Here is a 45,186-nt window from a genome sequence, read left to right as displayed (position 1 = left end):
GATCGCAAGGCAACCGCTCGACGTGAAAAGGGCGGCCCCCATCGGGAGGCCGCCCTTTTTATTTCGGAACCTGCCCTTGCTACACACGTTCCAGCAGCAGGGCGATGCCCTGGCCGACGCCGATGCACATGGTGCACAGGGCATACCGGCCGCCGCGCAGTTCCAGCTCGACCAGCGCGGTGGTCGCCAGCCGGGCGCCGGACATCCCCAGCGGATGACCGAGCGCGATGGCGCCGCCGTTGGGATTCACCCGAGGATCGTCGTCCGCCAGCCCCAGTTCGCGCAGGCAGGCAAGACCCTGTGCGGCGAACGCCTCGTTCAACTCGATCACGTCGATGCGGTCGAGCGGCACGCCGGTGCGCTCGAGCAGGAGGCGCACAGCCGGGACCGGTCCGATGCCCATCACGCGCGGCTCGACCCCGGCGACCGCCGCGCCGACGATGCGGGCACGCGGCGTCAGCCCATGGCGCCTGGCCGCCGCCTCGCCGGCGACGATCAGCGCCGCCGCGCCGTCGTTGATGCCGGACGCATTGCCGGCGGTCACCGTACCGCCGGGACGCACCACCGGCTTCAGTGCCGCGAGTTGATCGAGCGTGGTGTCCGGCCGCGGATGCTCGTCGGCCGTCACCTCGGTGATCGCACCCTTGCGGCCGGCGACCGGCACGGCGACGATCTCCCGGGCAAAGCGTCCGCTGCGCTGGGCGGCTGCGGCGCGCTGCTGCGAGCGCAGGGCGAAGGAATCCTGATCCTCGCGGGCGATGCCATACCGCTCGGCCACCGTCTCGGCGGTTTCCGGCATGCTGTCCACGCCATGCGATGCCTTCATGCGCGGGTTGACGAAGCGCCAACCCATCGTGGTGTCCTCCAGCCGCATCGCACGGGAGAAGGCACCGTCGGCCTTGCCCATCACGAACGGGGCGCGCGACATGCTCTCCGCCCCGCCGGCCAGCAGCAGGGACTGTTCGCCAGCACGCACGCCGCGCGCCGCGAGCGCGATGGCGTCGAGCCCAGACCCGCAAAGACGATTCACCGTTGTGCCCGGCACCGTTTCCGGCAGGCCGGCCAGCAGGACCGCCATGCGCGCGATGTTGCGGTTGTCCTCTCCCGCCTGGTTGGCGCAGCCCAGGATCACGTCTTCGATCGCCGACGGATCCAGGGAAGGATTGCGGTCGAGCAGCGCCCGCAGGGGAATGGCGGCGAGATCGTCGGCGCGCACCGGCGACAGCGCGCCGGCGTAACGCCCGATCGGCGTGCGCACGGCGTCGCACAGAAATGCTTCGGTCATGGACTGGGCCTTCCGGCTTGGACGGGACGATGGCGGCAGAGCGTGGCAGCTGCGATGCGGCCAGCCGCGGTCCGGACGACTATCGGAAGCCTGGATGGATGCGGCAACTGACATAAAGTTGGCGAAGCATAACCTGCGGTAATGGACATGCCGCCAAGCACTGCCGCCACGGGTCACCCGGCCGCCACCTGCTCCAGCAGCCAGTTGCGCACCTTCGCGATGCGGGCGCGGTCCTGGTGGTTGGGCGGTACCACGAAGTAATAGCCGAGATCGCGGCGTAGCGGCCGGTCGATCGGGCAGACCAGACTGCCGCCGCGCAGCTCCGTCTCCAGCATGGCGGGTTGGCCCATGGCGATGCCAAGCCCGTCCAGGGCGGCCTGATAGGTCAGCAGCGAGCTGGGGAACATCAGCGGCTCCTGCGTTTCCGCCATCGCCAAGCCGGCTGCTTCCAGCCAGTCGGGCCAGTCCCGCCGCCGGTAATGGGAGTGCAGCAACGGGTAGCGCAGCAGATCGGCCGGGGTTTTCACCGGCGGTCCGCCTGCCAGAAGGGCGGGGCTGCACACCGGCAGGATTTCGTCGGCGAACAGGAAAACCGAGTCCATGCCCTGCCAATCGCCGGTGCCGAGCTGGATCGCCGCGTCGACATTGTCGCGGGCGAAGTCGACCGGCGTAACCGCCGTTCGGGTGCGCAACCGCAGATCGGGGTGGTTGGTCTGCAGCTGCGGCAAGCGCCGCATCAGCCATTTCGCCATGAAGGTCGCATAGACCTGCAGCTTCAGGGGGGCGGCGGCTCGGGCGGAAACCAGTTCGTCCGTCGCCTCCGCGATGCAGCGGAAGGCGGGAGCGATCTGCGATGCGTACCGCTTGCCCTCGCCGGTCAGGGTCAGGCCGCGGGTTTCGCGGTGGAACAGCCGGACCCCCAGGTAATCCTCCAGCAAGGCGACCTGCCGGCTGACCGCCGGCTGGGTGACGCCCAACTCGTCCGCCGCCTTGGTGAAGCTGCCGTGCCGGGCCGCGCATTCGAAGACGTGGAGCGGGTTGAGCGGGGGGATCGGACGCACCGTCTCAGGTCCATTACAAAAGGTTATGGGAGGCCAACAACTAGGAAGTTGTCGCTTGTTCGTCAATGCGATTGATTGGCTGCAACGCAATTCGATAGCCCCCGTCGGAGCCCATGGACTTTCAACTCAACCAGGAACAGCGCGCCTTCGCCGACTCCGTGCGCCGCTTCGCCCGCGCCGAGCTGGCCGCCGACGCGCTGAAGCGCGCCCACTCCCCAGCCTTTCCCTGGGACGTGGCCGCGAAACTGTCGGAGATGGGCCTGCTGGGCATCACGATGCGCGAGGAGGATGGCGGCGTTGGCGGCACGCTGATGGATGCGGTGATCGCCATCCAGGAGCTGGCGTTGGTCTGTCCCAAGAGCGCCGACGTCGTCCAGGCCGGCAATTTCGGGCCGATCCGCACCTTTGCCGAATATGCCAGTGCAGAGCAGAAGGAGCGCTGGCTGGGCGACCTGCTCGCCGGGCGCAAGCTGCTGGCGCTGGGCATGAGCGAACCGGACGCGGGATCGGCGGTCACCGACCTGAAGACCAGCGCCCGCGAGGATGGCGATCATTACGTCATCAATGGGTCGAAGGTCTTTTCCACCCACAGCCCGGAAGCGACGCTGTTCCTGGTCTATGTCCGCTTCGCCCCAGGCGTCGGCGGCATCGGCTCGGTGCTGATCGAACGCGGGACGCCGGGCTTCACCATCGGCCAGCCCTCCGCCTTCATGAGCGGCGAGGAATGGTGCCAGCTCTATTTCGAGGACTGCCGGGTTCCCAAGGCGAACGTCCTGCTGGGGCCGGGCGGCTTCAAGAAGCAGATTGCCGGCTTCAACGTGGAGCGCATCGGCAACGCCTCGCGGGCGCTGGCGCTGGGCCGCCATGCCTTCAACCTCGCCAAGGCGCATGCGGAAACGCGGGTCCAGTTCGGCCGCCCGCTGTGCGAGTTCCAGGGCCTGCAATGGAAATTCGCCGACATGGCGCTGAAGCTGGAAGGCGCGCAGCTGCTGCTCTACCGGGCCGCCACCAACGCCGACAACGGCCTGCCGTCGGCCTATGAAACCTCGATCGCCAAGCTGGCCTGCAACCTTGCCGGCTTCGAGGTCGCCAATGAAGCCCTGCAGATCATGGGCGGCACCGGGTACAGCCAGGAAGCGCTGGTCGAATACTGCGTGAAGCGGACACGCGGCTGGATGATCGCCGGCGGCTCAATCGAGATTCTGAAGAACCGCATCGCCGAGGAACTGTTCGAGCGTCGCTTCGATCAGCGTCCACCGCGGGAGAGCCGGTCGTGAGCGGCACCGTTCCAGGCATGGTCAAGGGCTGCACCGGCTTCGCCCTGGCCGAGGCGCTGCTGCGGCCGCGGTCGGTGGCGCTGGTCGGGGTGTCGGACGACATTGCGAAGACCGCCGCCCGTCCGTTGCGCTTCCTGCGCCGTGCCGGCTATGGCGGCGAGGTCTACAGCGTCAATCCCACCCGCGCCACCGTGCAGGGTGAGCCGGCCTTCGCGTCGCTGTCGGCCCTGCCGGAACGGCCGGACCATGCCTTCATCCTGACCGGCACCGATGCGGCCATCGCCGCGCTGGAGGAGTGCGGGCGTCTGGGCGTTCCGGTCGCGACCATCCTGGCCGGCGGCTTTTCCGAGGCGGGCGGCGCCGGGGTCGAGCGCGAGCGGCGGCTGGCGGAGATCGGGCGCTCCTACGGCGTGCGTGTGCTCGGCCCGTCGAGCATCGGTGTCGTCAACGTGCATGAGCGTCTGGTGCTGACCGCCAACGCCGCCTTCGCCGAACCCGACCTGCCGGAAGGCGGGGTGTTCGTCGCCTCGCACAGCGGAAGCCTGATCGGCGCCCTGCTGTCGCGCGGCAAGGCGCGCGGCGTCGGCTTCGCCGGGCTGGTGTCGGTCGGCGGCGAAGTGGATCTGTCGGTCGGCGAAATCTGCGAGGCGACACTCGACGATCCGAAGATCGGCGGCTACCTGCTGTTCCTGGAATCGATGCGCAACGCCGACGCCCTCCGTCGCTTCGCGCTGGCGGCGGCGGAGCGCGGCAAGCCGGTGGCGGCCTACAAGCTGGGCCGCTCGGCGGAGGCGGCGGAACTGGCGGTTTCCCATACCGGCGCGCTGGCCGGGGAGGATGACGTCGCCGATACCTTCCTGCGGGATTGCGGGATCGCCCGGGTGGAATCCTTCGACGGGCTGCTGGAAATCCTGCCGCTGCTCAACCGCATGCCGCCCCGGATGCAGTCGAAGGCCGGACGGCAACCCGCCGTCGGCGTCGTCACCACCACCGGCGGCGGGGCGGCCATGGCCATCGACCAGCTCGCCATCCGCGGCGTTCGGGTCGCCGCCCCCAGCCCGGACACCGTGCGTCGTCTCGCCGAGGCCGGGATCTCGGCCGGGGAGGGGCGCCTGGTCGACCTGACGCTGGCCGGCACCCGCTACGACGTGATGAAGGCCGCGCTGGGGGTGATGCAGACCGCGCCGGAATTCGATCTCGTCCTGGCGACCGTCGGATCCTCCGCCCGTTTCCAGCCCGATCTGGCGGTGGCGCCGGTGATCGACAGCGCGCGCGAGCATGACAAGCCGCTGGCCGCCTTCATCGTGCCGGAGGCGCCGGAGGCGCTGCTGCGCCTGAACGCCGCCGGAGTCCCCTGTTTCCGCGCGCCGGAATCCTGCGGCGACGTGATCGCCGCCGCGCTCAACCGCCGGGCCCCGCGTCGCGAACTGGCGACTCCGCCGCCGCCTGCTCATCCTGGGGCGGGGGCGGGTGCCGGGTCGGGTGCCGGGCGGACCATCGACGAGGCCGAGGCCTACCGTCTGTTCGCCCGCGTCGGCATTCCCCATGCGCCGGTCGCGGTGCTGACGGTCGGCGAACCGGTGCCGGAGCTCCCCTTCGCCTACCCGGTGGTCGCCAAGGTCCTGCATCCCGACATCGCCCACAAGACCGACCTGGGCGGCGTGGTGCTGAACATCGCCGACGCCGATGCGCTGTCCGCCGCCATGGCGGCGATCCGCGGCCGGGTCGAAGCCGCAAGGCCGGGGGTTGGCGTGCGGACCATCCTGGTCCAGCCGATGACCCGCGGCGTGGGCGAGGTGCTGGTCGGCCTGCGCCGCGACCCCCAGGTCGGGCCGGTGGTGATGCTGGCCGCAGGCGGCGTGCTGACCGAGATCTACCGCGACCGTGCCCTGCGGCTGGCGCCGGTGGACCGCGACACCGCGCTGGAGATGATCGGCGAGGTGAAGGCGCTCCAGGCCCTGGCCGGCTATCGTGGCCGGACGGCGGGCGACCTCGGCGCCGTCGCCGATGCGCTGGTCGCCGTCTCCCGCCTTGCCCTGCTGGACGACGTGACCGTGCTGGAGGCGGAGATCAATCCGCTGATGGCGATGGCCGACGGGCAGGGGGCGGTGGCGGTCGACGCGCTGGTCCGGCTGGCAACGGCGGATGCAACCGTCCAGTCCCAAGAAAACGATACCGAAAACCGTTCCGGGAGGAACCGATGATGCCCAGGCCGGATGTGCTCTCGCTGCCGGAGCTTGTGAACGCCAATGAGCGGCTCGTCCATCGCGGCCGGTTCCTGACCGCGGTGATGCGGCTGGACATCGGCGCCGACGCCTATCTGATCTCCATCGACCGCGGGCGGATCGCCGAGGTGCGCAGGGGGCCGTTCGTCATGCCGTCCTGGACCTTCGGCCTGTCCTGCGGGGCCGATGCACTGGGGCGCTTCTGGCAGCCGCTGCCGCCGCCGGGGTTCCACGACCTGTTCGCCCTGCTGCGGCGGGGGGAGCTGACCCTGTCCGGCAACCTGCAACCCTTCATGGCCAATCTCCTCTACATCAAGGACGTGATGGCCAGCCTGCGCAGCCCGAAGGAAACCGCCTGATGCGTGCGACGATCGAATCCATCACCGGGCGTTACATGCGGCTGGACCACAAGGCCCGCGAGCACCGGATCTATTTCGAGGAGGCGGGGCAGGGCATACCGCTGGTCTGCCTGCACACCGCCGGATCGGACGGCCGCCAGTTCCGCGGCATCCTGAACGATCCGCGCATCACCCGCGATTTCCGCGTCATCGCCTTCGACCTGCCCTGGCACGGCAAATCCTCGCCGCCGGCCGGCTGGCAGGACGGTGACTACCAGCTCACCAGCGCCGACTACACCGACATCATCCTGACGGTCTGCCGGGCGCTGGACCTTGACCGCCCGGTGGCGATGGGCTGTTCCATCGGCGGACGCATCGCGCTGCATCTGGCGATGGAACATGCCGGGGAGTTCCGCGCCATCGTCGGGCTGCAATCCTCCGCCCACGTCCATCCCTATTACGATACGACCTGGCTGCATCATCCGGACGTGAATGGCGGGGAGGTCTGTGCCGCCATCGCCGCCGGGCTGGTCGGGCCGAATGCCCCCGACGCCCACCGCTGGGAGACGGTCTGGCACTACATGCAGGGCGGTCCGGGCATCTTCAAGGGCGACCTCTATTTCTACAAGGTGGATGGCGACATCCGCCACCGGTTGGGCGAGATCGACACCAGCCGCTGCCCGCTCTATCTGCTGACCGGCGAATACGACTATTCCTGCTCTCCGGCCGACACGCTGGAGACCGCTGCCTGCATTCCCGGCGCCACCGTATCGATCATGCCGGGGCTGGGCCATTTCCCGATGAGCGAGGATCCGGAGGGCTTCATCGCCCATCTGCTGCCGGTCCTGAGCGAGATCGTCCACCGCTGAGCCCCGTTCCGACGGCAAGCGCTCCGGCGGCAAGCATTCCGACAATAACCGGCCGCCGACCGAAAGCAAGGCGGCGGCCATCAATTCCCCGGGGAGGGATCATTCATGCGTGCCATCACTGTTCGGGCGCCCGGCCTGCGGGTGCTGACTGCAACCGCCGCCGCAGCGCTGACCATCGGTCTGGCCGGTGGAGCCGCCGCCGAGATTTCCGGCAAGACCGTGAAGATCGGCGTGCTGACCGACATGTCCGGTCCCTATTCCGACAATGTCGGCGCCGGAGCGGTGCTGGCGGCCCAGATGGCGGCGGAGGATTTCGGCGGCAAGGTCAACGGCGCGACGATCGAGATCGTCTCGGCCGACCACCAGAACAAGGCCGACATCGGGTCCGGCATCGCCCGGCGCTGGTATGACGTCGAGGGCGTCGATGCGATCACCGAGGTGGTGTCGTCCGCCGTGGCGCTCTCCGTCCAGGGCATCTCGCGCGACAAGAACCGCATGTTCCTGGCGACCGGCCCCGGTACGCCGGAACTGACCGGCAAGGCCTGCTCGCCCGTCGGCGTGCATTGGGCCTACGACAACTACGCCCTGCCGACCGTCGCCACCACCGCGCTGGTCAAGCGCGGCCTGAAGGACTGGTATTTCCTGACCGCCGACTACAGCTTCGGCCATGCGCTGGAAGGCGAGGCGACCCGCGTGGTCAAGGCCAACGGCGGCACCGTCGTCGGGGCGGTGCGGGCGCCGCTCAACACCGCGGACTTCTCGTCCTACCTGCTGCAGGCGCAGTCCTCGCCGGCCACCGTGATCGGTCTGGCCAATGCCGGGGCCGACATGATCAATGCGGTCAAGCAGGCGGGCGAATTCGGCATCGCCGCCGGCGGCAAGACGATGGCGGCGCTGTTGGTCAACCTGCCCGACATCCATGCCCTGGGGCTGGAGAGCGCGCAGGGGCTGACCTTCGCCGAAAGCTTCTATTGGGACATGAACGACGAGACGCGGGCCTGGAGCAGGCGCTTCATGGACCGTTTCAACGGCCGGGCGCCCGGCGGCCTGCAGGCGGCGGTCTATGGCGCGGTGACCCACTATCTGAAGGCGATCCAGGCGATCGACAGCGACGACGCCACCAAGCTGGCCGAACAGATGCGCAAGATGCCGATCAACGACTTCTACACCAAGAACGGCTCGATCCGTCCCGATGGCCGGGTGATCCGCGACATGTATCTGATGCAGGTGAAGAAACCGTCGGAATCCAAGGGGCCGTGGGACTATTACAAGGTCCTGGAGACGGTGCCCGGCGACAAGGCCTTCCGCCCGATGGACCAGGGCGGTTGCCCCCTGGTGGCGAAGTGAGCGGCGGCCGGCCCGGAGCCGTCGTTTCCGGCGGACAGGTCCGGCTGGAACGGGACGGTGCGGTGGCGGTCATCGTCATCGACAACCCGCCGATCAACGCCGGCTCGGTCGGGGTGCGCCGCGGGCTGCTCGACGCCATCGCCGGGGTCGCGGCGGACCCCGACGTCACGGCGGCGGTGTTGATCGGAGCCGGCAAGACCTTCATCGCCGGCTCCGACCTCCGGGAGTTCGGCCAGCCGCTTGAGGAACCGCAACTGCCGGCGGTGATCGCCGCCATCGAGGACTGTCCGAAGCCGGTGGTCGCCGCCCTGCATGGAGCGGCGCTGGGCGGCGGGTTCGAGCTGGCGCTGGGCTGCGACGCCCGCATTGCCGCTCCCGGCACGCTGGTGGGCCTGCCGGAAGTGACGCTGGGCATGATTCCCGGTGCCGGAGGCACCCAGCGCCTGCCGCGCCTGGTCGGCATCTCCACCGCCATCGGGCTGATCTGCGAAGGCCGGCGGGTGGCCGCCGCCGACGCGCTGGCGCTCGGCCTGGTCGACGCCCTGGCGGAGGGAGAGGAGGCAGAGGCTTTGCGCGCCGCCGCCATCGCCCATGCACGCACACTCTCGGGCCGCAAATGCCGGGTGGCCGCCCGCCCGGTTCCCGACGAGCCGGCCGAGCGCATCGAGGCGGCGGCCGGTGCAGCCCTGCGCGCCGGCCGCAACCGCCCGCCGGTGGTGGAGGCGATCCGTGCCGTCCGTGCCGCCGCCGAACGCCCGCTGAACGAGGCGCTGGCGGAGGAGCGGGCCGTTTTCCAGCGCCTGCGCCTGGAAACGGAGGCGGCCGCCCGCCGGCACCTGTTCTTTGCCGAGCGGGAGTCGGCCCGCGTTCCGGGGCTGGAGGGCGTGGCGCCCCGGCGGCTGGAGCGGATCGGGGTGATCGGCGCCGGCACCATGGGGACCGGCATCGCCATCGCCGCGCTCGATGCCGGCCTTCCGGTGACCCTGCTCGAACGCGACGCCGGGGCGCTCGACACCGGGATGGCCCGGCTGCGCGACCATTATGCCCGCCGCGTCGAGGGCGGGAAGATGAGTGCCGAGGTGGCCGGGAAGCGGCTGGCCGCGCTCGACCCGGGCACCGACATGGCGGCGCTCGGCGCGGCCAATCTGGTGATCGAGGCGGTGTTCGAGGATCTGTCGGTCAAGCAGGATCTGTTCCGCCGGCTCGATGCTGTGCTGGCGCCCGGGGCGGTGCTGGCGTCGAACACGTCCTACCTCGACCTCGATGCCATCGCGGCGGCGAGCGGCCGGCCCCAGGATGTGGTGGGCCTGCATTTCTTCAGCCCGGCCAACGTCATGCGCCTGCTGGAGGTGGTGCGCGGGACGAAAACCTCACCCGAGGTTCTGGCGACCGGCCTCGCGCTGGCCAGGCGGTTGGGCAAGCTGCCGGTGGTGGCGGGCAATGCCTTCGGCTTCATCGGCAACCGCATCTACGCCGCCTACCGCCGCCAGTGCGAATTCCTGATCGAGGAGGGTGCCCTGCCGGCCGGGATCGATGCGGCCCTGGAGCGGTTCGGCTTCGCCATGGGGCCGTTCGCCGTCGCCGATCTGTCGGGGCTGGACATCGCCTGGCGGATGCGCCGGCAGCAGGCGGCAACCCAAAGCCTGCCCGCTGGCCCAGCCGCCCGCTATGTCGAGATTCCGGACCGGCTGTGCGAGGCCGGGCGGCTCGGCCGCAAGACCGGCGCCGGCTACTATCGCTATCCGCCCGGTGCCGGGCGTGGCGAGCCCGACCCGGAGGTGACCGCGCTGATCGAGGAGGCGTCGGCCGCCAAGGGAATCGCCCGCCGCGCCATTTCCGATGACGAGATCGTCACCCGCGTTCTGCTGACCATGGTCAACGAGGCCGCCTGCCTGCTGTCCGAGGGGGTGTCCGCCCGTGCATCGGACATCGACCTCGTGCTGGTCAACGGCTATGGCTTCCCGGCATGGGAGGGCGGGCCGCTGTTCTGGGCCGGCCGCCGCGACCCGGCCTGGCTCGGGGCCGAACTGGCGAGGCTGGCCGAACTCAGCGGGCCGGGCTTCCGCTCCTGCGATCCGGGTGTGCTGGCGACCGCCTGACTCTGTCCATTTGCCTGATTACGTCCGTTTCAACGCACCGAGGCAACGATGACGAACGCCGCTTATCCCGACCTTCACCTGTGGATCGGTGGACGCTGGATCGAGGCCGGGGGCCGGACCGCCGAAGCGGTGATCGACCCGGCGACCGGCACGACGCTGGGCCTGCTGCCCCACGCCACCACCGGAGATGTCGATGCGGCGGTGGCAGCGGCGGCGGACGGGTTCCGGGTGTGGCGGCGGACCAGCGCGATCGAACGGTCGGCGCTGTTGCGCCGCACGGCCGACCTGATGCGGGCGGAGGCTGGCGGGCTCGCCGCCCTGATCGCGCTGGAATTGGGCAAGCCGTTCGCCGAAGCTTCGCGCGAGGTGGAGACGGCGGCCGGCATGTTCGATTGGGCGGCGGAGGAATGCCGCCGCTCCTATGGCCGCGTCATTCCACCCCGCACCCCCGGCCACCGGCTGATGGCATTGCGCGAGCCGGTTGGACCGGTCGCGGCCTTCAGCGGCTGGAACGCCCCGGCGATCACGCCGGCGCGCAAGATCGCGGGCGCGCTGGGCGCTGGCTGTTCCATCGTCATCAAGCCGTCCGAGGGGACGCCGGCCGCGGCGCTCTTCATCGCGCGCATGCTGGCCGAAGCCGGTCTCCCGGCCGGCGTCGCCAACATGCTGTTCGGCAATCCCGGTGCGGTTGCCGACCGGCTGCTGGAGGCCGAGGCGATCCGCATGGTGTCCTTCACCGGCTCGATCCCGGTCGGCAAGCATCTGGCCGCCCTGGCGACGCGGACAATGAAGCGCGGCGTGTTCGAACTGGGCGGCCACGCTCCGGTGCTGGTCTTCCCCGACGTGGATGTCGAGGCGGTGGCCCGCGGTGCCGCCGCCGCGAAGTTCCGCAGCTCAGGGCAGATTTGCACGTCGCCGACCCGCTTCTTTGTGCATGAGACGATCCACGACCGTTTCGCGGCCGCCTTCGCCGAGGCCGCGTCGGCGATCCGTGTCGGCGATCCCTTCGATCCGGCAACGCAGATGGGGCCGGTGCAAAATGCCCGGCGGCTGGCTGCCATCGACGCGCTGGTGGAGGATGCCCGTCGCAACGGCGCCACGGTGATGGCCGGCGGCGCCCGCATCGACAGGCCGGGCTTCTTCTATCGGCCGACGGTGCTGGCCGGTGTCACGCCTTCCTGCCGGGCCGCGAACGAGGAACCGTTCGGGCCGCTGGCGCTGGTCGCCTCATTCCGTGACGCGGAGGAGGCGGTGGCGCTGGCGAACCGCCTGTCGCTCGGGCTGGCATCCTATGTCTTCACCCGCGATCTTGCCCTGGCCGACCGGCTTTCGGCGGAAATCGAGTGTGGCAACGTCGTGGTGAACCACTGGCTGGTGTCCTATCCCGAGACACCCTTCGGCGGCGTCAAGGACAGCGGCATCGGTCTGGAGGGTGGAAGCGAGGGATTCCAGGCATTCGAGCAGGTGAAGTTCGTCAGTCTGGCACCCCACTGATCGGGCAGGCCACGGACATGCCGAATCACAAAGCGCCGCTCTCCTGGGACAGCGGCGCTTTGCGGTTTCGGACTGGATGCTCCGGGGGCAAAAATGCCCGGGCGGCGGCCTCAGGCGGCGAGCCGTTCTTCCTGGAGCCGGCGGCTGCGGCGAAGGCGCTCGAACAGCTGCTGTACGCTGTCGCGGCTGATTCCGTCGCGGGCCATGACGGCGATCACGATCGGATCTTCCAGCAGTTCGGAAAGGGTCGGCGTCGTCTTGCGGTCCATGCGTCCCTCCCTTGGTCCGGCTTCCCTGTACCGTGGCCGTCCCGGAAGAGGGATCGGCGGACGGTCGAAGCCGGTGATGGCGATTGGCCTAATCCCTGCTGCGTGTGCGTCCCGGCTTTCGGTACCCGGATGGTCGCCGGGGACATAGCCCCATTGATCCGGATTGTGCGTTGAAAATACAATTCAGCGACCATAACGCATGCCGGGTGGTATTGTCACCCGTCCTTTTGGCGATCCGCACTATATCTTTTCGAGAGTCAGTATAGGGGGTATTTTGCACAAATGGCGCTGGGTCTACTCCTGCCCGGCACGGACACGGGTCAGGCTGGCTCCGGCGGCGGGACCGCCCGGGACGGCGGCGGGAACCGTGACGTCCACCTGGACGCGGCGCACCTTGGCGTGGGACAGGCAGAGGTCGGCGGCGCGGTCGGTCAGATAGTCCGGGCCGGGCACCCCGGATTCGGCGCACAGGCGGCGCAGGTCCTCGACGATGTCCTCATAGGACATGACGGCGGCGATGTCGTCGGGGAAGCCGGGGCCGGGGTGGGTGACGGTCAGCGTCAGGTCGAAGCGGACCTGCGGCCGGTCGGACCGGCCGGCCATGTCCACAGCGGCGGCGAAGCCGCGCACGAGGATGGTGTAGGTGAGCGGCGCGCCGCCCGGCTGGACCGTGACGGCCCGTTCTGCGTTGTGGTCCGACAACAGAGTCTCCCGGCCGGCGGCCCGGCACCGGCATTGCGTTCAGGCGCGCACTATAAGCGGTGGCGCCGCCGGCAAAAACGTCAAAACACGGTATGTCAGAGCGTTTCGGCGATCCGCAGCACGGTCTCGCGGCCCGGCACGGCGTCGCGCAGCGCGTCGATGCGCCGGCCGAGCACCGGATGGACGGTATCGGCGGCGATGTCGGCCAGCGGGCAGAGGACGAAGGCGCGCTCCGCCATGCGCGGGTGCGGGATCTCCAACTCCGGCGTCGCCATCACGGTGTCGGCATAGAGCAGGATGTCGATGTCGATCGGGCGCGGGCCGAAGCGCAGGCCGCCCTGGTCCCGGCCGAGCGCGGCCTCGATCTCCTTGAGGGCGCTGAGAAGCGCCGGCGGGTCGAGGCGCGTGGTGCCGCGCACCGCCATGTTCAGGAAGGCCGGCTGGTCGGTCACATACATCGGCGCCGTCTCGTAGAGCGCCGAGTGCGCATCGATCTCCACCGCCGCGCCGAGCCGCCGGATCGCTTCGGCCAGATTGGCGGCGCGGTCGCCCAGATTGCCGCCCAGCGCAAGATGGACGGTGACGGGGGGGCTGGGGGAAGGCTGGGAGGAAGGCCGGGAGGAAGGCGGGGAAGAAGGATGGGAGGGCTGCGGCGGAAGCTCGGCCATGGCGTTGGCGGTCCTGATGTGCTGGGATGGGCGGGTGGCGGAATTCCTAGCAAATCTCCGCACCCCCGTCATGCCCGCCCGTCGATCCGCCGCCGAACCGGTCCTGGGAAGCGGCAGCCGGGCGGAACGGAGCGGCGGCGGCGGGGTTTCAGCACTGCATCAACCGGTTGAGACGATCCCGGCGATGACAGGATATCCTGGTGGAGGACGAGACATGGAGGACGAGGCATGGACTTGCGCGCGGCGATGATCCTTCTCGGCGGCACGGCCGCCCTGCTGGCGGGCTGCGCCACCGGCCCCGATCCGGAGGTGGCCCGGCGTGCCCAGACCGCGATGATCGGCATGCCCAAGGCCGACCTGCTGGCCTGCGCCGGCGTGCCCGACCGGCAGGCGGTGGCGTCCGGCCGGGAATATTACACCTATGTGGCGCGGCCTGCCGCCGCCTACAGCCCGGGCAGCAGCATCGGCATCGGTGCCGGAAGCTTCGGCGGCAGCGGCGGGGTGGGGCTCGGGCTCGGCTTCGGCGTGCCGATCGGCAGCGGCAGCCCCGGCTGCGAGGCCACGGTGGTGGTCGGCCCGCGCGGCACGGTGGAGCAGGTCAGCTATCCGGCCGGCGCCTCGCTGTCGGCCTGCACGCCCATCGTCAACAATTGCATGGCACCGCAGGGCTGAGGCCGCCGACCGAAGGGCGGTCCATAACACTTTGAGATGAGGCGGTCAGGGCTGTCGCGGCATCGGGCAATCCCGTATCCTCGACCGGAAACCGGCTTCAGCCAAGGGACCGCAGCCAAGGGACCGCCAGGGAACCGGAGCCCGCAAAGGGCCGCATCAGGGTTGGAGGAACGACGAACCATGGACATGAGCGGAAGCCACCGGATCGAGGCCCCGCGCGCGACGGTGTGGGCGGCGCTGAACGATCCGGAGATCCTGCGCCAGTGCATCCCCGGCTGCGAGGAGGTGGTCAGGCAGTCCGACACCGAGATGACCGCCAAGGTCGTCGCCAAGGTCGGCCCGGTCAGCGCCAAATTCGCCGGGAAGGTCACGCTGTCGGACCTCGACCCGCCCAACGGCTACACCATCAGCGGCGAGGGATCGGGAGGCGCGGCCGGCTTCGGCAAGGGCGGCGCCACGGTTACGCTGGCCGACGACGGCGGCGCCACCCTGCTGACCTACAGCGCCAAGGCCCAGGTCGGCGGCAAGCTGGCGCAGATCGGCTCCCGGCTGGTCGACGCCACTGCCCGCAAGATGGCGGAGGAGTTCTTCGCCCGTTTCACCCGGATCGTCGGCCCCCCGCCGGCCGAGGCGGAGCCGGCTGCCGGTCCTGCGGCGGCCGTTCCAGCGGAGGCTGCCGCCGTGCCGGTGGCAGCCGCAACCGTGGTGACGCCGCCGCCGGAAGTCCCGCTGCCGCTGCCGGCCGGGCATGGGTCCGGCGGCGGGGCCGGCGGGGCGATTGGCGGAGGAATCGGCGGTGGAATCGGGCTGGGGGGCAGCGGCTTCTACGTGCCGTGGGGCGCTCTTCTCGTGGTTGTGGTCCTGCTCGCGGCGCTTGCCTGGATTAATTAATCTGGCAGATTGTTCATTGGTCGTACGGCTGTATCAAAGGGGTTTGACGGATCCCCGGAATGTGTATGCTGCCGCGCGATTCCGGTCGGCACCGTCGGCCGGCCGATCCATCGGAAGGGAAGCCGAAGTATGAAGAAGCTGTTGATGGGCGTTGCCGCCGTTGCCGCCGTCGTCATGGGTGCCGGTGCCGCTCAGGCCGCCGACGCCGCCGCCGGCAAGGACGTGTTCAAGGTTTGCATGGCCTGCCACACCACCGAGCAGGGCAAGAACAAGGTCGGTCCGTCGCTGTTCGGCGTCGTCGGTCGTCCGGCCGCTTCGATCGAAGCCTTCAAATATTCGGCGCCGATGAAGGAAAAGGCCGCCGGCGGCCTGGTCTGGACCGCGGAGACCCTGGACGCCTACATCAAGGCTCCGAAGGAGATCGTTCCCGGCGGCACCATGGCCTTTGCCGGCCTGAAGGACGACACCAAGCGCGCCGACCTGATCGCCTTCCTGGGCGAGCAGAAGTAAGGCCGCTTTTCCCTGGGCTGCCCGGTCAGCCCGAGGGGCTTCGGACGGCGGAAGGGCCGGAGACGCGATGTCTCCGGCCCTTCGCGTTTCAACCCGGATTTTTGCTGCCGATCTTGTGCTGCCGATCGGTGCATTCGGCTCAAGCCTTCCGGGCGGAGTCTCAGCCGGCAGCCTCCAGGCTCTTGCTCGCCACCTCGTAGACATCCGGCGACAGGCCCGGCGTGGCGACGATCCGCTCCAACTGGGCCTTCATCAACGCCTGGCGGGCCGCGTCATAGCGCCGCAGGCGGGAGAAGGGCCCCATCAGGCGGGATGCAACCTGAGGGTTCATGGGGTCCAGGCGAAGCACCTGATCGGCGAGGAAGCGGTATCCGGCACCGCCCGCGTCGTGGAAGCGCACCGGGTTGCCGTTGGCGAAGCCGCCGATCAGCGCATAGACCTTGTTCGGGTTCCGGATCTCGAAGGCCGGATGACCCAGCAGGGCTGTCACACGGTCCAGCGCGTCGGCGCGATTGGACATCGCCTGTACGCCGAACCATTTGTCGACCACCAGCGCCTCGCCCTTCCAGCGCTGGTAGAAGTCGGCCAGTGCAGCCTCCCCCTCCGGCGAGGAGGCATTGGACAGGAACTGCAGCGCCGCGATCTCGTCGGTCATGCCCTGGGCGGTGCGATATTGCGTCAGGCAGAGGCCCAGCGCCTCGGCATCCTCCAGCGCCATCAGATAGGCGAGACACAAATTCTTCAACGCCCGCCGGCCGATGGCCCCGGCATCGGCCGAGAAGGGCTCCTGGCTGCTGTTGCGGCGATAGAGGTCGAGGAACTGCGGGCGCAGCCTGCCGGCCAGCGTCTTGCGCGCGAACTCCCGCACCGTGTGGATGGCGTCGGGATCGACCACCGCCATCTGCGTGCCGAGATACGCCTCGGTCGGCAGGACCAGCGCCTGGGCGGCGAAGGCCGGATCGCGGTCCGCATCGGCCAGGATGCGGGCGACGGCATCGACGTAGCCGTCGGGCAGGGCCGCCTCGCGCCCGGCCTGCCGCTCGGCGACCAGCCCCAGCAGGATGCGGGTGCCGAGACTCTGCCCGGCCTCCCACCGGTTGAAGGCGTCGCTGTCGTTCGCCATCAGGAAGGTCAGGTCGCCGTCGGTCAGGTCGGTCTTCAGCTTCACCGGGGCGGAGAAGCCGCGCAGCAGCGACGGCACCGGCCGGGCCGGTATGTCGCGGAAGGTGAAGCTCTGGCTTTCCGCGGTGACATGCATGATGCGGCTGGTGGCGCCCCCGGCCGCCGCATCCTCGCCGCCATCCTCGTCCTCCAGCCGCAGCGGCAGATCCCGCCCGTCCGGGCCGAGCAGGCCGACCGTCAGCGGGATGTGCATCGGCTGCTTGGCCGGCTGGCCGGGCGTCGGCGGCACGGTCTGCCTGACCGTCAGCGTGTAGGTTGCCGCCGCGGCGTCGTGGCTGCCGGCGATCTCCAGCTCCGGTGTGCCGGCCTGACGGTACCACAGCTGGAACTGGGTCAGGTCGACGCCGCTGGCATCGGCCATGGCGGCGACGAAATCGTCGCAGGTGACCGCCTGTCCGTCATGGCGCTGGAAATAGAGGTCGATGCCCTTGCGGTAGTTCGCCGCCCCCAGCAGGGTGTGGATCATGCGGATGACTTCCGCACCCTTGTTGTAGACGGTCGGGGTGTAGAAGTTGTTGATCTCGACATAGGCGTCGGGGCGCACCGGATGAGCCATCGCGCCGGCATCCTCCTGGAACTGCACGGTGCGCAGCCCCTGGACGTCGCCGATGCGCTTGACCGCGCGGGAATGCATGTCGGCCGAGAATTCCTGGTCGCGGAAGACGGTCAGCCCCTCCTTCAGCGACAGCTGGAACCAGTCGCGGCAGGTGACGCGGTTGCCGGTCCAGTTGTGGAAATACTCATGCGCGACCACCGCCTCGATGTTGAGGAAGTCGGTGTCGGTCGCGGTTTCCGGCCGGGCCAGGATGTATTTGGTGTTGAAGACGTTGAGCGACTTGTTTTCCATCGCCCCCATGTTGAAGTCGCTGACCGCAACGATGTTGAAGATGTCCAGGTCGTATTCCAGGCCGTAGACCTCTTCGTCCCAGCGCATCGACTTGACCAGCGACCGCATGGCGTGGTCGATCTTGTCCTCGTTCCCCGGCTCGACATAGATGCGCAGCGTGACGTCGCGCCCCGACGAGGTGCGGAACCGGTCCTCGCCATGGACGAGGCGGCCGGCGACCAGCGCGAACAGGTAGCAGGGCTTGGGGAACGGATCCTCCCAGCGCGCCCAGTGGCGCCCATCCTCCAGATCGCCCGAGGCGGCGAGGTTGCCGTTGGACAGCAACACCGGATAGCGCGACTTGTCCGCGGTGATGGTGGTGCCGTAGCGCGCCATCACGTCCGGCCGGTCGATGAAATAGGTGATCTTGCGGAATCCCTCCGCCTCGCACTGGGTGCAGAAGTTGCCGGAGGATTTGTAGAGCCCCTCCAGCGCCGTGTTCTCCTGCGGCTTGATGCGGACGATCGTTTCCAGCGTGAAGCTGTCCGGCACTTCGGGCAGGGTCAGATGATCGGGCGTGACGGTGTATTCGTCCGGCCCCAGCGTCCGGCCGTCCAGCGCCACCGACACCAGTTCCAGCCGCTGTCCGTCGAGCGTGAGCGGCTCGGCCGCCGCATCGGCGCGGGCCGGGTTGCGGCGGATCGCCATCGCCGCGCGCACGGTGGTGGCGTCCTCGCCCAGATCGACGAACAGGTCCACCGTGTCGATCAGATGCGCCGGCGGGCGATAATCCTGGAGCCTGATGGCCTTCGGCGTGCCTTTGTCCATGTGCCTTGTCTCTGGTCTGTCGTACGGAACGGCCCTGCGGGACGAGTCCGAGGGGACAGGAACTGTAGCAAGGCGGAACCGGGCTGTCTCGGGTGGGAATGGGGGTGGGAACGGGGGAACGGCGGAGGCGGGCAGGCCGTCCTACCGCTTGACCTGCGCCACCTTCAGCAGGGTGAAGGCTCCCATGTTGTCGACATACTGCTGGTAGAAGAAGCGCCATTTCTTGCCGTTGCGCACCCCGACCAGCGTGACCTTGACCGCGTCGGTGCCGGGCACGTTCATGTATTGCGACTTGTGCAGGGTGGTGCCGTGCAGGCGCATGCCCTGGCGCAGTCCGGCCTCGTCGATGCGGCCCTGGGCGGTCTGCAGGTTGCCGTGGGAGGCGGAATAGGTGCCGCCGCCATGGTCGCTGAAGCCGAAGGAACAGCCGTCCATCGTCGGGGTGAACATCACGTCGGCCTCGTCCTCCAGCACGATGAGATGCTTGAAATCCTGGTCATAGGGCAGCCAGTAGGCGTTCCAGCTGCCCGGCAGGTTCCCCTGGTCGTAGCGCACCGACCAGACGGCCACGTTCTTGGTCGAGAATTGCGAGATGACGCCGGTGCCCTTGCGGGTGCAGGGCATGCCGTCGTCGCTGAGGCTGAAGCCCTTGACGCCGCCGACGCGGTAGTTGGGCTGGTAGGCTTGGTACTGGACCAGCAGCAGGTTGTTCTTCAGGAAGCTTTCGGGATTGGCGGCCAGATCGGCAATGCTCGGCATATGCGGCGTCTCCTGCGGATCGGGTCAGATGACACCGGTGACGGACCGCCGGAACCCGGCCTCGGTCTCGTTGCCGGCCAGGAACCAGTATGCCTTCATCAGCGCGAACTGCTGGTTGTCGTCGCGCAGCAGCACATAGGCGCAATAGACGGTGCCGTCGTCCGGCCGCAGGAAGGCGGCGATCCACGGATTCTGCCGCGTGCCGATGTGGGCGGCATGACCCAGCTTGCGCGTGATGTCGTTGCGGTAGCCGACCAGCGTCGCCGCATGCCCCTGGCGGAACGGCAGTGCCGACAACGCCTGATAATTCTGGAGAATGGTGGGATTGCCGTCCCCTTCCTCGGCGTACCATTGCGCCACTTCCATATACTCGTTGGCCCGCGCATTCGCCCGGTCGTACCGCGCCTGTTTCTGCCGGTCGGTATGGCCGGCGGCGGTCTTCTTCAGAAAGCTGATCAGTCCCATTGATGGTCCCTCCCGATATCCCTTTGGCGACGCTAGCAGAGCACCCGAGGCATCGCAAAAGGGTGTGGGTCATATAAGGGTATGACATTCGGGGGTGTTCATCCATGTTGCGGATGGTTGCCGATGGCCTTGGTCACACCGTGCTTGGCAGGCGCTTGCCACCAGCAACGTTGCTGCCAGATCCCGACGTGCGTATCGGAAGTGGTGCCGGCACCGGGGTTCCGTGCGACCGCCTTACGGGGTGTCGATGCGGATCAGCCCGCGCCCTGCCCGTTCAACGCCGGACACGCTGACTGGGGACGGCTATCCGGCTGCGGAGGTGCGGCGGGGATGGGAAACGATATAAAGACAGAGGCTTAGCGAAGTTTCATGGCGGAAGAGGTGGGATTCGAACCCACGGTAGGCTCACACCTACGACGGTTTTCAAGACCGTTGCCTTAAACCACTCGGCCACTCTTCCTCCGGCCCACGGAAGTAGCGAATGCGCCGGGACGGGTCAAGCGTCGCGCGCGGTGGTGCGTGTTTTGCCCGTCAGTTGCGGATCGGGCGGCCCAGCGTGCGCAGGCGGCGGGTCGGTTTCGGTGGGGACGGGCTGTCGGAGAAGTCGGGGAGGCTGGGAGCGCGGGCGATGGTCTTGCGGATCAGGTCGGCCGTCGCGTCGAGGTCGTCCAGCAGTTCCGGCGCGACGCGGCCGGCATAGCGCGGCCCCAGCAGGCGGCTGCGGGTCTCGTCGATGCTGCGAAGCTCCGGTTCGAACAGCTCGCGCGCGCCGATGGGGAGAACCTGGTCCTGGCGCATGCCGGAGAAATAATCGCGCATCGTCCGCGCCAGCATCCGCGTCAGCAGAAGGTCCATCCGCTCGAACTCGGCGCGCAGGTCGCTCAGCCGCGATTCGTCGATGCCCCCCAGGCGATCCTCGGTCAGGACGAACAGGGCGCGGATCTCCTCCACCTTCCGGCGGAAATCGAGGAAGGAGGCGAAGCGGTCCTCGCCCATGTCGCGCTGCGCCCGTCCGGCAAGCCGCGAGGCCTCGGCCGCCTGACGCTCCAGCGCCGCCAGCAGCCCCTTCACCTCGTCCCGGCTGTCGTCACGCCCCCAGGCCATGTCCCCCCGCCGCTCCCCAATGACCGCAGGCTCCCGGAGCATGCCAGGGCCTTACGGTCATCCTAAAAGCAAGAGTTTTAACGAAATGCTTTTGTTTCGCCGATTCCACAGGGTGGGCGCGGTCAGGCGTCGCGCAGGTCCAGTACCACCGGCGTATGGTCCGACGCCTTCTCCGCGCCGCGCGGGCGGCGGTCGATGCTGCAGCCGGCCAGACGGTCGGCGGCCTGCGGCGACAGCAGGAAATGGTCGATGCGCAAGCCATTGTCGCGTGGCCAGCTGCCGGCCTGATAATCCCAGAAGGTATAGGCGCGGTCGTCGTCATGCAGTGCGCGGTAGGCCTCGGTCAGGCCGAGATTCAGCAAGGCGCGGAATTTCGCCCGGGATTCCGGAAGGAACAGGGCGTCGCCGGCGAAGGCCTGCGGCGAGAAGACGTCGCGTGCCTCGGGGATGATGTTGTAGTCGCCGCCCAGCACCACCGGGATCTCCTGTGCCAGCAGGTCCTGGGCATGCCGGTACAGCCGGTCCATCCAGCGCAGCTTGTAGGCGTATTTCTCGCCCGGCACCGGATTGCCGTTGGGCAGGTAGATCGAGGCGATGCGCACGCCGGACACCGTGGCCTCGACATAGCGGGCCTGCTCGTCCTCGGGTTCGCCCGGAAGGCGCGTCACCACATCCTCTGCCGGGGCCTTCGACAGCAGGGCGACGCCGTTGTAGGCCTTCTGCCCGACGGCATTGACGTGGTAGCCGAGCTCCTCGAACGCCGCGCGGGGGAAGGCCGCGGTCTCGCACTTGATTTCCTGGAAGAGCGCGACGTCCGGGGACACCGCGCGCAGCCAGTCGGTGATCAGCGGAAGGCGGGCCTTCGCCGAGTTGACGTTCCAGGTGGCGATCTTCACGAAAAAGGCCTGCCTTTTCTTATTTCTTTAAACGGCGAAGGAATTGCCGCAGCCGCAGGACGCGGTCGCGTTGGGGTTCTTGATCTGGAACGCGGCGCCCATCAGGTCCTCCACGTAATCCAGCGTGGAGCCGGCCAGCAGGTCGAGCGAGGCGTCGTCGGTGACGACCCTGGTGCCGTTCTTCTCGAAGACATGGTCCTCGTCGCCGGCGGTGTCGTCGAAGCCGAAGCCGTACTGGAAGCCGGAGCAGCCGCCGCCGGACACGGTCAGGCGCAGCATAAGGTTGGGATTGCCCTCCTGCTCGATCAGGAAGGCGACGCGCTTGGCGGCGCTTTCGCTGACGGCGAGGATTCGGGGAGCGGTGTCGGCCGGGATGGCGGTGTCGGGCATGGGAGGGCACCTCTGGTGCGATGCGGGAGTTGCCATGAATGTAAGGGGGATTGCCGGCCACGTCAAAGTGCGGGCTCCATTGCGCCGGACGCCCCCCTTGCCGACCGTTGCGCATCTGGCACGGCCGCCGGTGCTTCGACCTGAGGTGCCGGGGCATAGCACGCCTTCGCCGTTGCACCGGCGCCCCCCCGCCGGTAGTGTCCGCCCCATGACGGCGGACTGTTTTCATGATCGGCTGGCCCCCTATGCCTGCAACCCGGCGGACACGCGCGGGCGGCTGGTCGCGGAGCCGGAAAGCCCGACGCGCTCGTGCTTCCAGCGCGACCGCGACCGCATCGTGCATTCCGGGGCCTTCCGCCGGCTGAAGCACAAGACCCAGGTCTTCGTCTATCATGAGGGCGACTATTACCGCACCCGGCTGACCCACAGCCTGGAGGTGGCGCAGATCGCCCGCTCCATCGGCCGCACGCTGGGGCTGAACGAGGACCTGGCGGAGGCGGTGGCGCTCGCCCACGACCTCGGCCATACCCCCTTCGGCCATGCCGGCGAGGAGGCGCTGAACGCCTGCATGGGGCCGTTCGGCGGCTTCGCCCACAATGACCAGACCCTGCGCATCCTGACCCGGCTGGAACGCCGCTATGCCGAGTTCGACGGGCTAAACCTGACCTGGGAAGCGCTGGAGGGGGTGGTCAAGCACAACGGGCCGCTGCTGCCGCCCGCCGGAAGCCCGTCTTCGGCCGAGGCGCGCCTGCCCACCACCATCGCCGCCTTTCAAGGCGACTGGGATCTGGAGCTGCACACCAATCCCGGCGCCGAGGCCCAGGTGGCGGCGCTGGCCGACGACATCGCCTACAACAACCATGACATCGACGACGGGCTGCGCGCCGGCCTGTTCGGGGTGGAGGAGATCGCGGAGCTGCCCTTGGTCGGCCCGATCGTCCGCGGGGTCTGCGACCGCTATCCCGGGCTGGAGCGCCCGCGCCTGATCCATGAGACGGTGCGGCGGATGATCAACGCCATGGTCGTCGATCTGGTGACCGAGACGCGGCGCCGGCTGGCCGAGCACAAGCCGGGCAGCGCCGCCGAGCTGCGCGCCCTGCCGCTGCCGATGGTCAGCTTCTCCGACGCGATGCTGGAGGCGCAGCGGCCCTTGCGCGCCTTCCTGCGCCAGCGCATGTACCGGCACTACCGCGTGAACCGCGAGATGAGCAAGTGCAAGCGCGTGGTGCGCGCCCTGTTCGAGCTGTTCATGGACGAACCCAACACCCTGCCGACCGAATGGCAGCGCGATATCGTGGCGCGCGGCGGCGGTGTTGGCGGTGGGGGCGACAGCGCCGGCCTTCTCGTCCGCGCCCGCCATGTGGCCGACTACATCGCCGGCATGACCGACCGCTATGCGCTGGCCGAGCATGACCGGCTGTTCGACCTGCATGTGAAGACCTGAGCCGCAAGGCTCCCGCTACACCCCGGCCTATTGCACCCTGGCCTGTTGCACCCTGGAACGACGACCCGAGACGATGAATATTTTCAAGGCCTTCGAGACCGATATCCGCAAGCTGCTGGACGAGCTGGCCGCGGAGGGCGCGATTCCCGCCGGGCTGGACGGCAGCCGTCTGACGGTCGAGCCGCCGCGCGAGGCCTCGCACGGCGACCTGTCCACCAACGCCGCCATGATCCTGGCGAAGCCGGCGAAGATGGCGCCGCGCGCCCTGGCCGAGCTGCTGGTCGCCAAGCTGAAGGGCCGTCCGGACGTGGCGTCGGTCGAGATCGCCGGTCCCGGCTTCGTCAACCTGCGCCTGACGCCGGACGTCTGGCGCGACCGCATCCGCGACGTGCTGAAGGCCGGCATCGCCTATGGCGACAGCGATCTCGGCGGCGGAACCGCGGTGAATGTCGAATATGTGTCGGCCAACCCGACCGGCCCGCTGCATGCCGCCCATGGCCGCGGCGCGGTGTTCGGCGACGCGCTGGCGGCGCTGCTGGAGAAGGCGGGCTACGCCGTCACCCGCGAATATTACATCAACGATGCCGGCGCGCAGGTCGACGTGCTGGGCCGTTCCACCTTCATCCGCTACCGCGAGGCGCTGGGCGAGGAGGTCGGCGAGATCCCGGCCGGCCTCTATCCCGGCGAGTACCTGAAGGAGGTCGGCCAGGCGCTGGCGGAGCGCGACGGCAACCGCTGGGTCGGCACCGACGAATCCGACTGGCTGCCGGCCTGCCGCGAATTCGCCATCTCGATGATCATGGGCTGGATCCGGGAGGATCTGGGCGTGCTCGGCGTTACCATGGACGTCTACAGCAGCGAGCGCGCGCTGGTCGCCGCCGGGGCGGTCAACACGGCGCTGGCGGCGCTGGAGGAGCGCGGCCTGATCTATACCGGCGTGCTGGAGCCGCCGAAGGGCAAGAAGCCCGAGGATTGGGAGCCGCGCCCGCAGACCCTGTTCAAGTCCAGCGATTTCGGCGACGACGTCGACCGGCCGCTGAAGAAGTCGGACGGCTCCTTCACCTATTTCGCCAACGACATCGCCTATCACTACGACAAGTACCGGCGCGGCGCCGCCGCCCTGATCGACGTGCTGGGCGCCGATCATGGCGGCTATGTCAAGCGCATGCAGGCGGCGACGCGGGCGATCTCGGGCGGCGCGGCGGAGCTGGACGTCAAGCTGTGCCAGCTGGTCCACCTGATGCAGGACGGCCAGCCGGTGAAGATGTCCAAGCGCGCCGGCACCTTCGTGACGCTGCGCGACGTGATCGAGCAGGTCGGCCGCGACGTCGTCCGCTTCATCATGCTGACCCGCCGCAACGACCAGACGCTGGATTTCGACTTCGCCAAGGTGACGGAGCAGTCGAAGGACAATCCGGTCTTCTACGTGCAGTACGCCCACGCCCGCTGCCGCTCGGTCCTGCGCCACGCGGCCACGGCGCTGCCGCAGCTGGACCAGGCGCCGGCCGCCCTGGCCGCTTCGGCGAACCTCGCCCGCCTCGACGCCGAGGAGGAGATGACGCTGGCCAAGCGCATGGCGACCTGGCCCCGCATGGTCGAGGCGGCGGCGGAGGCGCATGAGCCGCACCGCATCGCCTTCTTCCTCTACGACCTCGCCAGCGACTTCCACGCGCTGTGGAACCGCGGCCGCGACGATGCCTCGCTGCGCTTCCTGATCGAGGGAGACGCCGAGTTGACGACGGCGCGGCTGGCGCTGATCGCGGCGGTGGCGACGGTCATCGCCTCCGGCCTGAAGGTCATGGGTGTCGAACCGGTGGAGGAACTGCGTTCATGAGGTATGACGGCGACGTCAACTACGCGGCCGATCCCTATGGGATGCCGCCCCGTCAGTCCGCCAGCAAACGCGGGCTGCTGGCGCTCGGCTTTGCCGTGGTCGGCGTCGTTGCCTTCGCCGGTGCGGCGGTCGTGGGCCTGCGCGGGCATGACCGCCTGTCGGGCGACGGCCCGCCGCTGCTGACCGCCGATCCGGGGCCGGTCAAGTCGCGGCCGGACCAGCCGGGCGGGCTGGAGGTGCCGCACCAGGACATCCTGGCCTATGAACGGCTGCGCGATCATGACGGCGGGCGCGGCACCCAGGTCGAGCGGCTGCTGCCGCCGCCGGAGGTGCCGCTGCCGCGCCCGGTGGTGACGCCGCAGATGCCGGCCGCGGTGCCGTTGCCGGCCATCCCCTCGGTGGCGCAACTGCCGCCGGGTTCCACCGCCACCGTGCCGCGCGACAGCGTCGCCACCGCGATGGCCGCCGCCGGCCTGCCGGCCACGGCGGAACCGGCACCGGGCCTGACCCCGGCCATTCCCGCGGCGGTCATGTCCCCGGCCGTTCCGGTCCCGCCGCCCGCGGCGGCTGCTGCCGCCAGGCCGCCGCCGGTGCCCGCCGTGGCGGCCAAGCCGGCCCCGCCGCCGGCCGCCCCGCCGCCGGCGCAGGGTGCCGCACCATCGGTCGGTCAGCTGATCGCCAAGCTGGAAGCCGCCTCCCTTCCCGCCGCCGCGCCGAAGGTGGCGCCGCAGCCGGCCAAGGTCGCGTCCGTGGCACCCCCTGCGGTCACCGGCGGCAGCGGCGGCTGGCGCGTCCAGCTGGCATCGGTCCGCAGCGAGAGCGAGGCCGCGGCCGAATGGCGGCGTCTGGCCGGCCGCCACCCCGACGCGCTGGGCGGCCTGTCGATGCAGGTCGCAAAGGTCGATCTGGGGGACAAGGGCATCTTCTACCGGGTGCAGGGCTCCGGTGCCGACGAGGCGCGGGCCAAGTCGGTCTGCGCCCAGCTGCGCTCTCAGAATGTGGGGTGCGTGGTTGTCCGTCCCTGATTCTGTGGGTCCTGCGTCCACGGCTTCCGTTGTCTTAGGGGCCGCCATCCCGGTGATCCGTCCGCGTGCGGTCGTCTTCGGCTGTGCCGGTCCGGTTCTGACGCCGGACGAGGCCGCCTTCTTCCGCGAGGCCGACCCGCTCGGCTTCATCCTGTTCCGCCGCAACTGCGTCGACCGCGACCAGATGCGCCGTCTGGTCGCGGACCTGCGCGCCAGCGTCGGCCGGGCGGATGCTCCCGTCCTGATCGACCAGGAGGGCGGCCGGGTCGCGCGCATGCGTCCGCCGCACTGGCCGGCCCATCCACCGATGGGCGTGTTCGGCGATCTGGCCGCGCGCGATCCCGCCGCCGGGCGCGAGGCCGCCTGGATCAACGGCCGGTTGCTCGCCCATATGCTGGCGGAGGTCGGCATCACGGTGGATTGCGCGCCCGTGTGCGATGTGCCGGTGGAGGGCGCCCACGACATCATCGGCGACCGCGCCTTCTCGCGCGATCCCGCCATCGTCACCGCGCTGGCACGGGCCACCGCCGAGGGGCTGCTGGCCGGCGGCGTGCTGCCGGTGATCAAGCACATTCCCGGCCATGGCCGCGCCGGCACCGACAGCCATGCCGAGTTGCCGGTGGTGGAGGCCGGGCGCGCGGTGCTGGAGGCGACCGACTTCCTCCCCTTCCGCGCGCTGGCCGACCTGCCGCTGGCGATGGTGGCGCATGTGGTGCTGAAGGCGATCGATCCGGACGCGCCGGCCAGCACCTCGGCGATCGTGGTGCGGGAGGTGGTGCGCGGGCCGTCCATCGGCTTCGACGGGCTGCTGTTCAGCGACGACCTGTCGATGAACGCGCTGCGGGGCGAGCCGTATGCCCGGGCGCAGGCGGTGCTGGCGGCCGGGATGGATGTCGTGCTCCACTGCAACGGCGACCTCGACGAGATGCGGGCGCTGCTCGGTGCCGTTCCGGCGCTGGACGGGGTCGCGGCCGAACGTTGGGCGCGGGCGGAGGCGATGCGGCACGCACCGGACCCGGTGGATATCGCTGCAATGACAAACCGGCTGGCCGAGCTTCTCGGCACCGGCCAAGCCTGACGGACGGGAGCGGACGATGGAGGAATGGATCTTCCAGGTGACGGCCGTGGCCCTGCCGGCCATCATCGCCATCACCTTGCACGAGGCGGCGCATGGGTTCGTCGCCTGGCGGCTGGGCGACGACACCGCCTACCGGCTGGGGCGGGTGACCTTCAACCCGCTCCGCCACATCGACCCGTTCGGGACGGTGCTGCTGCCGGCGCTGATGTATTTCACCACCGGCTTCGTCTTCGGCTGGGCCAAGCCGGTCCCGGTCAATTTCGCCCGGCTGGACCATCCGCGCCGCGACATGGTGTGGGTGGCGCTGGCCGGGCCGGGAACCAACTTCCTGCTGGCGGTGGCCTCGGCGGTGATCTGGCGGCTGGTCGATCCGGAGAACGGCATGGTCGAGCTGTGGATCCGGTCCGCCGCCGAAGTGTCGGTGCTGGTCAACGTCATCCTGATGGTCTTCAACCTGATCCCGCTGCCGCCGCTGGACGGCGGGCGCGTCGCCGTCGGCATCCTGCCCGACGTGCTGGCGGTGCCGTTGGCCCGGCTGGAGCGCTTCGGCCTCTTGATCCTGATGGCGGCCTTCTTCCTGCTGCCGATGCTGGGGCGCCAGATCGGCGTCGACCTCAGCATCATGCATTGGGTGCTGGGGCCGCCGGTCGATGCGGTGATCGACTTCATCCGCATCCTGACCGGCAACGACTGAAGGCGACCGAATGGCCGATTTGGGGTCCGGTCCTGCGGTGGCGCCGCCCGGGGATGCGTCGCCGCTGCCGCCGTCGGAGCAGCTGCTGCTGGTGCTCGACGGCTTCGAAGGGCCGTTGGACATGCTGCTGGCGCTCGGGCGCGACCAGAAGGTCGACCTGACGCGCATCTCGATCCTGGAGCTGGCCGACCAGTATCTCGCCTTCGTGGCGGAGGCGCGCAAGGTCCGGCTGGAGCTGGCCGCCGACTATCTGGTGATGGCGGCGTGGCTGGCCTATCTGAAGTCGCGCCTGCTGCTGCCGGAACCGGAGGGGGAGGAACCGTCGGGCGAGGACATGGCCGCCGCGCTCGCCTTCCAGCTCCAGCGGCTGGAGGCGATGAAGGAGGCCGCGGCCAAGCTGTTCGCCCGTCCGCGGCTGGGCATCGACGTCCATCCGCGGGGTGCGCCGGAGGATCTCGACCTGCTCCGCAAGCCGGTCTACGAGGTCACGCTGTTCGACCTGCTGCGCGCCTATGGCGCCCAGCGCGCCCGCAAGGATTCTTCCGTCCTGCACATCGCCCCGATCCGGCTCTATTCGATGGAGGAGGCGGTGCAACGCCTGTCGGCGCTGCTCGGCCGCATGCCGGATTGGGCGACGCTGGCGAGCTTCCTGCCGGGAGGGCAGGATGGTGGCGGGCTGCTGACCCGCTCTGCGCTCGCCGCGCATTTCGCTGCGACGCTGGAACTGGCGAAGGCCGGCCGGGTGGAACTGCGCCAGGAGAGCGCCTTCGCCCCGCTCTATGTCCGCAGCCGGCGCGAAGACGGGCCTGCGGACGTGCCCGCCGAACCACCGGAACGTTGAGACCATGATCAAGGAAGTCACCGACGCCCACGAGGCGGAGGCCCGCATAGGCAAGCTGCGCCTGCTGGAGGCGCTGCTGTTCGCCTCGGCCGAGCCGCTGGACGAGGAGACGCTGACCGCCCGCGTCGGGCCCGAGGCCCGTCCGCTGCTGGAGGAGCTGCGCGCCCATTACGCCCCGCGCGGCGTCACCTTGGTGCGCACCGGCGGCGGCTGGGCCTTCCGCACCGCGGAGGATCTCGCGCCGGAGTTGCGGCGGGAGGAGGAGGTGTCGCGCCGGCTGTCCCGCGCGGCAATCGAGACGCTGGCGATCATCGCCTATCACCAGCCGGTGACCAGGGGCGAGATCGAATCCATCCGCGGCGTGGCGACCAGCAAGGGCACGCTGGACCTGTTGATGGAGCATGGCTGGATCCGGCCGGGCAAGCGGCGGGAGACGCCGGGCCGGCCGCTGACCTGGATCACCACCGCTGGTTTCCTCGACCATTTCGGCCTGGACAGCCTGCGCGACCTGCCGAGCGTCGAGGATCTGCGAGCCGCCGGCCTGCTGGACAGCCGCCCGGTGCTGCTGGGGCTGGGGACGGCGGGCGACGGCGGCGCGCTCGCCGTGAATGGAGGGGAGGAGGAGGGCGGGGAGGATTGAGGCGATCCGATTTTCCCCGGGGCCCGTTTTTCCGAGTGCTCGTTTTTCCCGGGGGCCTCGAGCGAATTCCCGTGAAACCTCAATGACAACCGTTTAAGGATGGTGGGGCGAACGTTGCGGGCTATTGGCCTTTCTGCCATAGTGCCGGCCCGCCGCAAAGGCCGTTCAAACGTGATAGGCGCGCCATGGGTTCTTTCAGCATCTGGCACTGGATCATCGTTCTTCTGATCGTTCTTCTGCTGTTCGGCGCGGGCAAGTTGCCGAAGGTGATGGGCGATCTCGCCAAGGGCGTGAAGTCCTTCAAGGCGGGATTGCAGGACGACAGCGACGATGCGGGCGCCACCCCGGGGGCCAACGCCAAGGTCATCCCGAACCAGCCGGCCAACACGGCCGAAACCGCGGCCAAGAAGGACGAGGCGGTCCGCAGCTGACCGGCGGGCGCAAAGGGAGCGGCCTTCGCGGGCCTCTTTGCGCGTGCCATCCTGCCCACCGCATTCGTGAAGCCGGAAGAACATGTTCGACATCGCTTGGTCCGAACTGATGGTGATCGCCGTCATCGCCCTCGTGGTCATCGGGCCCAAGGATCTGCCCAAGGCGATCTTCGCGCTCGGCAAATGGGTGCGGAAGGCGAGGGGCGTCGCGCGCGAGTTCCAGACCCACATCGACGACATGATGCGGGAGACGGAGTTGGATGAGCTCCGCAAGGAAGCGCTGAAGACCCGCGACCTGAACATCAAGAAGATGATGGAAGACACCATCGACCCGAAGGGGGAGGTGGGCAAGGCCTTCGACCCCAAGGCGTTCGACGTCGGCCTGACCGGCCATGCCGGCAGCACGCCGGAACCGGACCTGCCGCAGGCCCCAGCCTTGGCGCCGACCCCGGCGGCCCCGGCCCCGGCCCCGGCCCCGCAGGCGGAGGCGGCGCCGCCGGCCGTGACCGACAGCGCGCCGCCGTCGGCGGCCCCGTCGCCCATCACCATCGAACCGCCGCAACCGGCCGCGGCGGTTTCCGCCCAGCCGACCGACAAGCAGACGTGAGTCAAGACGGGCCATGACCGGCGAAACCCAGCAGGACGACCTCGAAGACAGCAAGATGCCGCTGATCGATCACCTGATCGAGCTGCGGAACCGGTTGATGTGGTCGATCGGTGCGATCCTGATCGCCTTCCTGCTGTGCTATGCCGTGTCGGACCGGATCTATAATTTCCTGGTCCAGCCGCTTGCCGATCTGCTGGCGGGGCAGGGGCGGCGGATGATCTACACCGGCCTGACCGAAGCCTTCTTCACCTATGTGAAGGTGGCCTTCTGGGGCGGCTGCTTCATCTCCTTCCCGATCATCGCCACCCAGATCTGGATGTTCGTCGCGCCCGGCCTGTACAAGCACGAGCGCCGCGCCTTCCTGCCCTTCCTGGTGGCGACGCCGGTGATGTTCCTGCTCGGCGCCGGCATCGTCTATTACTTCATCTTCCCGATGGCCTGGCGCTTCTTCCTGGGCTTCGAGTTCCATCCCGGCGGCGACGGCAACGCCCTGCCCATCGAGTTCGAGGCGCGCGTCGGCGAATACCTGCATCTGGTGATGTCGCTGATCTTCGCCTTCGGCATCGCCTTCCAGTTGCCGGTGCTGCTGACCCTGCTGGTCCGCGTCGGCATCGTCAGCACCGACGCTCTGGCGTCGAAGCGGCGCTATGCCATCGTCGGTGCCTTTGTCGCCGCGGCGATCCTGACCCCGCCCGACGTCATCAGCCAGGTCAGCCTGGCGGTGCCGCTGATCGCGCTCTATGAAATCGCGATCATCGTCGGCCGCCGCATCGAAAAGGCGCGGGCCACGGCAGAGGCGCAGGCGGAGTAGGCGGTGCCCCGGCGGCCCCTCCCGCACTCTCCATCCGGACCCGGGGCAACTGCCGCAGGGTAATAATCCGTCCGTCGTGGACATGCCGCCATTCTCGCGCTAAAAGCACGGTTCGGCCGATGGAAGGCCGTAGCCGCGCACCCGGAGCCTTGACCGTATGCAGACCGCCAACGACATCCGTCGCACGTTCCTGGATTTCTTCGCCAAGCAGGGACATCAGATCGTCGACTCGTCGCCGCTCGTGCCGCGCAACGACCCGACGCTGATGTTCACCAACGCCGGCATGGTCCAGTTCAAGAACGTCTTCACCGGTGCCGAGACGCGGCCTTACCGGCGCGCGACCACCTCGCAGAAATGCGTACGCGCCGGCGGCAAGCACAACGACCTGGACAATGTCGGCTATACGGCGCGGCATCACACCTTCTTCGAGATGCTGGGGAACTTCTCCTTCGGCGATTATTTCAAGGACGACGCCATCGCGTTCGCCTGGAACCTGATCACCAAGGAATACGGGCTGCCGGCCGACAAGCTGCTGGTGACCGTCCACACATCGGACGAGGATGCGGCGGCGATCTGGCGCAAGGTCGCCGGCCTGCCGGACGAGCGGATCATCCGCATCCCGACCGACGACAATTTCTGGCGCATGGGCGACACCGGCCCCTGCGGTCCGTGTTCGGAGATCTTCTTCGACCATGGCCCGTCGATTGCCGGCGGCCCGCCGGGCAGCCCGGACCAGGACGGCGACCGCTTCATCGAGATCTGGAACCTCGTGTTCATGCAGTATGAACAGCTGGGTCCCGACAATCTGGTGCCGCTGCCCAAGCCGTCGATCGACACCGGCATGGGGCTGGAACGTCTGGCCGCGGTGCTCCAGGGCAAGCACGACAATTACGACATCGACCTGATGCGGGCGCTGATCATGGCGTCGGCCGAGGCGACCAAGAGCGCGCCGGACGGCGCCCATGCCGTGTCGCACCGGGTCATCGCCGACCATCTGCGCTCCACCTCCTTCCTGATCGCCGATGGCGTGCTGCCGTCGAACGAGGGCCGCGGCTATGTGCTGCGCCGCATCATGCGCCGCGCCATGCGCCATGCCCACATGATCGGCGCGCGCGAACCGCTGATGCACCGTCTGGTTCCGGCGCTGATCCAGCAGATGGGCGACGCCTATCCGGAGCTGAACCGCGCCCGCGCCCTGATCGTCGAGACGCTGAAGCTGGAGGAAACCCGCTTCAAGCAGACGCTGGAGCGCGGCCTGCGCCTGCTGGAGGACGAGGTCGGCCATCTGGGCGAGGGCCAGCCGCTGGCCGGCGACGTCGCCTTCAAGCTGTACGACACCTTCGGCTTCCCGCTCGACCTGACGCAGGACGTGCTGCGCGGCCAGGGCCGCGGCGTCGACGAGGCCGGCTTCAAGGCCGCGATGGACGAGCAGCGCCGCAAGGCCCGCGAATCCTGGGCCGGCTCGGGCGAGGTCGGCACCGAGAAGCTGTGGTACGAGATCAAGGACGAGCTGGGCGCCACCGAGTTCTTCGGCTACGACGCCGAGATGGCCGAGGGCAAGGTGACGGCCATCGTCAAGGGCGATGCCCGCGTCGAGACCGCCGCCGCCGGCGACCAGGTGCTGGTCGTCGTCAACCAGACGCCCTTCTATGGCGAATCGGGCGGCCAGGTCGGCGATGCCGGCGTGATATTCTCCGCCACCGGCGCCGAAGTGGCGGTGTCCGACACGCTGAAGAAGCTGGGCGCGGTGTGGGCCCATGTCGGCACCGTCACCAAGGGCAGCCTTTCGGTCGGCGACGTGGTCGAACTGCGGGTCGACGGCACCCGCCGCTCTGCCATCCGCGCCAACCACTCGGCCACCCACCTGCTGCACGAGGCGCTGCGCCACCGTCTGGGCGACCATGTCACCCAGAAGGGTTCGCTGGTGGCGCCGGAGCGTCTGCGCTTCGACATCAGCCAGCCGACCGGCCTCAGCGCCGCCGACATCGCGGTGATCGAGGACGAGGTCAACCGCCGCATCCTGGCCAACAGCGACGTCGTCACCCGGCTGATGTCGCCGGACGAGGCCCGCGCCCAGGGCGCCATGGCGCTGTTCGGCGAGAAGTACGGCGACGAGGTGCGCGTCGTCTCGATGGGCGGGCCGCATGGCGAGCTGGACCGTGATTACTCCATCGAGCTGTGCGGCGGCACCCATGTCCGCCGCACCGGCGACATCGGCGTGTTCAAGATCGTCTCCGAAGGCGCGGTCGCCGCCGGCGTCCGCCGCATCGAGGCGCTGACCGGTACCGGCGCCAAGGCCTGGCTGTCCGAGCGCGACCAGCTGCTGACCGAGGCGGCGAGCGTCCTCAAGGTGAAGCCCGACGAGGTTCCGGCCCGCGTGGCCGTGCTGGTCGAGGAGCGCCGCAAGATGGAGCGCGAACTTGCCGATCTGCGCCGGCAGGTTGCCATGGGAGGCGGCGCCAAGGCCGAGGGCGGCGGCGAGGCCAAGGATGTGGCCGGCATCAAGGTCGCGTCCCGCGTGGTCGAGGGCCTGCCGGCCAAGGACCTGAAGCCGATGGCCGATGAGCTGAAGAAGCAGGTCGGCTCCGGCGTCGTGGTGCTGATCGCGGCGAACGAGGGCAAGGCCTCCATCGTCATCGGCGTGACCGACGACCTGACGGCCAGCCTGAGCGCCGTCGATCTCGTCCGCGTCGGCGCCGAGGCGCTGGGCGGCAAGGGCGGCGGCGGCCGGCCCGACATGGCCCAGGCCGGCGGCCCCGACGCCTCGCTGGCCCCGGCGGCGGTCGAGGCCATCGAAAAGGCGATCGCGGCCAGGACGGCCTCCTGATCGCCGGGCGACCCGGCCCCCGGATGCGTTCGGGGGCCGTTTTTCCGTTCATGCCGTTTTCGTAAGGTCCGGCGATGGAACTCCCGACTCTTCCCTTCACCGTGACCGACTGGGCCGGAGTGCCCGTCACCGAACATCCGGGCGAGACCGGCAAGGCGCTGTGGCGGACCTTCCGCGCCGGCGAGCTTCGGGTGCGGCTGGTCGAATACACGCCGGGCTATCTGGCCGACCATTGGTGCGACCGCGGCCATGTCCTGTTCGTGGTCAGCGGCGAACTGGTTACCGAGTTGAAGGACGGCCGGCGCTTCGTGCTGACCGCCGGCATGAGCTATCAGGTGTCGGATTTCGGCGACCATCCGCACCGGTCCTCGACCGAAATCGGCGCCACCCTGTTCATCGTCGACTGAGCGGCCGGCAATCCGGGCCGGTCAATCCGGGCAGGTCATGCCGAGAAATTCCCCGATCATCCGCCGCAGATCGCCGGATTGAAGCAGGGTCGTGATGACCGCATGGTCGCTGACACTAGGCAGGATGTGGCGGTCGATGCCGGGAAGGCCGGCCAGCATCGCCGCCGAGCGCAGATCGGCCGCATTGTCGCCGCCGCAGACGATCCGGGCGCGCGGGTGCCGCTCCCGGCCGGCATAGAGATGCCGCAGATCGACCTCCTCCGCGCCGACCGGACGGCCGAGCAACTGGGAGATCCGAGCCAATGGCCGCGGCCGCATCACCTGCCAGATCATCGGCGAGAAGGCGAGGACCGCTTCGGCGCCGAGGTCCAGCCCATAGCGCAGCGCGCCGTAGCCGCCGGTGGATTGGCCGAGGCAATAGAGCGTCCGGGTGCCGAAGCCGTCGCACAGCCGGCGCAGCAGCTCGACCGTCGGCTCCATCCCGGTCCAGCGTCCGCCGATGCCGCCGATATAGAAGCTGTCGGCCGGATCGAACAGATAGATGACGTTGACGCCGAAGGGCTCCAGGATCCGCTGCATCAGATAGACGGAAACCGACAGCCGTCTGGCCCGCCCGGTGAAGGCGAGGAGGGTGGTGGTGGAGCCGGCCGGCACCATCCAATAGTTCCCGGCCGCCGGATCGCGGGCCAGCGTCGCCGGAATCGCCGCGGGAGCGGTCAGGTCGCAATCCCACAGCATCCGGCAAAGCGCAACCAGCTGTTCGGCCCGTTCCGCGACCTCGGGGGTCCGGCACAGCGCTTCGGCATGCGGCAGCGTCCAGTGAACGACGCCGTTCTGGATCAGGGACTGGCAGGCGCTCAGACGCTGTTCGGGGCCGGCGGCCGGATCCGCCAGGGCGGCCAGCGACCAGGCGGGGGGCTGGTTGGACGCGTGGATCCAGGCAGGGATATCCGTTGCCATCAGACTTGCGGGGAGGGGGCTTCCCGGCCCGCCAGGGCGTCGGCGATGGCCGAGACCGAGTTGCGGCTCTCCAGGAAGGTATCCGGAGCGAGGATGAGGCCGAACGCCTTTTCCATTTCCAGTGCCATTTCGACGGCATCCACCGAATCGAGATCGTAGCCGGCCAAGGGTTGGCCGGGGTCCATGGCATCGGCCGCAAGCCCGCAGATGGTCGCCAGATAGGCCATCATCCAGTGTTGCAGGGCATCGCGGTCAGGGGTGACGGTTGCGGTCATCGGTTACTCTTCGCAGGATGTTGCGGGTGGGGCGGAGGCGGTCGCGGCGCGCTGCTCCAGGAAATCCAGGATCGCTCCGGCGATGTCCTGCGGTTCGCCGCGCCAGGGGAAATGGTAGGGCCTGATGCCGGGATTCCGGTTCAGTTCCAGAATCCAGTAATTGCCGCGCTGCGCCGGCACCGAGGGATCCCGGATCATCACGTCGGCCGCCGTCAGGTTCAGGCCGGGCACCGTGGTGCAGGCCGCGGCGATCAGGTCGATGTAGGAGGGGTGGAGGTCGCGGTGGCAGTCGATGCTGTCCGCCCCGGTGGCGCCGTTCGAGGTGCCGCGCAGGAAGACACGCTCCGATGGTGCCGGCACATCGTCCAGACTGCGGCCGGCCATCGCCAGGAAATCGAGGAGATCGTCATCGACTTCGATGTCGGAATGGCCGTGCAACTCCTGCCGGCGGGGCAGCCGGTTCTTGGCGTCGATCAGTTGCGCGATGCTGGCGGTGCCGTCGCCGACCACGCTGGCCGGCCGGCTCAGCTTGACCGCGACCACCCGGGGCCGCAGGTAGAAGAAGCGGATCAGCTGGCCGGTCACGCTCTCCTCGACCAGTATCTTCTGGTGCTGCGCCGCGACCCGCCGGATCGCCCGCTCATAGCGCACCCGGTCGGCGATGCCTGGAAAGACCAAATCCCCCTTGGCGCCCTGGTTGGGCTTGACGCAGACCGGTGTCGCAAATGACGGGAAGGCCGCCAGGGCGGCGGAGAGGTCGTTGCGGCGGAACACCCGTCCCGCCGGGGTGCTGAAGCCCTGCGCCTCGAGAAAGTCCTTCGCCCTCTGCTTGTCGCGGGTGAGAAGGGCCGCCTCCTCGTTGATGTGCAGGCCGAGCCCGCGCCATGGGTTGGGCCCCTCGATCAGCAGCATGCCGGACGCGAACAGATAGCCCTGCCCATCGATCTCGAACCGGAGCCAGCGTGACGGATAGGGGTGGAAACGGCTGTAGACACCCTGGACATAGCGCGTCGCCAATCCGCGGGCCTGGGCCGCGGTCCGCAGGCAGGTCGCGTGAAAATCGTCGGGCGAGTCGGTCTGGTCGTCCATGGTCCACTCGTCGTCAAAGGAGCGGGAGGCTGGGGCCGGCAGGATGTCCTGCCCATCCGTTCGGCGGTTCGCAGGCGGGCATCGTCCGCCTCTTCGCGCCGAGCGGCGTCGGGGCCACTTTTGGGAGAAGATACCATTTCATTTCGTTGCAATTTTCCAATCTGGAAAATTCAGTGTTCGGTATAAGGTCGGCCGCGTATGATGTCCGTTATCATAGTGTTCAGAGTCGAGTCAACGCAATATCTAAGATTGATGACTGGGAAAAGAACTGTCGGAAATGATGGAGATCGGCTTCATATCTTATAAAAGTCAGCCGCGTGACCTGTTTCCTCAGCCGAGGCTTCGGGCATTGCTTGCGGAGGCTGCCTTGCAGGGCGCCGATCTGGTGCTGCTCGACAGATCGTCCTGGGACAGGCAGAGGGGGGTGATCGCGGGGGAGCGCTGGACGCCCGCCGGCTGGAGGTCCGGCTGGTTCTCCCTGCCGGACGTGGTCGTGATGAAGAGCGGGGCGGACGACGATTGGCAGGAACTGGACGGCTGGATTCGCCGGAACCGTCCGGTCATCGCCGACTCCGGCCTCGACAAGCTGGCCTTTCACGATCTTCTGTGCGGCGGCAGCCTGCTGCCGTACGCCATTCCCACCATCGGGATTCCGTCCGATGCCATCGACGCCACGCTGACGGCTGCCTTCCTGGAGCATGGGGGCGCCGTGGTGAAGCCGGTCGACGGCCGCCGCGGCTTCGGCATCCAGTTCATCCACCGGGAAACCGGCGGCGGGGAAGCCGGCAGCGGGCAAGGCTGGCTGCTCCAGCATGCCGGCGGCACGATCCGTGGGACATTGGGGGAGGTGGTCGGCCATGTCCGCGCGCGCATCGCCGGGCGCCTGCGGTATCGCCGCTATCTGGTGCAGCGCTTCATCCGTTCGGCCGCGGTCGATGGCCGGTCCGCCGATCTCCGGGTGCATGTGCAGCGGCGGGCCGATGGCGAGTGGGGCGTGACCCGCGCCTATGTCCGGCTGGCCGAGGCGGGACGCTTCCTGACCAACATCAGCCAGGGCGGCTACCAGGGGCCGATCGACGGTTTCCTGGCCGTGCGGCGGAGTGCGGCGGAGGCGGAGGAACTCGGGAACCGGATCGTCGCCCTGGCGATGGAGATCGCCAGGCAGGTCGATGCGACCAAACCGCTGCCGCTGTCGGAACTGGGCATCGATCTGGCTTTGGACGAGGAGGGCCGGCTGTGGGCGATCGAGGCCAACGCCTTCCCGCAGAGCAGCCTGCACGAACATGCCCGCGCCGAGCATATGATCGGCTATGCGATGGCGGTCGCGCGCGGGACGGCGGGTCATGAGCGCGTGGCCGCGGACAGGGCTCGATAGGTCCGGCGGCCGACCTCGGTCCAGTCGAACCTCGAGGCATAGCGGCGGGCAGCCTCGGGGTCGCCGCGCGGCCGGTCGACCGCCCGCAGCATGCCGGCGGCGAGCGCCGCTTCGGACGACAGGTCGGCCTGCATGATCCAGCCGTCGCATTGCAGTTCGGCCAACCCCGCCCTGCTGCTGCTCAGCACCGGCGTCCCGCAGGCCAGCGCCTCGATGACCGGCAATCCGAACCCTTCGGCGGCGGAGGGGCAGACCAGCAGGGCCGCGTCGCGGTAGAGCCGGCGCAGGCTGTCGTCGGGCGCGGCGATGTGGAAGCGGACATGCCCGGCAATCCCCAGCGCGTGGCAATGGGCCTGCGCCTGATCGATCAGCGCATCCGACGGCATCACGATCTCCAGCCCCATCCCCGCATGGCGGGTCGAGGCGGCCAGCCGCAGGAAATGATGGTAGGCCGTCAGCGCGAAGCCCAGATTCTTGCGCCTGTCCGTCAGGTTCGAGATCATCAGCATATATGGCCGGCCATTCGCCGCGGCCTGACCGGCCGCCGACGCCGTCGGAGCGAGAAAGACCGGATCGACCCCTTCGCCGGTGACGCAGAGCGTCATCCCGTCCCGCGGTCGTACATGATGGTGGAACTCCTCGGCGCTGGCATGCGACGGGAAGAACAGGACATCGGCCGTTTCCGCCAAATGGAGGAGACGCCTCACATATTCGGCCTTCAACGGGTCCGGCCACCGGTCGAGATACGCCGAGCGGAAGCTCAGCGGCACCAGGTCGTGGATCATCGCCGCATGCCCCAGCCGCCTGGGCGCGAAGAAGCTCTTGTACATGGCGAAGGGATTCGGATCGAAATAGACGGTCGCCCCCCTGGCGATCAGGTCGTCTTCCAGAGCGTCGGGAGTATCGCGCCACCCCGCCTGTCTTGCGGCTCCATCGGACGGGGGGCCGGGAATCAGCGGCTGGAACAGATGGGCCTGGACGTCATTCGCGACCGTCTCCGCAAGCAGCGGTGCATGCGCCAGTCGCCCGAGCGTCACGATGAGACGGGCACCCTCGTCGGCATGGATGCGTGCCAGGCAACGGGCCATGTTGCGGACGTAACGGCCGATGCCGGTCATGGCCTCCGGGCCGTGAAAGGTCGTTGCTTCCATCGCGACGACGGTCGTGGAGGCGGGCCGGAGGGCGGGCGCGGCCGGAACGGCGGACATGCTATGCTCCGTAGCCGAAATGCGCCATGTAGGGCGCCATCCGCGCGACCACCGCCGCCTGCCTCGCCTGGTCGAGGAGCTTGGCATATTTGCCGATCAGGCGGTCGCCGACATGGCCGGGGTGCCATTGCGTCGAAGGGTCGGCGGTTTCGCCGGCGGGCAACCCCTTGGGAAAGCGGTTCCGCCGCTCGGCCTCGGCAATGGCGGCTTGCACCGCGTCGGGCCGCAGCCGCCGGAACAGCGCCTCCATCTCCGCAGCCGAAGGCCGGAGGGAGAGATGGCCGGCGATCAGGTCGATGGTCGTGGCCTGATCCATGAAACCGCTCTCGTAGCGCAGCAGCAGGCTTTTCGGCTGGCGTGCCGCGCCGACGATTCCGGCGGCGCCCTGGGCGGCATAGGCCAGGGCATGGTCGAAGCCGTAATCGAAGCGCTGCATCAGCGACACCACGGCATCGCGCGGATCCCGGATGGTGACGAGGCAGGGCGTGTCCGGGTGGCGGTCCAGGAAGGCGGCCGGATCGCCCCAGCCATGGGTCTTCAGCACCAGTACCGTTCCGGCCGGCGGTATGGGCAACTGTGTTCCGCCATCCAGATTTGCGGCGAAGGCGACGTGACAAGGAGTGCTCAGGCGAAGAAGATCAACCGCGGCATTGAATGCCCAGGTTGAAGCGCTGCTGAACATTCCGCAGACAAGAACGATGCGATTGTCCATCAATGATCCACGGTTCCGTTATTCCGTGTCATGCGGCACGAAAACTTTAGATGCAGGACTCTTTCATGAAAATCTTGAAGATCTTGTCTCCTGGATTTCCTTTGCCCCGATCATTGATCGAGCGTTCTCCTTCTCTTCGATCAAATGGAAGCGATTGGCAAGGGTGATGGTGAAACGAAAAGAAACGGAATGGTCCGGCGGAGAATCGTTGCGATTCCTCCCATCCAGGCCCGGTCGAGGCCGGGAACGATACGCCGTCGCCGCCGGAGCGGAGCGTCGGGTTCGGCGGGGCTTGCCAGCCGGAACGGGAATGGCAAGACTGTCGGGCACGCGAAAGGACGAGGACATCGAAATGCGTTTTGCCGGCACCGACCGCTATGTCGCCACCGACGATCTGATGGTGGCGGTCAACGCCGCGATCACGCTGGAGCGCCCGCTTCTCGTGAAGGGGGAGCCGGGGACCGGCAAGACCGTGCTGGCGGTTGAGATCGCCCGCGCGCTGAACAAGCCGCTGCTGTCCTGGCATGTGAAATCGACCACCAAGGCGCAGCAGGGCCTGTACGAATACGACGCGGTCAGCCGTCTGCGCGACAGCCAGCTGGGCGAGGCCAAGGTCCACGACATCGCCAACTACATCGTCCGCGGCAAGCTGTGGGAGGCCTTCGAGGCGCCGGAACCTCCGGTCCTGCTGATCGACGAGATCGACAAGGCCGACATCGAGTTTCCCAACGATCTGTTGCTGGAGCTCGACCGAATGGAGTTCCACGTCTACGAGACCCGGCAGACGGTCACGGCGGCCAGGCGGCCCATCGTCATCATCACCTCGAACAACGAGAAGGAGCTGCCGGACGCCTTCCTGCGCCGCTGCTTCTTCCACTACATCCGCTTTCCCGAGCGCGAGACGATGGAACGCATCGTCGAGGTCCATTATCCCGGCCTGAAGGCTGCGCTGCTGCGCGAGGCGCTGAACCTGTTCTACGACCTGCGTGAGGTGCCGGGCCTGAAGAAGAAGCCCTCCACGTCGGAGCTGCTGGACTGGATCAAGCTGCTGATGGTCGAGGACGTCGATCCGGAAACCCTGCGCGCCAAGGATGCCCGCACCCTGATCCCGCCGCTGTGCGGCGCCCTGCTGAAGAACGAGCAGGACGTCCACACGCTGGAACGGCTGGCCTTCCTGGCCAAGCGGGGGCGCTGAGCGCCGGGCGGGGAGCCGGCCACCCTCCGGCGCACGCCGGCCGCCATCAAGCCTCAGTCAGCGCCGCCCCCGGCACGCCGGCCGGCGACAGCACCGTCACCCGGCTGCGCCCGCCGCCCAGCGGCACCACGCGGATCTGCGTGCCGATGCGCTCGACCATCGCCGGGACGTGGCTGATGACGCCGACCTGACGGCCGCCCGCCTGCAAGGCTTCCAGGCAGGACAGGGCGACGTCCAGGCTGTCGGGATCCAGCGTGCCGAAGCCCTCGTCGATGAACAGCGTGCCGATGCCGCCGGAGGCGCCGGCCGCCATCGCCGACAGGCCCAGCGCCAGGGCCAGAGACACCAGGAACAGCTCGCCGCCCGACAGGCTGTGGACGCCGCGACGCTCGTCGCCCATCTCGCGGTCGACCACCTGAATTTCCAGGTCGGCCCCGGCCACCCGCTCCAGCCGGTAGCGGCGGGCCAAATCCTCGAGATGCCGGTTGGCATGGGTCAGCAGCAGGTCGAGGCTCAGGCTCTGGGCGAAGTTGCGCATCTTCTGCCCGTTGGCCGAGCCGATCAGCTGCGCCATCTTGCCCCACAGGGCGCAGCGTGCCCGCTGGGCCTCCATCGCCGCGCTTAGCCCGGCCAGCCGCAGCCGGTTGGCGTCGTCGGCCTCCAGCCGGCCGCGAGCCGAGCCGAGCCGGTCGCGGTCGCGCTCCAGGATCGTGCCTGTTCCATCGGCCGCGGCGGCCGCCTCTTCTGCGGTCTGCGCCGGACGGCCGGCGGCATGGTGGCCGTCCCGCTGCCGCCGCCGCTCATCAACCACCAGCAGCGCATCGCCGCGCGCGCGCTCCAACGCCGCCAGTGCCCGCTCCTCGGCCTCCAGCCCGGCGTCGGGGGCGGCCAGCAGCCGGCGGATCTCCTCCAAGCCGATGGAGCGTTCGTCCGTCGCCCGCTCCAGCCGCTCCCTGGCCACCACCGCCTTGCCGGCATACAGGCGAGCCGCCTCGTCGCGGGTTTCCCGTTCCCGCTCCGCCGCCGACAGGCGGGCGGCGGCGTCCTGGCGAACGATCGTGGCCTTCTCCACCAGCGTGTCGGCGGCCTGCCGCTCGTCGGCCAGCGCCTTGCGCACCGCCACCACCGCCCGTCCGCCGAGCAGCGCGTTGCGTGCCGTCCGGGCCTCGGCCAGCCGACCGGCCAGATCGGCGGCCCGCTGGCGTGCCTCCTCCTCCGCCCTCAGCGCCGCATCCAGCTCCGCCGACTGCACCGCGCGCTCGCCGCTTGCCCGTTCGACCTCACGGCCGGCGCGGGCCAATGCATCGCTCTTCGCCCGGTGCTCGGCGACCCGTTCCGCCAACGCGCTGCGGAACCCTTCCGAATCCCGCTCCAGCCGCGTGCGCCAATCGGTTTCGCCGGCCAGCCCTTCCGCCAGTTCCGCCAGGGCGGCGTCGCGGTCGCCCTCTGCCCGTTCCAGCGCCGCCGCAGCCAGGGCCGCCGCCTGCCGCCCCTCGGCCAACCGCTGCCGGGCCGCCTCGCTCTCCGTCGCCAGCGCCGCAGCGGTGGCTTCCAGCCGGCGCTGCTCCTGCTGTGCCGCGTCGAGCCGCCGGTGGTGATCCAGCGCCTGCTCCTCGTCGGCGGCGATGCCCGCCAACCGCTGTTCCACGCCGTCGAGCGCCGCCGCCATGTCGGCCAGCGCGTTGCAATCGCCGCTCCATCCGGCAGCCGCCGCCTGCGCCGTCCAGCGCGCCGTCAGCTCATCGGCCTCCCGCGCCATCGCCGCCAGCCGTGCCGCCAGCCCGTCGGCCCCCGCCCGCGCGGCCTGGGCTGCTGCCTCGAGTGCCGCATGGCGGGCCACCATGGCGGCCAGATCCTCCCGCAGGCCGGCGAGATGCGCTTCCTGCTCCCGGGTGACCCGGTCCAGCGGCGTGGCGCCGGTTCCCGCCCAGGGGTGGGAGTCCGATCCGCAGACCGGGCAGGGCTCGCCCTCCTCCAGCCGTCCGCGCAGGCTCTTCACATCCTCCCGCCGGGCCAGCAGCAGGCGTTGCAGCGTCCGTTCCGCCTCGTCGGCGGCGGCACGCCGTTCGTTGCGTCGCTCTGCAAGTTCCTGCGCCGCCGCGCCGTCGCGCCCCGCTTCGGCCAGCAGCCGCACCCGCTCGGTCTCCGCCGCCGTCCGGTCGGCCGACAGGCGCCGCCGCATCTCGCCGGTGGCGAGCAGGGCCCGCAGCCCATCGCGGCGGCGCCCCGCCTCCGCCCGCGCCGTCCGGGCATCGTCGAGCGATGGCACCGCCTCGGCCCGCAGTGCCTCCAACGCCGTCTCGGCCGCGATGCAGTGGTCCTTCGCTTCGGCCGCCCGGCTCTCTGCCGCTTCGACGGCGGCGGTCAGGACTGCAAGTTCGGACTCCCGGGCCATCCTCTCCCGGCGGGCGGCGTCTCCGGTGCGGGCCGCCGCCTGGTGCCGGTCCAACAGCCGGTCCCAGCGCTCCCAATCGGCCGCGACCGGCTCGAAGCCCGCCTGTCCGCGCAGCCAGGAGTCCAGCCTTGCGGACTCGGTCTGCGCCGCCGACAGGGCTGTCCCGATGTCCTGCACCGCCTTGCGTGCCTTGGCGCTCCGCTGCATGGCGGCCTGTGCCGCAGCCTCGGCGGCGTCGCCTTCGCCGGTCAACGCCGCGATCCGCCCATCCAGATCGGCGGCACGCTCCAGGTCGGGTTCGGCTCCGGCCTGTGCCGTGCAGGCGGCCTCTAAGCGGCGCCGGGCGTCGCCATGGCGACCGGTCGACTCCTCCACCGCAAGCCGGGCGCTTTCCCATGCCGCCGTCGCGCGATCCACCGCCGCCGCGGCCGCGGCCGCATCTCCCGCCGTCCGGTCGGCATCCTCCAGAAACGGACGCACCGGCAGCAGACTGCGCAGCCGGGCCGCCGCGCCACGCCGCGTTTCCGCTCCCGCCCAGGCCTCTTCGGCGGTTCGGGCCGCTGCCTGCGCCTGCTCCACCGCCGCGGCGAGCTGCGCATCGCGCTCGTGCCAGGCCATGGCCGCCCGGGTGAGCGCCAGCGCCTGTTCGCCCGCCTGGACCGCGCTTGCCGCATCGGCGGCTTCCGCCTGCAGGGCGGCGCGATCCTCGTCGGCGAGGACGCCGATGCCGCCGCCCTGCGCCTCCAGCGTGTCGAGCGTCTGCCGCTCCGCACCCGCCCGTTCATGGGCGGCGACCGACAGCCGCGAATACACCTCCGTGCCGGTCAGCAGTTCCAGCAGGGCGGAGCGTTCGCGCGGCGGCGCCTTCAGGAAGGTGGCGAAGTCGCCCTGCGCCAACAGGACGGCGCGTCGGAACTGCTCGAAGCTGAGGCCCAGCCGCCGTTCGATTTCGTCGAGCACGCTCTTCTTGCCGTCGCCGTAGCGCCGCTCGCCGTCGAGGCTGCTCAGCGACATGCTCTGCAGTTGCAGGGCACCCTGCGCCTTCTGCCGTGCCCGCCGCACCTCCCACCTCGCCCGGTAGGCATCTCCGTCGATCCCGACGAAATCCACCTCCGCCCAGCCGGATCCGGCGCCGCGCCGCAGGATGCTGCGCACATCGGTGGTGCGGATGCCGTTGGGGT

At 69.2% G+C, this 45,186-nt stretch carries 41 protein-coding genes and 1 tRNA gene (1 of these 42 running past the window's edge); 24 read left to right on the top strand and 18 right to left on the bottom strand.

The window, feature by feature from the left end; genetic code table 11:
* Window positions 1–79: 79 nt before the first annotated feature.
* A complete protein-coding gene (gene pcaF / locus ABMY26_RS31390; RefSeq protein WP_372399421.1) occupies window positions 80–1,285 on the bottom strand; it encodes a 3-oxoadipyl-CoA thiolase in 1,206 nt (401 codons plus the stop codon).
* Window positions 1,286–1,458: 173 nt separating this feature from the next.
* Window positions 1,459–2,346 carry a transcriptional regulator GcvA gene (gene gcvA / locus ABMY26_RS31385; protein WP_372399420.1) on the bottom strand — a complete coding sequence of 296 codons (888 nt, stop codon included), beginning with the start codon at window positions 2,344–2,346 and terminating at the stop codon, window positions 1,459–1,461.
* Window positions 2,347–2,459: 113 nt separating this feature from the next.
* On the opposite strand from gcvA, the gene ABMY26_RS31380 reads away from it, so the two are divergent.
* The 7 genes from ABMY26_RS31380 to ABMY26_RS31350 all read left to right on the top strand — a co-directional run bounded on the left by ABMY26_RS31380 (window position 2,460) and on the right by ABMY26_RS31350 (window position 11,995).
* A complete protein-coding gene (locus ABMY26_RS31380; protein ID WP_372399419.1) occupies window positions 2,460–3,623 on the top strand; it encodes an acyl-CoA dehydrogenase family protein in 1,164 nt (387 codons plus the stop codon).
* Window positions 3,620–5,827: an acetate--CoA ligase family protein gene (locus ABMY26_RS31375; protein ID WP_372399418.1), complete on the top strand. Its 2,208-nt coding sequence runs from the start codon at window positions 3,620–3,622 to the stop codon at window positions 5,825–5,827. The genes ABMY26_RS31380 and ABMY26_RS31375 overlap by 4 nt, the downstream gene beginning before the upstream one ends.
* A complete protein-coding gene (locus ABMY26_RS31370; protein ID WP_372399417.1) occupies window positions 5,824–6,207 on the top strand; it encodes a hypothetical protein in 384 nt (127 codons plus the stop codon). Before ABMY26_RS31375 ends, ABMY26_RS31370 begins: the two co-directional genes overlap by 4 nt.
* Entirely contained in the window at window positions 6,207–7,055 is an 849-nt protein-coding gene (locus tag ABMY26_RS31365) for an alpha/beta fold hydrolase (protein ID WP_372399416.1), read from the top strand. Before ABMY26_RS31370 ends, ABMY26_RS31365 begins: the two co-directional genes overlap by 1 nt.
* A 105-nt stretch (window positions 7,056–7,160) precedes the next feature.
* On the top strand, window positions 7,161–8,402 hold the full coding sequence (locus ABMY26_RS31360; protein ID WP_372399415.1) for an ABC transporter substrate-binding protein: 1,242 nt from the start codon (window positions 7,161–7,163) through the stop codon (window positions 8,400–8,402).
* The gene (locus ABMY26_RS31355) at window positions 8,399–10,501 is read left to right on the top strand and encodes a 3-hydroxyacyl-CoA dehydrogenase NAD-binding domain-containing protein (protein ID WP_372399414.1); all 2,103 of its coding nucleotides are present in this window, start codon (window positions 8,399–8,401) and stop codon (window positions 10,499–10,501) included. The genes ABMY26_RS31360 and ABMY26_RS31355 overlap by 4 nt, the downstream gene beginning before the upstream one ends.
* Before the next feature lie 48 nt (window positions 10,502–10,549).
* Window positions 10,550–11,995: an NAD-dependent succinate-semialdehyde dehydrogenase gene (locus ABMY26_RS31350; protein ID WP_372399413.1), complete on the top strand. Its 1,446-nt coding sequence runs from the start codon at window positions 10,550–10,552 to the stop codon at window positions 11,993–11,995.
* 110 nt (window positions 11,996–12,105) lie between these two features.
* Here ABMY26_RS31350 and ABMY26_RS31345 read toward each other — a convergent pair whose 3' ends face one another.
* The 3 genes from ABMY26_RS31345 to folK form a co-directional block, all read right to left on the bottom strand.
* Window positions 12,106–12,264 (bottom strand): hypothetical protein, encoded by a 159-nt coding sequence (locus ABMY26_RS31345; RefSeq protein WP_167543396.1) that lies wholly within the window; start codon window positions 12,262–12,264, stop codon window positions 12,106–12,108.
* A 294-nt stretch (window positions 12,265–12,558) separates the two neighbouring features.
* Window positions 12,559–12,966 (bottom strand): dihydroneopterin aldolase, encoded by a 408-nt coding sequence (locus tag ABMY26_RS31340; RefSeq protein ID WP_372399412.1) that lies wholly within the window; start codon window positions 12,964–12,966, stop codon window positions 12,559–12,561.
* Window positions 12,967–13,061: 95 nt separating this feature from the next.
* Window positions 13,062–13,634, bottom strand: coding sequence for a 2-amino-4-hydroxy-6-hydroxymethyldihydropteridine diphosphokinase (gene folK, locus ABMY26_RS31335; protein ID WP_372399411.1), 573 nt, complete (start codon window positions 13,632–13,634; stop codon window positions 13,062–13,064).
* Window positions 13,635–13,862: 228 nt separating this feature from the next.
* On the opposite strand from folK, the gene ABMY26_RS31330 reads away from it, so the two are divergent.
* The 3 genes from ABMY26_RS31330 to ABMY26_RS31320 all read left to right on the top strand — a co-directional run bounded on the left by ABMY26_RS31330 (window position 13,863) and on the right by ABMY26_RS31320 (window position 15,707).
* Window positions 13,863–14,306, top strand: coding sequence for a hypothetical protein (locus ABMY26_RS31330; protein WP_372399410.1), 444 nt, complete (start codon window positions 13,863–13,865; stop codon window positions 14,304–14,306).
* Window positions 14,307–14,486: 180 nt separating this feature from the next.
* The gene (locus tag ABMY26_RS31325) at window positions 14,487–15,197 is read left to right on the top strand and encodes a carbon monoxide dehydrogenase subunit G (RefSeq protein WP_372399409.1); all 711 of its coding nucleotides are present in this window, start codon (window positions 14,487–14,489) and stop codon (window positions 15,195–15,197) included.
* A 129-nt stretch (window positions 15,198–15,326) separates the two neighbouring features.
* The gene (locus ABMY26_RS31320; protein WP_372399408.1) at window positions 15,327–15,707 is read left to right on the top strand and encodes a cytochrome c family protein; all 381 of its coding nucleotides are present in this window, start codon (window positions 15,327–15,329) and stop codon (window positions 15,705–15,707) included.
* A gap of 160 nt (window positions 15,708–15,867) precedes the next feature.
* On the opposite strand, the gene pepN is transcribed toward ABMY26_RS31320, so the two are convergent.
* From pepN to erpA, 7 genes are all read right to left on the bottom strand, one after another.
* The gene (gene pepN, locus ABMY26_RS31315; RefSeq protein WP_372399407.1) at window positions 15,868–18,543 is read right to left on the bottom strand and encodes an aminopeptidase N; all 2,676 of its coding nucleotides are present in this window, start codon (window positions 18,541–18,543) and stop codon (window positions 15,868–15,870) included.
* A gap of 141 nt (window positions 18,544–18,684) precedes the next feature.
* The gene (locus ABMY26_RS31310) at window positions 18,685–19,302 is read right to left on the bottom strand and encodes a hypothetical protein (RefSeq protein ID WP_372399406.1); all 618 of its coding nucleotides are present in this window, start codon (window positions 19,300–19,302) and stop codon (window positions 18,685–18,687) included.
* Window positions 19,303–19,326: 24 nt separating this feature from the next.
* Complete coding sequence (locus tag ABMY26_RS31305; RefSeq protein WP_372399405.1) at window positions 19,327–19,767, bottom strand: hypothetical protein; 441 nt, start codon at window positions 19,765–19,767, stop codon at window positions 19,327–19,329.
* Window positions 19,768–20,137: 370 nt separating this feature from the next.
* Window positions 20,138–20,227, bottom strand: a tRNA-Ser gene (locus ABMY26_RS31300).
* 71 nt (window positions 20,228–20,298) lie between these two features.
* Window positions 20,299–20,871 carry a hypothetical protein gene (locus tag ABMY26_RS31295; RefSeq protein WP_045584400.1) on the bottom strand — a complete coding sequence of 191 codons (573 nt, stop codon included), beginning with the start codon at window positions 20,869–20,871 and terminating at the stop codon, window positions 20,299–20,301.
* Between the two features lie 122 nt (window positions 20,872–20,993).
* Window positions 20,994–21,767: an exodeoxyribonuclease III gene (xth, locus tag ABMY26_RS31290; RefSeq protein ID WP_372399404.1), complete on the bottom strand. Its 774-nt coding sequence runs from the start codon at window positions 21,765–21,767 to the stop codon at window positions 20,994–20,996.
* Between the two features lie 27 nt (window positions 21,768–21,794).
* Entirely contained in the window at window positions 21,795–22,157 is a 363-nt protein-coding gene (erpA, locus tag ABMY26_RS31285) for an iron-sulfur cluster insertion protein ErpA (RefSeq protein ID WP_372399402.1), read from the bottom strand.
* Window positions 22,158–22,365: 208 nt separating this feature from the next.
* Here erpA and ABMY26_RS31280 point away from each other — a divergent pair, with 208 nt between their 5' ends.
* The 12 genes from ABMY26_RS31280 to ABMY26_RS31225 all read left to right on the top strand — a co-directional run bounded on the left by ABMY26_RS31280 (window position 22,366) and on the right by ABMY26_RS31225 (window position 34,796).
* Window positions 22,366–23,601: a deoxyguanosinetriphosphate triphosphohydrolase gene (locus ABMY26_RS31280; RefSeq protein ID WP_372399401.1), complete on the top strand. Its 1,236-nt coding sequence runs from the start codon at window positions 22,366–22,368 to the stop codon at window positions 23,599–23,601.
* Window positions 23,602–23,674: 73 nt separating this feature from the next.
* Complete coding sequence (argS, locus tag ABMY26_RS31275) at window positions 23,675–25,435, top strand: arginine--tRNA ligase (protein WP_372399400.1); 1,761 nt, start codon at window positions 23,675–23,677, stop codon at window positions 25,433–25,435.
* Window positions 25,432–26,460: an SPOR domain-containing protein gene (locus tag ABMY26_RS31270; RefSeq protein ID WP_372399399.1), complete on the top strand. Its 1,029-nt coding sequence runs from the start codon at window positions 25,432–25,434 to the stop codon at window positions 26,458–26,460. The genes argS and ABMY26_RS31270 overlap by 4 nt, the downstream gene beginning before the upstream one ends.
* Window positions 26,432–27,538 (top strand): beta-N-acetylhexosaminidase, encoded by a 1,107-nt coding sequence (nagZ, locus tag ABMY26_RS31265; protein ID WP_372399398.1) that lies wholly within the window; start codon window positions 26,432–26,434, stop codon window positions 27,536–27,538. The genes ABMY26_RS31270 and nagZ overlap by 29 nt, the downstream gene beginning before the upstream one ends.
* A 16-nt stretch (window positions 27,539–27,554) precedes the next feature.
* Complete coding sequence (locus ABMY26_RS31260) at window positions 27,555–28,232, top strand: site-2 protease family protein (RefSeq protein ID WP_372399397.1); 678 nt, start codon at window positions 27,555–27,557, stop codon at window positions 28,230–28,232.
* A gap of 10 nt (window positions 28,233–28,242) precedes the next feature.
* Window positions 28,243–29,073, top strand: a complete 831-nt coding sequence (locus ABMY26_RS31255; protein ID WP_372399396.1) for a ScpA family protein — start codon at window positions 28,243–28,245, stop codon at window positions 29,071–29,073.
* A gap of 4 nt (window positions 29,074–29,077) precedes the next feature.
* Window positions 29,078–29,713, top strand: a complete 636-nt coding sequence (gene scpB, locus ABMY26_RS31250) for an SMC-Scp complex subunit ScpB (RefSeq protein WP_372399395.1) — start codon at window positions 29,078–29,080, stop codon at window positions 29,711–29,713.
* Between the two features lie 185 nt (window positions 29,714–29,898).
* Window positions 29,899–30,144, top strand: a complete 246-nt coding sequence (locus tag ABMY26_RS31245) for a twin-arginine translocase TatA/TatE family subunit (RefSeq protein ID WP_372399394.1) — start codon at window positions 29,899–29,901, stop codon at window positions 30,142–30,144.
* A gap of 82 nt (window positions 30,145–30,226) precedes the next feature.
* The gene (gene tatB, locus ABMY26_RS31240) at window positions 30,227–30,751 is read left to right on the top strand and encodes a Sec-independent protein translocase protein TatB (protein ID WP_372399393.1); all 525 of its coding nucleotides are present in this window, start codon (window positions 30,227–30,229) and stop codon (window positions 30,749–30,751) included.
* 13 nt (window positions 30,752–30,764) lie between these two features.
* The gene (tatC, locus tag ABMY26_RS31235; protein WP_372399392.1) at window positions 30,765–31,562 is read left to right on the top strand and encodes a twin-arginine translocase subunit TatC; all 798 of its coding nucleotides are present in this window, start codon (window positions 30,765–30,767) and stop codon (window positions 31,560–31,562) included.
* Between the two features lie 157 nt (window positions 31,563–31,719).
* Window positions 31,720–34,389 carry an alanine--tRNA ligase gene (gene alaS, locus ABMY26_RS31230; RefSeq protein ID WP_372399391.1) on the top strand — a complete coding sequence of 890 codons (2,670 nt, stop codon included), beginning with the start codon at window positions 31,720–31,722 and terminating at the stop codon, window positions 34,387–34,389.
* 74 nt (window positions 34,390–34,463) lie between these two features.
* Window positions 34,464–34,796 carry a DHCW motif cupin fold protein gene (locus tag ABMY26_RS31225; protein WP_372399390.1) on the top strand — a complete coding sequence of 111 codons (333 nt, stop codon included), beginning with the start codon at window positions 34,464–34,466 and terminating at the stop codon, window positions 34,794–34,796.
* A gap of 21 nt (window positions 34,797–34,817) precedes the next feature.
* On the opposite strand, the gene ABMY26_RS31220 is transcribed toward ABMY26_RS31225, so the two are convergent.
* The 3 genes from ABMY26_RS31220 to ABMY26_RS31210 are packed head-to-tail and all read right to left on the bottom strand — an operon-like array spanning window position 34,818 to window position 37,120.
* On the bottom strand, window positions 34,818–35,756 hold the full coding sequence (locus tag ABMY26_RS31220) for a hypothetical protein (RefSeq protein ID WP_372399389.1): 939 nt from the start codon (window positions 35,754–35,756) through the stop codon (window positions 34,818–34,820).
* Window positions 35,756–36,031, bottom strand: coding sequence for an acyl carrier protein (locus tag ABMY26_RS31215; protein WP_372399388.1), 276 nt, complete (start codon window positions 36,029–36,031; stop codon window positions 35,756–35,758). Before ABMY26_RS31215 ends, ABMY26_RS31220 begins: the two co-directional genes overlap by 1 nt.
* A gap of 3 nt (window positions 36,032–36,034) precedes the next feature.
* On the bottom strand, window positions 36,035–37,120 hold the full coding sequence (locus tag ABMY26_RS31210) for a hypothetical protein (RefSeq protein ID WP_372399387.1): 1,086 nt from the start codon (window positions 37,118–37,120) through the stop codon (window positions 36,035–36,037).
* A 367-nt stretch (window positions 37,121–37,487) separates the two neighbouring features.
* Here ABMY26_RS31210 and ABMY26_RS31205 point away from each other — a divergent pair, with 367 nt between their 5' ends.
* The gene (locus tag ABMY26_RS31205) at window positions 37,488–38,495 is read left to right on the top strand and encodes a YheC/YheD family protein (protein ID WP_372399386.1); all 1,008 of its coding nucleotides are present in this window, start codon (window positions 37,488–37,490) and stop codon (window positions 38,493–38,495) included.
* On the opposite strand, the gene ABMY26_RS31200 is transcribed toward ABMY26_RS31205, so the two are convergent.
* Both ABMY26_RS31200 and ABMY26_RS31195 read right to left on the bottom strand, forming a co-directional pair.
* Complete coding sequence (locus ABMY26_RS31200; protein ID WP_372399385.1) at window positions 38,462–39,703, bottom strand: glycosyltransferase; 1,242 nt, start codon at window positions 39,701–39,703, stop codon at window positions 38,462–38,464. The two genes, ABMY26_RS31205 and ABMY26_RS31200, sit on opposite strands and share 34 nt — an antisense overlap.
* Before the next feature lies 1 nt (window position 39,704).
* Window positions 39,705–40,247, bottom strand: coding sequence for a hypothetical protein (locus tag ABMY26_RS31195; RefSeq protein ID WP_372399384.1), 543 nt, complete (start codon window positions 40,245–40,247; stop codon window positions 39,705–39,707).
* A 520-nt stretch (window positions 40,248–40,767) separates the two neighbouring features.
* On the opposite strand from ABMY26_RS31195, the gene ABMY26_RS31190 reads away from it, so the two are divergent.
* The gene (locus ABMY26_RS31190; protein WP_045584688.1) at window positions 40,768–41,610 is read left to right on the top strand and encodes a MoxR family ATPase; all 843 of its coding nucleotides are present in this window, start codon (window positions 40,768–40,770) and stop codon (window positions 41,608–41,610) included.
* A gap of 46 nt (window positions 41,611–41,656) precedes the next feature.
* Here the strand turns inward: ABMY26_RS31190 and ABMY26_RS31185 are convergent, their stop codons facing one another.
* Window positions 41,657–45,186 carry the 3' portion of an AAA family ATPase gene (locus tag ABMY26_RS31185; protein WP_372399383.1) on the bottom strand. It continues 220 nt past the right edge of the window, so the window shows 3,530 of its 3,750 coding nt (coding positions 221–3,750); its start codon lies beyond the right edge, outside the window; the stop codon is at window positions 41,657–41,659.

Source organism: Azospirillum sp. HJ39, from assembly GCF_041507355.1.
Taxonomy (GTDB): Bacteria; Pseudomonadota; Alphaproteobacteria; order Azospirillales; family Azospirillaceae; genus Azospirillum; species Azospirillum thiophilum.
This window is presented reverse-complemented; position numbering and strand designations above follow the sequence as displayed.

Coding starts and splice junctions, on each gene's coding strand:
- pcaF (WP_372399421.1), bottom strand. CDS start 1,285: ATGACCGAAGCATTTCTGTGCGACGCCGTGCGCACGCCGATCGGGCGT.
- ABMY26_RS31380 (WP_372399419.1), top strand. CDS start 2,460: ATGGACTTTCAACTCAACCAGGAACAGCGCGCCTTCGCCGACTCCGTG.
- ABMY26_RS31370 (WP_372399417.1), top strand. CDS start 5,824: ATGATGCCCAGGCCGGATGTGCTCTCGCTGCCGGAGCTTGTGAACGCC.
- ABMY26_RS31365 (WP_372399416.1), top strand. CDS start 6,207: ATGCGTGCGACGATCGAATCCATCACCGGGCGTTACATGCGGCTGGAC.
- ABMY26_RS31360 (WP_372399415.1), top strand. CDS start 7,161: ATGCGTGCCATCACTGTTCGGGCGCCCGGCCTGCGGGTGCTGACTGCA.
- ABMY26_RS31350 (WP_372399413.1), top strand. CDS start 10,550: ATGACGAACGCCGCTTATCCCGACCTTCACCTGTGGATCGGTGGACGC.
- ABMY26_RS31345 (WP_167543396.1), bottom strand. CDS start 12,264: ATGGACCGCAAGACGACGCCGACCCTTTCCGAACTGCTGGAAGATCCG.
- folK (WP_372399411.1), bottom strand. CDS start 13,634: ATGGCCGAGCTTCCGCCGCAGCCCTCCCATCCTTCTTCCCCGCCTTCC.
- ABMY26_RS31330 (WP_372399410.1), top strand. CDS start 13,863: ATGGACTTGCGCGCGGCGATGATCCTTCTCGGCGGCACGGCCGCCCTG.
- ABMY26_RS31325 (WP_372399409.1), top strand. CDS start 14,487: ATGGACATGAGCGGAAGCCACCGGATCGAGGCCCCGCGCGCGACGGTG.
- ABMY26_RS31320 (WP_372399408.1), top strand. CDS start 15,327: ATGAAGAAGCTGTTGATGGGCGTTGCCGCCGTTGCCGCCGTCGTCATG.
- pepN (WP_372399407.1), bottom strand. CDS start 18,543: ATGGACAAAGGCACGCCGAAGGCCATCAGGCTCCAGGATTATCGCCCG.
- ABMY26_RS31310 (WP_372399406.1), bottom strand. CDS start 19,302: ATGCCGAGCATTGCCGATCTGGCCGCCAATCCCGAAAGCTTCCTGAAG.
- ABMY26_RS31305 (WP_372399405.1), bottom strand. CDS start 19,767: ATGGGACTGATCAGCTTTCTGAAGAAGACCGCCGCCGGCCATACCGAC.
- ABMY26_RS31295 (WP_045584400.1), bottom strand. CDS start 20,871: ATGGCCTGGGGGCGTGACGACAGCCGGGACGAGGTGAAGGGGCTGCTG.
- erpA (WP_372399402.1), bottom strand. CDS start 22,157: ATGCCCGACACCGCCATCCCGGCCGACACCGCTCCCCGAATCCTCGCC.
- ABMY26_RS31280 (WP_372399401.1), top strand. CDS start 22,366: ATGACGGCGGACTGTTTTCATGATCGGCTGGCCCCCTATGCCTGCAAC.
- argS (WP_372399400.1), top strand. CDS start 23,675: ATGAATATTTTCAAGGCCTTCGAGACCGATATCCGCAAGCTGCTGGAC.
- ABMY26_RS31270 (WP_372399399.1), top strand. CDS start 25,432: ATGAGGTATGACGGCGACGTCAACTACGCGGCCGATCCCTATGGGATG.
- nagZ (WP_372399398.1), top strand. CDS start 26,432: ATGTGGGGTGCGTGGTTGTCCGTCCCTGATTCTGTGGGTCCTGCGTCC.
- ABMY26_RS31260 (WP_372399397.1), top strand. CDS start 27,555: ATGGAGGAATGGATCTTCCAGGTGACGGCCGTGGCCCTGCCGGCCATC.
- ABMY26_RS31255 (WP_372399396.1), top strand. CDS start 28,243: ATGGCCGATTTGGGGTCCGGTCCTGCGGTGGCGCCGCCCGGGGATGCG.
- scpB (WP_372399395.1), top strand. CDS start 29,078: ATGATCAAGGAAGTCACCGACGCCCACGAGGCGGAGGCCCGCATAGGC.
- ABMY26_RS31245 (WP_372399394.1), top strand. CDS start 29,899: ATGGGTTCTTTCAGCATCTGGCACTGGATCATCGTTCTTCTGATCGTT.
- tatB (WP_372399393.1), top strand. CDS start 30,227: ATGTTCGACATCGCTTGGTCCGAACTGATGGTGATCGCCGTCATCGCC.
- tatC (WP_372399392.1), top strand. CDS start 30,765: ATGACCGGCGAAACCCAGCAGGACGACCTCGAAGACAGCAAGATGCCG.
- alaS (WP_372399391.1), top strand. CDS start 31,720: ATGCAGACCGCCAACGACATCCGTCGCACGTTCCTGGATTTCTTCGCC.
- ABMY26_RS31225 (WP_372399390.1), top strand. CDS start 34,464: ATGGAACTCCCGACTCTTCCCTTCACCGTGACCGACTGGGCCGGAGTG.
- ABMY26_RS31220 (WP_372399389.1), bottom strand. CDS start 35,756: ATGGCAACGGATATCCCTGCCTGGATCCACGCGTCCAACCAGCCCCCC.
- ABMY26_RS31215 (WP_372399388.1), bottom strand. CDS start 36,031: ATGACCGCAACCGTCACCCCTGACCGCGATGCCCTGCAACACTGGATG.
- ABMY26_RS31210 (WP_372399387.1), bottom strand. CDS start 37,120: ATGGACGACCAGACCGACTCGCCCGACGATTTTCACGCGACCTGCCTG.
- ABMY26_RS31200 (WP_372399385.1), bottom strand. CDS start 39,703: ATGTCCGCCGTTCCGGCCGCGCCCGCCCTCCGGCCCGCCTCCACGACC.
- ABMY26_RS31190 (WP_045584688.1), top strand. CDS start 40,768: ATGCGTTTTGCCGGCACCGACCGCTATGTCGCCACCGACGATCTGATG.